Annotated in this window: 43 protein-coding genes (1 of these 43 running past the window's edge); 33 read left to right on the top strand and 10 right to left on the bottom strand. The window is 38.0% G+C overall.

Going from position 1 to position 52,452, the window contains the following annotated elements:
* The first annotated feature begins 463 nt into the window (after nucleotides 1-463).
* The 4 genes from H4J39_RS12500 to H4J39_RS12485 are packed head-to-tail and all read left to right on the top strand — an operon-like array spanning nucleotide 464 to nucleotide 3,592.
* Nucleotides 464-1,918, top strand: a complete 1,455-nt coding sequence (locus H4J39_RS12500) for a curlin (RefSeq protein WP_182228746.1) — start codon at nucleotides 464-466, stop codon at nucleotides 1,916-1,918.
* Nucleotides 1,919-1,976: 58 nt separating this feature from the next.
* The gene (locus H4J39_RS12495; RefSeq protein ID WP_182178086.1) at nucleotides 1,977-2,369 is read left to right on the top strand and encodes a CsgE family curli-type amyloid fiber assembly protein; all 393 of its coding nucleotides are present in this window, start codon (nucleotides 1,977-1,979) and stop codon (nucleotides 2,367-2,369) included.
* A 16-nt stretch (nucleotides 2,370-2,385) separates the two neighbouring features.
* A complete protein-coding gene (locus H4J39_RS12490) occupies nucleotides 2,386-2,802 on the top strand; it encodes a curli assembly protein CsgF (RefSeq protein ID WP_182228745.1) in 417 nt (138 codons plus the stop codon).
* 4 nt (nucleotides 2,803-2,806) lie between these two features.
* The gene (locus tag H4J39_RS12485) at nucleotides 2,807-3,592 is read left to right on the top strand and encodes a CsgG/HfaB family protein (protein WP_182228744.1); all 786 of its coding nucleotides are present in this window, start codon (nucleotides 2,807-2,809) and stop codon (nucleotides 3,590-3,592) included.
* Between the two features lie 71 nt (nucleotides 3,593-3,663).
* On the opposite strand, the gene H4J39_RS12480 is transcribed toward H4J39_RS12485, so the two are convergent.
* Nucleotides 3,664-4,368 carry a response regulator transcription factor gene (locus H4J39_RS12480; protein WP_182228743.1) on the bottom strand — a complete coding sequence of 235 codons (705 nt, stop codon included), beginning with the start codon at nucleotides 4,366-4,368 and terminating at the stop codon, nucleotides 3,664-3,666.
* 312 nt (nucleotides 4,369-4,680) lie between these two features.
* Between H4J39_RS12480 and H4J39_RS12475 the strand changes: the two genes are divergently transcribed.
* The 3 genes from H4J39_RS12475 to H4J39_RS12465 all read left to right on the top strand — a co-directional run bounded on the left by H4J39_RS12475 (nucleotide 4,681) and on the right by H4J39_RS12465 (nucleotide 6,770).
* Entirely contained in the window at nucleotides 4,681-5,211 is a 531-nt protein-coding gene (locus H4J39_RS12475; RefSeq protein ID WP_182228742.1) for an elongation factor P hydroxylase, read from the top strand.
* A gap of 18 nt (nucleotides 5,212-5,229) precedes the next feature.
* Nucleotides 5,230-6,372: an ATP-NAD kinase family protein gene (locus H4J39_RS12470; protein ID WP_182228741.1), complete on the top strand. Its 1,143-nt coding sequence runs from the start codon at nucleotides 5,230-5,232 to the stop codon at nucleotides 6,370-6,372.
* Between the two features lie 104 nt (nucleotides 6,373-6,476).
* A complete protein-coding gene (locus tag H4J39_RS12465; protein ID WP_182223192.1) occupies nucleotides 6,477-6,770 on the top strand; it encodes a YfcL family protein in 294 nt (97 codons plus the stop codon).
* 22 nt (nucleotides 6,771-6,792) lie between these two features.
* On the opposite strand, the gene mnmC is transcribed toward H4J39_RS12465, so the two are convergent.
* A complete protein-coding gene (gene mnmC / locus H4J39_RS12460; RefSeq protein WP_310649752.1) occupies nucleotides 6,793-8,085 on the bottom strand; it encodes an FAD-dependent 5-carboxymethylaminomethyl-2-thiouridine(34) oxidoreductase MnmC in 1,293 nt (430 codons plus the stop codon).
* A 175-nt stretch (nucleotides 8,086-8,260) separates the two neighbouring features.
* Here mnmC and fabB point away from each other — a divergent pair, with 175 nt between their 5' ends.
* From fabB to purF, 10 genes are all read left to right on the top strand, one after another.
* The gene (gene fabB, locus H4J39_RS12455; protein WP_182228740.1) at nucleotides 8,261-9,472 is read left to right on the top strand and encodes a beta-ketoacyl-ACP synthase I; all 1,212 of its coding nucleotides are present in this window, start codon (nucleotides 8,261-8,263) and stop codon (nucleotides 9,470-9,472) included.
* Nucleotides 9,473-9,575: 103 nt separating this feature from the next.
* A complete protein-coding gene (locus tag H4J39_RS12450) occupies nucleotides 9,576-10,709 on the top strand; it encodes a 4-phosphoerythronate dehydrogenase (protein WP_182228739.1) in 1,134 nt (377 codons plus the stop codon).
* 40 nt (nucleotides 10,710-10,749) lie between these two features.
* Nucleotides 10,750-11,769 carry an aspartate-semialdehyde dehydrogenase gene (locus tag H4J39_RS12445; RefSeq protein ID WP_182228738.1) on the top strand — a complete coding sequence of 340 codons (1,020 nt, stop codon included), beginning with the start codon at nucleotides 10,750-10,752 and terminating at the stop codon, nucleotides 11,767-11,769.
* A 290-nt stretch (nucleotides 11,770-12,059) separates the two neighbouring features.
* The gene (locus tag H4J39_RS12440; RefSeq protein ID WP_182228737.1) at nucleotides 12,060-15,680 is read left to right on the top strand and encodes a FimV/HubP family polar landmark protein; all 3,621 of its coding nucleotides are present in this window, start codon (nucleotides 12,060-12,062) and stop codon (nucleotides 15,678-15,680) included.
* Nucleotides 15,681-15,969: 289 nt separating this feature from the next.
* Nucleotides 15,970-16,752: a tRNA pseudouridine(38-40) synthase TruA gene (gene truA, locus H4J39_RS12435; RefSeq protein WP_182228736.1), complete on the top strand. Its 783-nt coding sequence runs from the start codon at nucleotides 15,970-15,972 to the stop codon at nucleotides 16,750-16,752.
* Between the two features lie 214 nt (nucleotides 16,753-16,966).
* On the top strand, nucleotides 16,967-17,827 hold the full coding sequence (gene accD, locus H4J39_RS12430) for an acetyl-CoA carboxylase, carboxyltransferase subunit beta (RefSeq protein ID WP_182228735.1): 861 nt from the start codon (nucleotides 16,967-16,969) through the stop codon (nucleotides 17,825-17,827).
* Nucleotides 17,828-17,834: 7 nt separating this feature from the next.
* Nucleotides 17,835-19,136 carry a bifunctional tetrahydrofolate synthase/dihydrofolate synthase gene (gene folC / locus H4J39_RS12425; protein WP_182228734.1) on the top strand — a complete coding sequence of 434 codons (1,302 nt, stop codon included), beginning with the start codon at nucleotides 17,835-17,837 and terminating at the stop codon, nucleotides 19,134-19,136.
* A gap of 30 nt (nucleotides 19,137-19,166) precedes the next feature.
* A complete protein-coding gene (locus H4J39_RS12420) occupies nucleotides 19,167-19,796 on the top strand; it encodes an SPOR domain-containing protein (protein ID WP_182228733.1) in 630 nt (209 codons plus the stop codon).
* Between the two features lie 97 nt (nucleotides 19,797-19,893).
* Nucleotides 19,894-20,376 carry a CvpA family protein gene (locus tag H4J39_RS12415; RefSeq protein WP_182228732.1) on the top strand — a complete coding sequence of 161 codons (483 nt, stop codon included), beginning with the start codon at nucleotides 19,894-19,896 and terminating at the stop codon, nucleotides 20,374-20,376.
* 113 nt (nucleotides 20,377-20,489) lie between these two features.
* Nucleotides 20,490-22,007, top strand: a complete 1,518-nt coding sequence (purF, locus tag H4J39_RS12410) for an amidophosphoribosyltransferase (RefSeq protein ID WP_182228731.1) — start codon at nucleotides 20,490-20,492, stop codon at nucleotides 22,005-22,007.
* A 161-nt stretch (nucleotides 22,008-22,168) separates the two neighbouring features.
* Here the strand turns inward: purF and H4J39_RS12405 are convergent, their stop codons facing one another.
* Both H4J39_RS12405 and H4J39_RS12400 read right to left on the bottom strand, forming a co-directional pair.
* Entirely contained in the window at nucleotides 22,169-22,768 is a 600-nt protein-coding gene (locus H4J39_RS12405) for a Yip1 family protein (protein ID WP_182228730.1), read from the bottom strand.
* Between the two features lie 267 nt (nucleotides 22,769-23,035).
* Nucleotides 23,036-23,317, bottom strand: a complete 282-nt coding sequence (locus H4J39_RS12400) for a hypothetical protein (RefSeq protein ID WP_220459998.1) — start codon at nucleotides 23,315-23,317, stop codon at nucleotides 23,036-23,038.
* 421 nt (nucleotides 23,318-23,738) lie between these two features.
* Here H4J39_RS12400 and H4J39_RS12395 point away from each other — a divergent pair, with 421 nt between their 5' ends.
* Entirely contained in the window at nucleotides 23,739-26,156 is a 2,418-nt protein-coding gene (locus H4J39_RS12395; RefSeq protein ID WP_404842692.1) for an alpha/beta hydrolase family protein, read from the top strand.
* A 206-nt stretch (nucleotides 26,157-26,362) separates the two neighbouring features.
* Here the strand turns inward: H4J39_RS12395 and H4J39_RS12390 are convergent, their stop codons facing one another.
* Entirely contained in the window at nucleotides 26,363-27,595 is a 1,233-nt protein-coding gene (locus H4J39_RS12390; protein WP_182228728.1) for a hydroxymethylglutaryl-CoA reductase, read from the bottom strand.
* Nucleotides 27,596-27,932: 337 nt separating this feature from the next.
* Here H4J39_RS12390 and H4J39_RS12385 point away from each other — a divergent pair, with 337 nt between their 5' ends.
* The 12 genes from H4J39_RS12385 (at nucleotide 27,933) to H4J39_RS12330 (ending at nucleotide 40,581) form a co-directional block, all read left to right on the top strand.
* Nucleotides 27,933-28,730, top strand: a complete 798-nt coding sequence (locus H4J39_RS12385; protein ID WP_182228727.1) for an alpha/beta fold hydrolase — start codon at nucleotides 27,933-27,935, stop codon at nucleotides 28,728-28,730.
* Nucleotides 28,731-29,386: 656 nt separating this feature from the next.
* Nucleotides 29,387-29,665 (top strand): hypothetical protein, encoded by a 279-nt coding sequence (locus H4J39_RS12380; protein ID WP_182228725.1) that lies wholly within the window; start codon nucleotides 29,387-29,389, stop codon nucleotides 29,663-29,665.
* 143 nt (nucleotides 29,666-29,808) lie between these two features.
* Nucleotides 29,809-30,531 carry an SIMPL domain-containing protein gene (locus H4J39_RS12375; protein WP_182228723.1) on the top strand — a complete coding sequence of 241 codons (723 nt, stop codon included), beginning with the start codon at nucleotides 29,809-29,811 and terminating at the stop codon, nucleotides 30,529-30,531.
* A 39-nt stretch (nucleotides 30,532-30,570) separates the two neighbouring features.
* The gene (locus H4J39_RS12370) at nucleotides 30,571-30,762 is read left to right on the top strand and encodes a DUF4177 domain-containing protein (RefSeq protein ID WP_182228721.1); all 192 of its coding nucleotides are present in this window, start codon (nucleotides 30,571-30,573) and stop codon (nucleotides 30,760-30,762) included.
* 146 nt (nucleotides 30,763-30,908) lie between these two features.
* Nucleotides 30,909-31,340 carry a hypothetical protein gene (locus H4J39_RS12365; RefSeq protein ID WP_182228719.1) on the top strand — a complete coding sequence of 144 codons (432 nt, stop codon included), beginning with the start codon at nucleotides 30,909-30,911 and terminating at the stop codon, nucleotides 31,338-31,340.
* 124 nt (nucleotides 31,341-31,464) lie between these two features.
* Nucleotides 31,465-32,007: a DUF4287 domain-containing protein gene (locus H4J39_RS12360; protein WP_182228717.1), complete on the top strand. Its 543-nt coding sequence runs from the start codon at nucleotides 31,465-31,467 to the stop codon at nucleotides 32,005-32,007.
* A 175-nt stretch (nucleotides 32,008-32,182) separates the two neighbouring features.
* Nucleotides 32,183-33,325 (top strand): serine hydrolase, encoded by a 1,143-nt coding sequence (locus tag H4J39_RS12355; RefSeq protein WP_182228715.1) that lies wholly within the window; start codon nucleotides 32,183-32,185, stop codon nucleotides 33,323-33,325.
* 165 nt (nucleotides 33,326-33,490) lie between these two features.
* Nucleotides 33,491-34,933, top strand: a complete 1,443-nt coding sequence (locus H4J39_RS12350) for an amidohydrolase family protein (RefSeq protein WP_259368831.1) — start codon at nucleotides 33,491-33,493, stop codon at nucleotides 34,931-34,933.
* A 123-nt stretch (nucleotides 34,934-35,056) separates the two neighbouring features.
* Entirely contained in the window at nucleotides 35,057-35,518 is a 462-nt protein-coding gene (gene mscL / locus H4J39_RS12345) for a large conductance mechanosensitive channel protein MscL (protein WP_182228713.1), read from the top strand.
* A gap of 803 nt (nucleotides 35,519-36,321) precedes the next feature.
* Entirely contained in the window at nucleotides 36,322-36,981 is a 660-nt protein-coding gene (locus tag H4J39_RS12340) for an ABC transporter ATP-binding protein (RefSeq protein ID WP_182228755.1), read from the top strand.
* A 21-nt stretch (nucleotides 36,982-37,002) separates the two neighbouring features.
* Complete coding sequence (locus H4J39_RS12335) at nucleotides 37,003-39,366, top strand: ABC transporter permease (protein WP_182228711.1); 2,364 nt, start codon at nucleotides 37,003-37,005, stop codon at nucleotides 39,364-39,366.
* Between the two features lie 3 nt (nucleotides 39,367-39,369).
* Nucleotides 39,370-40,581 (top strand): efflux RND transporter periplasmic adaptor subunit, encoded by a 1,212-nt coding sequence (locus H4J39_RS12330; protein WP_182228709.1) that lies wholly within the window; start codon nucleotides 39,370-39,372, stop codon nucleotides 40,579-40,581.
* A 1,639-nt stretch (nucleotides 40,582-42,220) separates the two neighbouring features.
* Here the strand turns inward: H4J39_RS12330 and H4J39_RS12325 are convergent.
* Nucleotides 42,221-45,232 (bottom strand): SGNH/GDSL hydrolase family protein, encoded by a 3,012-nt coding sequence (locus H4J39_RS12325; RefSeq protein WP_182228707.1) that lies wholly within the window; start codon nucleotides 45,230-45,232, stop codon nucleotides 42,221-42,223.
* A gap of 340 nt (nucleotides 45,233-45,572) precedes the next feature.
* Between H4J39_RS12325 and miaE the strand changes: the two genes are divergently transcribed.
* Nucleotides 45,573-45,695 (top strand): tRNA isopentenyl-2-thiomethyl-A-37 hydroxylase MiaE, encoded by a 123-nt coding sequence (gene miaE, locus H4J39_RS12320; protein ID WP_182228754.1) that lies wholly within the window; start codon nucleotides 45,573-45,575, stop codon nucleotides 45,693-45,695.
* Between the two features lie 150 nt (nucleotides 45,696-45,845).
* On the opposite strand, the gene H4J39_RS12315 is transcribed toward miaE, so the two are convergent.
* The gene (locus H4J39_RS12315; protein ID WP_182228706.1) at nucleotides 45,846-47,534 is read right to left on the bottom strand and encodes a hypothetical protein; all 1,689 of its coding nucleotides are present in this window, start codon (nucleotides 47,532-47,534) and stop codon (nucleotides 45,846-45,848) included.
* A gap of 417 nt (nucleotides 47,535-47,951) precedes the next feature.
* On the opposite strand from H4J39_RS12315, the gene H4J39_RS12310 reads away from it, so the two are divergent.
* Complete coding sequence (locus H4J39_RS12310; RefSeq protein WP_182228704.1) at nucleotides 47,952-48,719, top strand: tRNA isopentenyl-2-thiomethyl-A-37 hydroxylase MiaE; 768 nt, start codon at nucleotides 47,952-47,954, stop codon at nucleotides 48,717-48,719.
* A 2-nt stretch (nucleotides 48,720-48,721) separates the two neighbouring features.
* Here H4J39_RS12310 and H4J39_RS12305 read toward each other — a convergent pair whose 3' ends face one another.
* The 3 genes from H4J39_RS12305 to H4J39_RS12295 all read right to left on the bottom strand — a co-directional run bounded on the left by H4J39_RS12305 (nucleotide 48,722) and on the right by H4J39_RS12295 (nucleotide 51,164).
* A complete protein-coding gene (locus H4J39_RS12305; RefSeq protein WP_182228702.1) occupies nucleotides 48,722-49,753 on the bottom strand; it encodes a GGDEF domain-containing protein in 1,032 nt (343 codons plus the stop codon).
* Between the two features lie 154 nt (nucleotides 49,754-49,907).
* Nucleotides 49,908-50,663, bottom strand: a complete 756-nt coding sequence (locus H4J39_RS12300; protein WP_310649751.1) for a UDP-2,3-diacylglucosamine diphosphatase — start codon at nucleotides 50,661-50,663, stop codon at nucleotides 49,908-49,910.
* Nucleotides 50,664-50,672: 9 nt separating this feature from the next.
* A complete protein-coding gene (locus H4J39_RS12295; protein WP_182228701.1) occupies nucleotides 50,673-51,164 on the bottom strand; it encodes a peptidylprolyl isomerase in 492 nt (163 codons plus the stop codon).
* A 189-nt stretch (nucleotides 51,165-51,353) separates the two neighbouring features.
* Between H4J39_RS12295 and cysS the strand changes: the two genes are divergently transcribed.
* On the top strand, nucleotides 51,354-52,452 hold the 5' portion of the coding sequence (gene cysS / locus H4J39_RS12290; protein ID WP_182228699.1) for a cysteine--tRNA ligase. 287 nt of this gene lie beyond the right edge of the window; the window shows 1,099 of its 1,386 coding nt (coding positions 1-1,099); the start codon lies at nucleotides 51,354-51,356; its stop codon lies beyond the right edge, outside the window.

The following is a 52,452-nucleotide window of genomic DNA, read 5'->3' as shown; positions in this document are numbered from 1 at the left end:
TTGTTTTTTTTGTTTTTTTTTATTTAAGTTGTTGTTTTTTAATTGTTTGATTGGAATGGTAAAATAGGGTGATTTTAATTCGTTAGGAAACAACGTACAGTTTTTAATGCAACGTAGTAAAACGAACTGAGCTTTATTTAGATTTTTTAGGTTTGTGATGTAAACCTATATAAAGTGCTTATTTATCATTGTTTAGTCTTTTTTAATAAGTGGATGTAAAACTCATGAAATGAGATTTTACATCAATAAATAAAGCCTGCTTATTACAGTGAAAATGGATGAAGGTATTGAAAATTAAGTACTTGTATTCACTGGAAAAACATTTAAATAATACTATTCGTTATTATTGTCAAACATCTATGGGAATACAAAACGCCATTACAGATAAGACAAAGCTGCTTATCGATTAATCATCTTTGTGAGACGATTTTTTACTCACATAAATAAAAAATAAGGATATATTTTGAAACTTAACAAATCATTAATCACCTGCGCTGTTTTTATGGCTCTTGGTCTAAATCAAACAGCATTCGCTGGCGAAGAAACAAAGGGAAAAACAGAAGCAGTTATTATTCAATCAGATCTAATGGCTAATGCAGTAGGTAATGTGATCATGTTGTCACAAACCTCTACTGATGGTGCTGCCTTAGGTAACGAAACAATCATCCTTCAAGAAGGTGATGTTAACGGCTCTGGCTTTACTGTGATCGGTGAAGGCAATATTGCTGAGATAGTACAAGTAGGTAATGACAACTTAGCGGTTGGCACTTATATCGGTAACAATAATGAGTTGTTCGTAGAACAAGAGGGTGATATTAACGAAACTGAGAATAACGTTACGGGTGATGAAAACGCTATTGAAGTGACTCAGTTAGGTGCCGGTTATTTAGGAATTGGTAATCGCGCTATTAATGAAGTTGTTGGCGACAGTAATATGGTGGTTGTTGACCAAGGCGAAGGCGGTCATTGGGCGATTAACTCAGAGCTAACCGGTTCTAATAATACAATCGATATTGTACAAGATGGTCAATGGAACGAAACTTATATTACTAGTATTCGAGGTGACAACAATATTGTTGAAGCTGCTCAAGACGGTTATTGGAGTGTGGCGACTGTCTCAGCGATCACAGGTGACGCTAACGAACTTGCTATTGAACAAGAGGGCGCGCGTAACCGAGTAACTATTGCTTCAGTTGACGGTGATCAAAACGAAATCTCTATCGATCAAGAAGGTGATAATAATACAGCTGAATCAGCTATTTATACCGGTATTGCTAACACTACAGATATTATGCAAAACGGCAACGGAAACGGTGCTAGTTTTGATGTGATCGGTGATGATAACGAGTTTAACTATGTACAAGTCGGTGATAGCAACATCAGTTACATTGGTGCCATTGGTATTAATAACGAATACACTTCAGTACAAGTGGGCAGTTTGAACGAAAGTCACGTTGTTAACTTTAACGGTAACGACAATAATATTGACGTGATGCAATCAGGTGATGAAAATGTTGTTGTTTTAGAGGCTTCAGCTGACAACAATGAGTTAACCACAAGCGAAAATGATATTGAAATTGCTCAAACCGGTTTCGCTAACGATGCTGTGGTTATGCTAAGTACTATTATCAACAGTAATGCTAATACTATTGATATCGCACAAACGGGTGAGTTGAATGCCTTAGATATTTTAGTCGAAGGTAGCAATCACCAAATTGGTATCGAACAAATAGGCGATGAAAACTTAATCACTGGAGAAGGTGGTGAAACTATGCTTATTGGAGGCGCTAATATCGCATTTAATATAAGCCAAGTAGGTAATGGTAATATCGTTGAAGGTTCATTTATCAGTGACTCTGGTGTTGTTTCTATCACGCAAGTGGGTGATTGGAATACTGCAGTAATTGTGCAACAATAATTATCTATTAATTTAAGTGTTAATAAGGGGCTTAAAGCCCCTTATTATCTATCATAATATGCCTAAATATAAATGCTTATGGGGAGTAATATTCACCCTGTTATTTACACCTTTGTGTCATGCGACAAGCGAAGTAGAAATTGGAGGTTTACTCCTTGATAATACCAAGAGTCGTTTAGGCCATGATTTCTATTTTAAATTTAGTCAGCTATGGCATGATATTCCAAATAAACAAGGGATAAATGCTCAAATAATTGAGCAAATAGTGCCAAGAGCAGGCACTAAACTTAGTCTACTGCTTAATGGTCGCATAATTTATGTTACTCATTTTGGGCGCCGTCAATCACCCGTTAAAGAAAAAGTAGAGCAAGCGATATTTATATTGATTGATGCCATGTCACAGACACAATATAGTCAAAATAGTGTTGATATGGTTGGGAATGGTTGGTAATTAAAGGGAGGTAATCGTGAAAAAATTAATTATAGCTGTAGTGGTTCATATTAGCGTGAGCAGTTACGCAGTGAGCTCGGAGTTAGTATACACACCTATTAATCCAAGTTTTGGAGGCAGTGCGTTAAACGGCAGTTTTTTATTAGGCAAAGCACAAGCGCAAAATAAGCATAAAGCCGCTCAGAGCAAGAAAAGTTTTGAGGAAAAGGTATCCGATGCTCTTGAACGGGCAACACTCAGTGATATTGTTAGTAAATATAAAGATACCGTATTGGGCGAAAATGCGGGATTCAATAATGGAGAAGATAGCACTTTTATTAGTGGCGATTATCAAATTGATATTTTGTCTGCTAATAGTGACAGTATCACTATAGAAATCACTGATTTATTGACAGGGAAAGTGACCATAATTGAAATACCAAAGTTTGGATAATCAGATGAAAAAAATTATAATCGTGAGCCTTGCTGGCCTTTTATCGGCTTGTAGTGTTCTGGATTCTGCGAGTAATTTATTTCCTCCAAAGCAGTCGCTAGCGACAAAAATGATGCCCCTAGAAAGCTTTAAAGAACTCAAGGCATTACCTAAACCTAAAGGTGCAATACCTGTGTCGGTGTACGCTTATCGAGACCAAACAGGGCAATATAAACCGCAAGCGAATGTAAGCTCATTTTCGACGGCAGTAACGCAAGGGGCAACGTCAATTTTGATGCAAGCATTAAGTGATTCTGACTGGTTTTTACCGGTAGAACGCGAAGGTTTGCAAAATGTATTAACCGAACGAAAAATTACCCGTGCGGCTAATCAAGCAAATAAAGCGACAGAAAATATTGAGTTACCACCACTGACTACCGCCAAAATATTACTTGAAGGTGGTATTATTAGCTATGACTCAAATACTAAAACCGGTGGGTTTGGTGCGGAATATTTTGGTATTGGTGCTTCAGAGCTTTATCGTGAAGACCAAATAACGGTTTATATGCGTGCGGTTGACGTTCGCACAGGGCAAGTTCTTGTGTCGGTATCAACCAGTAAAAAGGTCTTGAGCCAAGAAGTACGTGCTGGTTTTTTTCGCTATGTTAGCTTTAAACGTTTAGCTGAGATGGAAGGGGGCTTTAGTGAAAATGAGCCAATGCATGTCTGTGTGCAACAAGCGATTGAAAAAGCTATTACCGAGTTAGTAGTGAAAGGTATCGCCCGCAAAGTATGGCGTGCTGATACATAATAGTGATAAAGACACACAAAAAAGCCAGTGATTAATCACTGGTTTTTTTGTGTGGTTTGTAAAATTCGTATTTAATTTATCGTGGGTATCAAATGTTGTGTTCGACTTATCAACTCAATTCGATTTCGTGAGCTCGTTTTTCGAAAAATACTATAGAGGTGGGTTTTTACTGTATTAGGGCTAATGTGGAGTTGGTCTGCAATTTCTTGATTTTTTGCACCACGTGAAACTAAGCCTATAATGGTATTCTCTCGGCGTGTTAGGCTAGGTAAACTTATTGATTGTTGTTGGCTATTATCAGGAAGCTGATTTGGCTTATTCACTTTAATAAGTAACTCACTCAGTGCACTGTTCATTGTTTTTCGCTTAAACCATCGCTCATTTTTTTGTAATTTTGTGATGCCACGTAAGATCATATCAAGACGTTCATTTCGATAAAAAATACCGGCAATGTTTGATATTAATAGTTTTTTTTCATTATATATATTGTCTGTTGCATTAAATAAAACAACCCGTGTACTGTGCGCAAGACTCTGTATTTCACAGGGTATATCATCAGTGAAATTAAAACTATCGACATCAATAAACATTAAATCAAAGTCTTTAGATTGATCAATACTGGGTAATTTTTTTGCTGAAATTATATCGATATCACACGTTTTAACTAAGTCTGTAAATTGAAGAGTAGAATGATGAAGTGCATTTTCTGTTATCTTATTTTCCGCACTATTAATTAAAAAAAAGGCGCTGAACTTAACTCCATTTATTGGATCCATACTTTATCCCTATCCATATATTATTGAGTCCTTTCTGCTTATTTAGGTGATAAGCAATGACATATTTATTGTATTAAGATGTAACAATAAATTTGCATTTGTTACATCAACATAACAAATAAAAAACTAAATGTCGTCATAAAATAATAAAGATTTTAAATAAAATAAATCACGTCTCAGACAAGCGACTATTGTGCTCTTCACTTCGCTATTTAAAGCTTAGTTTAATGAAAATAGCCAGTGCAAGCCTAAAGAGTTTTGGTTAGAATACCTTGTCAATTTTACTTACGCTATAAATGCCAGAACCCATAGATGCCTGAACAATACCGAGACTTAATTAATATATTTAATGATACATTTAGTGCCTGCACTAATACCCGCTTGATTAAAGGAGGGGACGAACCTTTATATTCCCCTGCAGATGAAGTGTGTGAGTATCACCAAATAATTTTTGCCCATGGCTTTTATGCTAGTGCTTTGCATGAAATCGCACATTGGTGTTTAGCGGGACCTGCTCGAAGATTAAAAGAAGATTTTGGCTATTGGTATACCCCTGATGGGCGAGATCAAATACAGCAAGAACAATTTGAACAAGTAGAAATTAAACCACAAGCAATTGAGTGGGCCCTTAGTGTGTCAACAGGGAAATGCTTTGATGTTTCAATAGACAACTTGTCGGGAACGGGCACTACCGATCGTATAGCCTTTAAACGCGCGGTTTATCAGCAAGTAATACATTACTTAAATTCAGGTTTTCCACATGATGCACAAAAATTCATTGTCGCATTGGCAAACTTTTATCAAACGCCATTACCATTAACTCGAACACATTTTGTGTTGTAGCGATGAATAGGATAAATAGTGAGAAAGTTTAGTTTAGGTTTTATCATCAACCCTATTGCAGGCATTGGCGGCAGTGTTGCACTAAAAGGTAGTGACGGTGACGATATTGCAGAAAAGGCCTTAGCACTTGGTGCTACAGCAAAAGCAAATCAACGGGCAAGTTTAGCGCTATCGATTCTTCTACCATACCGGGACCAAATAACCATTTATTGTGCGAATGATCTTATGGGAGAAAAAACCGCTAAAGCGCTTGGCTTTACCACTGAAGTCGTTTTTCAAACCAGAGATACTGAACATACAACTGCCGAAGACACCGAAAATACCGTTCAGGCCTTATTGGCTAAAAATATTGATATATTATTATTTGCAGGCGGAGATGGCACCGCACGAAATGTTTGCAAAATAGTGGGAGATAAATGTCCAGTATTAGGTATTCCAGCAGGGTGTAAAATTCATTCTGGTGTTTACGCGGTTACGCCCAAAGCGGCTGGACGCGTTGTTGAAATGATGATTACCAACCAATTAGTAACACTCACCGAAGCTGATGTGATGGATATTGATGAATCACTCTTTCGAGACGGTATTGTTAAAGCAAAACGATATGGTGAGATGCAAATTCCAGCTGAATTACGGTTTGTACAGGCGGTAAAATCGGGGGGGAAAGAGCTTGATGAATTAGTACTACAAGATATTGCGGCTCATGTGATTAATGAAATGGATGATGAGCTCTTTGTTATAGGTTCAGGTTCAACTACCGCATTTTTAATGGAGGAGTTGGCGCTAGAGAATACGTTGCTTGGAGTTGATCTTGTTGAACAACAAAATTTACTGGCGAGTGATGTGACTGAACCTCAATTATGGCAAGCAATCTCTCGTGCTAAAGAAAAGACTAAAACGATTAAATTGGTGATCACGTTGATTGGCGGACAAGGACATATTTTTGGCCGTGGTAATCAACAGCTCAGCCCAAGAGTGATCCGCGCTATTGGAAAAGAAAATATTTTAATTATTGCTACGAAAGCCAAATTATCAGCCTTATCATCAAGACCTTTAATAGCTGATACGGGTGACAGCGATTTAGATATAGCGTTATCAGGTTATTTACCGGTAATAACCGGTTATAACGACCAAGTATTGTATCCTGTGGCAAGTCCACAATAACGTGCTTTCAATATGTTCTCTTGAAAGTATTCTCTGATGATAATATTTTGAAGATAATGTCGCTAAGCCACTCATAAATTTAACACTGAAAAATAAGTAGAACTATGTCAATTAAAGAAAAAAAATCGTTTGAAAATATTGCCGCATTTTATCTATATTTAGATAATTTATTTGATGAAGATATCAGTGATGATCAATTATTTGCCAGTAGCTACTTACGTGGCTTTATCAGCTTGTCGGTCATCGAATTTGGTGACGAATCGCAGGTACTTTCGCCAGCACTTGCAACAAGCATCGATGAAAAACTACAAGCCGCTCGTACTGAGTTAAGCCCACAAGATAGAAAAATAGTACAAGACTATTGGCTAGACCTTAAACAATCATTTGTATCAGTTTAGTAATAACAGTCTTTATTAAATACTATAAATATTTACGACGAATAATATCGCGAATAACAAACCTGTTGGGTGATAAGTTAAAAAGTTCTTGTTTGCCAACAGGATATTCGCCACCCGTTAAATCAGCAGTCAAAATATCGGCTAATAGCGGCGCAGTACATAAGCCCCTAGCACCCAAGCCGGTAAGTACGTATAGATTTTTAATCACAGGTGCAGATTCTTGATAACGCCAGTTTTTATCTTTTGCTAAATGGGCATAGCTGCTTTTATGCTGGGCTATATCTGGCATCGCGCCAACTATGGGTAAATGATCGGGCGTCATACAGCGCAAGCGTGCTTTATTTGACGTAATATCTTGTTCACTCCATGAGACTACCTTAGGTAGGCACTTTTCTAGCATGGCTAAATTATATTGGTCGCCTGCCGGTGTTGCTGTGATATCGAAACTGTTCTTTTCAAACGTTGCGCCGATGCAATGTTGCTGTTGATGTGCTGGCGTTAAATAACCTTTATGGCAAATAACGGTTGAAAGGTTACTGATGTGTTCGTTAGTTGCCATGTTTGTTACTTGGCCTCGAACAGCGCTAAGCGGTAATTCATCAATAATATTTAGCTTAATAGATTCAGCTCCTCCACAGAAAATAACCACGGTTTCCTTTATCATTCCCTTGCTTGTTGCTAATTGCCAACTATTGTCACTTTGTTGATTAAGTGTGGTGACATCTGTTTGATTTTTTATTGTTAAATGTTCTGTTTCTTGCGCAGCAGCTAATAATTGTTGTACTAATTCTGCTGGCGCTATCCAGCCAGCACTTGGCATAAATAAGCCACCGTGTTTAAGTGTTATGCCGGCTAGTTTTGATGCTTCTTCTGCATTGACACTGGTGATGAGTGATTGTGGCCATGGAGCTGATTGCTTAATAAATTCCTGTCTTTTCTCTAAAGCAACTTTATAAGAAATCTCAAGCAAACCACACCAATCGTGACTAAACGTAAACCCTTTACTTAATAAGCCTTTATAGCAAGTTAGGGCATGCCAAAAGGCTTGTTGGTAGAATAAACTAATATCATCTACTTGTTGATGAATAAGAGGGAATAATGCCCCAATATGATTACTTGAAGCGCCCTGAGCAATTTCTTTATCTTTACAATAAAGAGTCACTTTTATATTTTTTTTGGTGAGTGCATAAGCAACACAAGCAGAAGCAATTCCTCCACCAATAATAGCAACATGCTCCGGCTGCTTTATTATCGGCCTGATCTGATAGCCTTTTCTTTCTGGCAGGGCATTTAAATTTTTTTGTTGTTTAATCACAATTTTTTATTAAATCCATTGGTTTCAGGCGTTAAAGATAGTATTTTAACGTAAATTAAAAGTGTCTGTCATAAAATTGTAAAAACCAGTGTACACGTGTACACTGAGCAGACCAGTTTATGGGCAAATTTCTGTATGATATGCCTGATTTTTCAATTTTTAAATGGTTATTCAAATGAAACGTGTAGTGATCACCGGATTAGGCATTGTATCGAGTATCGGTAACAATGCGGAAGAAGTTTTATCATCTCTTAAAGCAGGCCGTTCAGGCATCAGTCAGTCGGAAAGCTTTGCAGAAGCAGGTTTAAAAAGCCATGTTTGGGGCAAACCAACGATTGAGCCTAAAGATCATATTGATCGTAAAGCATTTCGTTTTATGGGTGATGCCGCAGGTTATGCCTACATCGCTATGGAACAAGCAATCACTGATGCAAAATTAACAGACGATCAAGTCTCAAATTTTCGTACCGGCATTGTTGCTGGCTCAGGTGGCGCTTCATCAGAAAATATCGTCATTTCTACTGACACACTACGTAGCCGTGGTATTCGCCGTGTCGGTCCCTATGCTGTTCCTAAAACGATGGGCAGTACAGTTTCAGCCTGTTTAGCAACGCCATTTAAAATTAAAGGCGTTAACTATTCAATCAGTTCAGCTTGTGCAACAAGCGCGCATTGTATCGGTCATGCAATGGAGCTTATTCAACTGGGCAAGCAAGATATTGTTTTTGCTGGCGGTGGTGAAGAAGTTCATTGGTCTTTAGCGATGATGTTTGATGGAATGGGCGCATTATCTGCGGGTCGTAACGACACACCTGAATTAGCTTCACGCACTTACGATAGCGATCGTGACGGTTTTGTTATTTCTGGTGGCGGCGGTATGGTAGTTGTTGAAGAGCTTGAACATGCATTGGCACGTGGCGCACATATTTATGCTGAAATTGTCGGTTACGGCGCAACTTCAGATGGTTATGACATGGTAGCTCCAAGTGGCGAAGGCGCTGTGCGTTGTATGCAACAAGCCATGCAAGGTGTTGAAGGTAAAGTTGACTACTTAAACACACACGGTACTTCTACACCGGTTGGTGATGTTAAAGAGCTTGGCGCCATTCAAGAATTGTTTGGCAAAGATTCTCCAGCGATCAGTGCAACTAAAGCAATGACAGGCCATGCGCTTGGTGCTGCAGGTGTTCACGAAGCTATTTATTCATTATTAATGATGGAAAACAGCTTTGTTGCGCCGTCTATCAATATTGATAATTTAGATGAAAAAGCACAAGGCTTAGATATTGTTACAGAAAAACGTGACGTAGACCTTAACTTGGTTATGTCTAACAGTTTTGGTTTTGGTGGCACTAACGCGACTTTAGTTATGCAAAAATACAAATAACGATTAATATTTTGTTATTTAAAAAGCCACTTTATAGTGGCTTTTTTGCATTTAAGATACAATAGCTTTCATCTGTTCAATAATTACCTTAAGTCTCTAAACCATGAATATTTTTTACGATGAAAATATGCCCTTTGCCCAAGAGTTTTTTGGCGACTTAGGTCAATTACACGCATTTGTTGGTCGAGAGTTAACCGCTCAACAAACGAAAAGTGCTGATGTTTTATTAGTGCGCTCGATAACTAAAGTTAATCAAGCGTTATTGGCCAGTAATTCAACTTGTCAGTTTGTTGGTACGGCAACGATTGGTGTTGACCATATTGATCAGAACTATTTAAGTGAACGGGGCATTACGTTTACCTCCGCACCTGGCTGTAATGCAATTTCAGTTGCCGAATATGTGATCAGTGCTTTGGTTGTATTAGCAGAGCGTTACTTAATTGATTTGTTCTCGTTAACCATAGGTATTGTTGGTGGTGGTAATACCGGTACTCGGTTAAGCGAAAAGTTAGCAGCGTTAGGCATTAACGCTTTAATTTGCGACCCTATACTTGAAGCTCAACAGAAAAAAAACAGTAAAGACAAACGTCATTATTCATCACTCGAAGATGTACTTTCTTGTGATGTAGTTTCATTGCATGTGCCTATTGTTGAGCGTGGTGACCATCCAACGTTTCACCTACTCAATGAAAATCGATTAAAGCAACTCAATGATCACCAAATTCTAATTAACGCTTGTCGTGGTGAAGTTGTCGATAATAAAGCGTTATTGGCGCTTAAAAAGCAAGGACATGGCGTAAAGCTTGTTTTAGATGTATGGGAAAATGAACCCAATATATTACACGAGCTTATTGCCCATACTGAAATATCGTCTGCGCACATTGCTGGTTATAGCTTAGAAGGAAAAGCACGTGGTACAGAAATACTCTATCAGGCATTATGTAAGCAGCTTGAAATACCGGTAGATAAGCAGTTAAGTGATTTTTTACCACGAGCGTCAATAACCGAAGTTGAAATTAATCAACCGTTCGAGCAAATACTACTAAACCAGCTAGTAAAAATGGTTTACGATGTACGCCGTGATGATGGAATTTTCAGACAAACAGTTTTAAGTCATGGCTTTGACCATATCAGAAAAACTTATCCGGCTCGTAGGGAGTTTTCTTCGGTTAAAGTAACCATGTCGAATCAAGCCAAGAGTGATGTGCCACATCATCTTGGTTTTCTTAAGCAGTAACGCATTAGTGCACTGTTTTTCAAAGTAAAGAGAGAGTGATATGGCACAAAAATTTGATGTCTGCGTTTTAGGCGCAACAGGCTTGGTGGGTAAAACCATCATAGAGTTATTAGAAGAACGTGATTTTCCAATTAATAAATTATATCCACTGGCTAGCGCTCGTTCTGCCGGTGAATTTATTGATTTTAATGGTGAGAGTATTGAAGTACTCGACGCTGACCATTTTGATTTTAGCCAAGCACAAATTGGTTTCTTCTCAGCAGGTGGTTCAGTATCCGCTAAATTTGCGCCTATTGCTGGTGAAGCAGGTTGTATTGTTATTGATAATACCTCAGAGTTTAGATACGACGCAGATATTCCTCTGATCGTTCCTGAAGTTAACCCAGGTGCATTAGCTGATTACCGCAACCGTAATATCATCGCTAACCCTAATTGTTCAACGATTCAAATGATGGTGGCGTTAAAGCCTATCTATGATGCTGTGGGTATTAATCGTATTAACGTCTCCACTTACCAATCAGTTTCTGGTGGCGGTAAAGCAGCAATAGACGAACTAGCAAAACAAACTGCAGATTTATTAAGCGGAAAGCCTGTTGAAACGAAACATTTTCCTCGTCAAATCGCTTTTAATGTTATCCCTCAAATTGATGTTTTCATGGAGAATGGCTACACCAAAGAAGAAATGAAGATGGTGTGGGAAACTAAAAAAATTCTTGGCGATGAAAATGTACTTGTTAACCCAACGGCAGTTCGTGTACCGGTATTCTTTGGTCATGGTGAATCATTACATATTGAAACAGGAACACCTATTTCAGCGGAAGAAGTTAAAGATTTATTAGAGCAAGCTCAAGGACTTGTTGTTTGTCGTAATGACGAAGACTTTCCAACCCAGATAGGCGATGCAAGCGGAAAAGATGCAACCTATGTTGGTCGTATTCGTGAAGATATTAGTCACAGTAGCGGTATAAATATGTGGGTTGTTGCTGACAATGTACGTAAAGGTGCGGCAACTAACAGTGTACAAATTGCAGAGTTATTGGTTAAAGATTACCTTTCATAAACCACCTCTGGTGAGTTAGTTCAGGTTAAATGCTCGTTAACCTTAAGATTTATTAAAGAAAAATCAAAACTCGTCGTTATAGTTAACGACGAGTTTTTTTGTTTGATTATGACTAAAATTCTTGCTATTTACTTGCTATCATATAGGTAGTAAGAGTAAGGTTGGAATAGAATTTGCTTTACTTTCTCTAGGCTTAAAGTGCCAAACTATTGGCAATAAATAAAAATAATTAGGAAAACTTGATGCATCGATTATTACGCCTGTGCCTGTGGCAGGTAATATTTATAAGCATGACTACATTTAGTGTTTCTCTATTCGCCTTTGAAGAAGGCGGTATTCGTATTAGGGGACCTAAAGCTACGGATATATTTCCGTATGATCAATATGGACCTATTACGTCAAAAGATACCCTGTGGAATATTGCTTTAACAGTTCGTCCAGAACCAACGTTATCTGTTTATCAAGTGATGCAGGCTCTCTATCAAAAAAATCCTCAAGCATTTAAAGAAAATAATTTAAATCATCTTAATAACGGACAATATTTAAAATTACCGTCTATTGATGAAATGCGTGCGATAAATCCCGTGCAGGCAAAAAGTAAATCAACGACTGATGATAAAACATGGCAAAAGAAAGTCGCTAAAACAGTGAAGAAAAAAGTTGTTCCTCCCGCTGAACTCGCTATTAAAAAGAAAGATTTAGACGCAACAAAAAAAGAAATTAATGCACAACTTGAAGAAATAGACACGAAGCAAACGGTTCGCTTAGAAACTATTCAAAATGATGTTTTAGATTCAATTGATGGCTTGCAAGCAATACTCAAAGAAAATGAAAATCTTAATTCTCGTTTAAGTAATTTTAATGAACAGCTCGATGTCATGCAAAATGAAGTCGCAAAAGGCAAAGAAATAAAGCTTCAGCTTAATGATGTTATAGCGCTTCAACAAGAATTACTAAAAAAGGCAGAAGCGAGAGAGCAAGAACTATTATTAGAAAAACAAAAAATTGAACTTGAAAATGAAGGGATAACGTCACAACTTTGGTTCAAGATACTTATGTCAACCTTGCCAGCATTGAGTGCCATAATGTTTGGTGCTTGGTTAATGCGTCGTAAGAAAAGCGGTGAAGTAGAAAAAGTCGCTAAGCCTAAAAAGTCAAAAGCGGTTGAACAAGAAAAGCCTGAACCTAAAGAAGAAACACTTGGAAGTTTAGACAGTGAACTCTCCCTTGATGATGAATTATCGCTCGATGATGAGTTATCGTTAGACGATGAACTGTCAATGGACCTCGATGAAGACGATCTTAATTTGGATGACTCATTATTTTCTGACGACGACGATGGCTTAGGATCGTTAGATGATGAGTTACTTGATGATGATGTTATTCATTTAGATGATGATCTCGATGATTTAGATGACTTAGATGGTCTTGACGATTTAGATGATTTAGAAGACATATCACTTGATGGTGAAGAACTAGAAGGTGGAGAGTTAGATCAAAGTGATTTAGATTCTTTACTTTCAGGCCTTGGTGATGACGATGAAGAAGATACCAGCAAAGAAGAGGCGGCAGGAGAAGCATTAGAAGGAGGCGAATTAGGTCAAGATTTACTTAATGATTTATTAAATGAAGCTACAGATGAAGAAACACCTGCTGAACTGACTGATCCTGACGATATTGATGCGTTGATGGACTCGGTAGTGGAAGCGCCTGCTGAACTGACTGACCCTGACGATATCGATGCATTGATGGACTCGGTAGTTGAAGCACCTGCTGAACTGACTGATCCTGATGATATTGATGCGTTGATGGACTCGGTAGCTCCAGCAGCACCTACGCCTGAGGTGGTTGATGACGGTCCGGCAGAGCTTACCGACCCTGATGATATCGATGCATTGATGGATTCGGTAGCTCCAGCAGCGCCTATCCCTGAGGTGGTTGATGACGGTCCAGCAGAGCTTACCGATCCAGATGATATTGATGCCCTAATGGACTCAATGGCAGCAGCTCCAGCAGCGCCTATCCCTGAAGTGGTTGATGACGGTCCAGCAGAGCTTACCGACCCAGATGATATTGATGCCCTGATGGACTCAATGGCAGCCGCACCAGCAGCGCCTATCCCTGAAGTGGTTGATGACGGTCCGGCAGAGCTAACCGACCCTGATGATATCGATGCGTTGATGGATTCAATGGCAGCCGCACCAGCAGCGCCTATCCCTGAAGTGATTGATGACGGTCCAGCAGAGCTGACTGACCCAGATGATATTGATGCCTTGATGGATTCAATGGCAGCTGCACCAGCGGCGCCTATCCCTGAAGTGGTTGATGACGGTCCGGCAGAGCTAACCGACCCAGATGATATTGATGCTTTGATGGATTCAATGGCAGCGACACCGACTGATCCCACATCTGAAGTGGTTGATGACGGTCCGGCAGAGCTAACCGACCCAGATGATATTGATGCGTTGATGGATTCAATGGCAGAGACACCGACTGATCCCACACCTGAAGTGGTTGATGACGGTCCGGCAGAGCTAACCGATCCAGATGATATTGATGCATTGATGGATTCAATGGCAGCGACACCGACTGATCCTATCCCTGAAGTGGTTGATGACGGTCCGGCAGAGCTGACAGACCCAGATGATATTGATGCCTTGATGGACTCAATGGTTAAAGAAAGTGCCGTTGCAGAACTCAATGACAAGCCTGAAAATTTTGAAATTTCAGATCCTGACGACATTGATGCATTATTAGACTCAATGGCCGACCCTGAAGAGGTATCAAAACCTATTACGGCCGATGATATTGTTGATCCGCTTGATGATCTGGCTGCAGATAAGCTTGATGAAAACTTAGACTTAACTGACCCTGATGACATTGACAGTTTGCTTGGTGATATACAGGGCAATGAAGGGCAGCCTTCAAACGAAGCGCCTATGCAAGCAGACACGGATATAGCAGCAGATGAAATTGAGACAACGGAAGATGAAAATAAAGCGCTTATTGAAAACTTTACAAATGATTATGTAGCACCTTTCTTATCCGTAGACTTTAGTGCGTTGCTTAATGACGATACTGAAGAGTTAATTGATGACGCTGATGTCAGCACGAGCGAAAACAAAGATTTGTCTGATGATCTTGACATAGATGCACTTTTGGCTGAAGTGGCAGACAGTGATAATTCACTTACCAATGAGTTAGATATTGGTGATGATATACTCACTAATGGACAAGCGAATGAGCAGGGGTCTGAATTATCAACTGATTATACCGATAGTGACGTATTAGCGGATTTACTGGCCGATGAAAAACCAACACAAAGCGATGCGGTTAGTAATAATAGTGAAAGTGACGCGATTGAAGATCTTGATAATGTTGACTTTGATGAACTACTCGCCAATATAGAAGAAGGTCATAAACCCTCTTCAAGTGATTTAGATTTATCTGATGATTTTACGACTGATGATATCGATCTAGACACGATTGACTCAGCAGCAGAGCAACCAGATGATGAAGAGGATTTCGGTCTCGACTTAGATGATGCTTTAGATATTGGAGATGATCTAGATAGTGATAATAATTTAAATATTGATTTTGATAGTGATGAAGATGACTTTGTTTCTGTCGACTCTTTATTATCAGATAGTTTAGGTTCAACAAATGATGAAGAACCTTACAGTAAAACTGATTTTAATGTTGGACTCAGTGAATTTCCTGAATTTTCTGGCGATAACTCTGCCGAAGACGAAGATGATAACGGTATCGCTGCAAAATTAGATTTAGCCAAAGTTTATATTGAAATTGGCGACAATGAAAATGCTGAAGTGATACTTCAAGATGTTGTTGAAAAAGGCGACGCACAACAACAATTTGATGCTCAGCAATTACTTGATAATATCAGTTTATAAAGAACACGCTTGAATCTTTTATTTAAAGCCACTTTTGTGGCTTTTTTTATATACCCACGCCCAATAATGAAAGAGATTAAAACCCTGCTTGAATCGATTCAGAATGATTTGATACGGCGTTCAACACATCAAATACAGAGCAACTCTGTTTAATTAACTCTCTTTAAATAATTGTGTTTAATGCTAATTAAAATCCTTAACTTTAAAGAGGAATGGCTATTATGCAAAACCTCATTGGCATAAACCTTAAAATATTGGATAATGCGCGCATTATAATTGGGAGTTATTGATGCGTTACGCTTTAGGTATTGAATACGATGGAAGTCGTTATCACGGTTGGCAACGACAAAAAAATGCGGTCAGTGTTCAGCAAAATGTAGAAAAAGCCTTATCAAAAATTGCTAATGAAAACATTGAAGTTATTTGTGCAGGTAGGACCGACACAGGTGTTAGTGCAACCAATCAAGTTATTCACTTTGAAACAGATAAAGTGCGTAAAGATGTTGCTTGGACACTTGGCGTTAATACTAATTTACCCAGTGATATTGCTGTTTCTTGGGTGAAGCAAGTTGATGAAAGTTTTCATGCTCGATTTAGCGCAACAGCACGTCGTTATCGCTATGTTATTAATAACAACCGTTTAAGATCTGCGATTTTAAGTCAAGGAATAACGAGCTGTCATTATCCACTTGATGAAAAATTAATGCATCAGGCGGCTCAGTCTTTACTGGGTAAACATGATTTCACTTCCTTTCGGACGGTTCACTGTCAGTCACATTCTCCGGTTCGAACACTTATTCATTGTAATGTTTCTCGCCAAGGCGAATTTGTTATTATTGATGTTAAAGGCAATGCTTTTTTACACCATATGGTGAGAAATATCGCTGGTAGTTTGATGCGTATAGGCCAACAATTAGAAACTGTAGCGTGGTTGGGGGAAGTACTCGAAGCTAAAAATCGCTGCGTAGCTGGCATGATGGCATCCGCTGCGGGTTTATATTTTGTTGGCGTGGATTACCCACAAGAGTTCAATATTCCAAAACCTCCGCTGGGACCACTATTTTTACTTTAAGATAAATATTGGCAGAATGAGCAATTACAAACTGATAATTCCAACAAAACAGACCAGTTTTTTGTATTCACAGTAGGGCTAAATGTGCTTTAATTGTCGGTTATAGTTGGAATAATTCAAAAAATTAACAATTTGCTGATAGGTTGAAACCAATATCGGCAAATTTTTCTATGTTCCTATGAACATATTAGGTAAAAGAAGGCAAAAATAAATTATGAGCTGGATCGAAAAAATTCTCCCAAAAGCGAAGACAACACAAAAGCGCAATATCCCTGAAGGCGTTTGGAGCAAGTGCTCTTCTTGTAATGCTGTACTTTATAAAGCTGAACTTGATAGATTATTATCAGTTTGTCCAAAGTGTGATCACCACATGCGTATTTCTGCACGTAAGCGAATAGATTGCTTTTTAGATAAAGATAATCGTGCTGAATTAGGTGAAGAGTTTGAAGCACAAGATATCTTGAAGTTCAAAGATTCAAAACGTTATAAAGACCGTTTAAGTGCTGCGCAAAAAAGTACTGGTGAAAAAGATGCACTTGTTGTCATGAAAGGTGAACTCAATGGTATGCCAATTGTTGCTGCAGCTTTTGAATTTTCATTTTTAGGCGGATCAATGGCCTCGGTTGTGGGTGCTAGGTTTGTTAAAGGGGTTGAATACTGCCTTGAGCATAATGTCCCCCTTGTTTGTTTTTCTGCCAGTGGCGGCGCGCGTATGCAAGAAGCATTATTTTCATTAATGCAAATGGCAAAAACGAGTGCAGCACTAGCAAAAATGAGTGAAAAAGGTTTACCTTACGTTTCTGTATTAACTGACCCAACGATGGGCGGTGTATCGGCTAGTTTAGCGATGCTAGGTGATGTTAACGTTGCAGAGCCTAAAGCCTTAATTGGTTTTGCTGGCCCACGTGTTATTGAACAAACAGTACGTGAAAAACTACCTGAAGGTTTTCAACGTAGTGAGTTTTTAAAAGAGAAGGGTGCTATCGATATTATTGTTGATCGACGTGATATGCGAAATACACTGTCTCGGCTGTTAGCTAAATTCATGGGGCATCCAAGCCTTAACGTTTCATAAAGATATTATGCAAAAAAACAATAAAAGCCATTCTGCTAGAAAGTCTCTAGCTCAATGGCTTTCTTATTTAGAAACTATTCATTTAACTGAAATTGACTTGGGTCTGACGCGTATTTCGCATGTCGCTAAGCGATTAAATATCGATTTCAGTTTTGCTCAAGTGATCACGGTGGCAGGCACCAATGGTAAAGGTACAACGTGTGCTTTTATTGAAAATGCTCTGCTCGCTCAGGGTGAAACGGTTGCGGTGTATTCTTCACCACATATTGAAAATTTTAATGAACGTTTACGTATTAATAATATCGATATAGACGACCAATCATTGATCTCCGCATTCGAGCTAATAGAAGAACAGCGTGATGGTATTTCACTGACTTACTATGAATACACAACCTTAGCTGCTTTTATTGTATTAATGGCGATAAAGCCAGCCTTCATTATTCTTGAAGTCGGTTTAGGTGGACGCCTAGATGCTACAAATTTAATTGATGCTGATATTGCCGTGATCACCACAATAGATTTAGACCATCAAGCATATTTAGGCGACAACCGTGAAAGCATTGGCTTTGAAAAAGCGGGTATTATGCGAGCTAATCGAAAAGTCGTGATAGGTGATACTCAATGCCCTAAATCGGTGCTTACACACGCCAAAAATATCAACGCTATCGTAAGTCTGCGCGAACATGACTTTTCTATTCAAGCGCAACAATCATTGGCTAACGAGCATTTTTACGCTTTGTGGGACTGGAAATTTGGCGAGCTGCGAGTTAATGGGTTAACTAAACCCTTTATACCTCAAGACAACGTAGCGACAGCATTAACAGTTTTGGCGCTACTAAAAGATTTCTCGTTTGTTTTTAATACTCAAAATATCAATGCTTTAATCCAAAAAACAAAAGTTGCTGGGCGTACAGAACTTATTACGAGTAAAAGCTTAAATAGTCCTGTTTTACTCGATGTTGGCCATAACCCACAAGCAGCGCGTTATTTAGTTGAACACTTGAAATCACAACAGTACAACAAACTCTATGCTGTTACTGGTATGCTAAAAGACAAAGATATTGCCAATACCTTTCGACCATTATCAGCCCTTGTTGATCATTGGTATTTAGGCGGGTTATCAATGCCTCGTGGTGCTAGCGCAAAAGAACTAGCCGAAAAACTGTCATTAAATGAAGATTCAGCTAATTGTTTTGACAATATTACTCAGGCATTTAGAATGGCTAACAAAAATTCAACAGCAGCAGATCTTATTTTAGTGTTTGGATCATTTTATACCGTTGCTGAAGTCAGACGTTTACTGCTGTAGTTTTATTGACTTCAGCCGGGGGAATTTCATTTGTCTACACCTTTTCAAAATCGCTTAGTTGGCACCATTATCGTGGCTGCAATTGCTATTATCATTTTGCCAGACTTACTTGACGGCAATAAAAAGACTTATCAAGATGAGTTTGAAAAAATTCCACCACCACCTCATGTTGAATTTGACAAGAATACGCGGATCTTTCCTAAAGATAAAATTGTTAAAATAGAAGAAGAAACATTGAGTGATGAACTTGCGCTAGATGATGAATTACCGACTGCTGAACAACCGATAAAATATACGGTTAAAACTGAGAGTAAAGACAGTGATGCTCAGCGTTTAAATAATTCCACAGTGAGTGCAGAAAAAGAACTAACTGAGAAAATACCAGAAAAAACGTTACCGGAAAAGTCAGTATTACAACAAGCATGGGTGGTGCAATTAGGGAGTTTTCGACATAAAAAAAATGTTGCTAAGTTATTACTCAAGCTTAAAGACAACGGTTACACTGCTTTTACTAAGCCGATAAATACAAAAAATGGTACATTAATCAAAGTCTTTATTGGCCCTGAACTCATTAAAAGCTCACTGATGAAAAAAATCACTCCATTGAAAAAGCTCACGGGAGTTCAAGGTAAAATTGCTCGCTTTTACCCAACAAAATAATTCACAATAAAAATAAAAGATTGGCACAATAAGGCGCATTCCTGTTAGAATGCGCGCCTAATTATACTGGTAAGTATTCATTGGTAACGTTTAATTTATGGTTTGGATAGACTATGCCATTTTGGCAGTTGTAGGCATTTCAACATTAATTAGCTTAGTGCGCGGCTTTGTAAAAGAAGCAGTTTCGCTAGTTATCTGGATCAGTGCCTTCTTTATTGCCAGTAATTTTTATGTAAACCTCTCCAGTTTATTGACTAATATTTCCGATCAAACGCTTCGTAATGCTGCTGCGATTGCTATTCTCTTTATCACTACGTTAATTCTCGGTGCACTTGTTAATTATTTAATTGGTCAACTCGTCAGTAAAACGGGTTTATCTGGTACAGATCGTGTACTGGGTCTTGTTTTTGGTGCATTACGTGGCGTATTAATTATTAGTGCTGTGCTATTCTTTATGGATGCCTTTACACCTGCATCATCAACCACGTGGTGGACGAGTTCTCAACTGATCCCCGAGTTTACACTCATTGTAGAATGGTTTTTTGAATACCTAAAAAATTCATCAAGCTTTTTGAAATAATTTTATTCCAGTGCCATTAATACGGGGCTGATACTAATTAGTATAATTTTTATTTACTTAGCGTTTATTTTCTTTAAAACGCTTTTAAACTTAGTTCTGTGGAGAGTAAGCTCATGTGTGGTATTGTTGGCATTGTTGGGAAAACATCGGTTGGTCAGGCATTATATGACGGATTAACTGTACTGCAACATCGTGGTCAAGACGCTGCTGGTATTGTGACTATTCATAACAATACCTTTAGATTACGCAAAGGTAATGGTTTGGTAAAAGACGTGTTTCACACACGTCATATGTTGCGATTACAAGGTAACATGGGTATTGGTCATATTAGATATCCAACCGCAGGCACCTCAAGTTCTTCAGAAGCTCAACCTTTTTATGCCAATGCCCCTTTTGGTATTTCTCTCGCACATAATGGTAATTTAACCAATGCGATAGAATTAAAAGAGTGGTTGTTTAATGTTGCACGTCGTCATGTTAATACGACGTCTGATTCTGAGTTATTACTGAATATTCTTGGTCATGAATTACAACTGACTGAAAATTTAAAATTAACACCTGATGATATTTTTAAAGCGATCAGTAATGTGCACAAGCGAATTCGTGGCGCTTATGCAACGGTTGCCTTAATTATAGGTCATGGCATGGTTGCATTTCGTGACCCAAATGGAATTCGTCCTTTAGTATTTGGTAAGCGTGTAACTGCTACAGGCACTGAATATATGGTGGCTTCTGAGTCGGTAGCACTTGATGCAAACGACTTTGAATTTGTGCGAGATGTTGCCCCTGGTGAAGCAATTTATTTCACTGAAGATGGACAAATACATAGTCAACAATGTGCAGAAAACCCAGCTTACAACCCTTGTATTTTTGAATACGTTTATTTTGCTCGTCCTGACTCAGCTATTGATAAAATTTCTGTATATGGTTCTCGTGTTGAAATGGGCAAAAAATTGGGTGATAAAATAGCTAAAGAATGGGAAGACATAGATATTGATGTTGTTATCCCTATCCCTGAAACATCATGTGATACTGCGCTAGAAATTGCTCGTCATCTTGGTATTCCGTATCGCCAAGGTTTTGTGAAAAATAGGTATATTGGGCGTACTTTTATTATGCCTGGCCAAGAGCAGCGTAAAAAATCAGTACGTCGTAAACTTAATGCTATAACAACTGAATTTGCTGGCAAGAACGTTTTGTTGGTTGATGACTCTATTGTACGTGGCACCACTTCTGGACAAATCATTGAAATGGCTCGCTCTGCCGGTGCTAAGAATGTTTATTTCGCTTCAGCAGCCCCGGAAATTCGTTTTCCTAATGTCTATGGTATTGATATGCCAAGTGCCAATGAATTGATTGCTCACGGACGTGAAGTCGACGATATTTGCCAGTTAATTGGTGCAGATAAACTTATCTATCAAACATTGGAAGATTTGGTGAGTGCTGTAGGCAGTGTAAACCCTGAAATTAAACAGTTCGAAACATCAGTGTTCGATGGTCAGTATATTACTAAAGACATTAACCAAGGCTATTTAGAACGATTAGACGCTTTGAGAAACAATGATAATAAAGAAGATTCAGATAAAAATGCTGATTCAATTATTGATATGCACAACGAAGGTGCGGAATAACGAATTTATGCCATTAATAAATTGATAAAAATTCAATAATAGTATTAAAAATAGAAAGCCCATTTAGTTTATCGCTAAATGGGCTTTTTTTATGAGTTAATGTATAAGTCGATATTTTAAAAATCAATCGCTTATGAATTCTATCTTAAAATAGTTAAACCTTAAGATACATATTCAGAGCCGAAACCCATACCTAACATAATGGCGCTAAATGCCATTAAAGAAACAAGTAGTACTAAACCACAGGTAACCACTGAACTTGAATAAATAAAGCCTTTCTCTTCAGGAATATTCATCATAATGGGAACCCCTGAATAAAGTAAATAAACAGAATAACAAAGTGCTGCTAGTCCTGCTAAAGCAACAAACCATAAAACAGGAAATAACGCGGTTACTCCAACCATTAATAATGGTGTTGCAGTATAAGCGGCTAACTCTAAAGATTGCGTAAAATCAGGTTTAGCGTCAAATGTTTTTGCCATCCACTGAATTAAAAAAGCTAAACCAATAACGCCAAAAATCAAGCCCAAATACATTGCTACTGACATTGACATTGCACTTGACTGGGTGAGCTTTATTGGGTCACCTACGCCTATTGTCCACCCTATATGAGCGGCTGCGAAATAACTACAAATGGCAGGTATTAACGCAATGGTAAGAATATGAACCATGCTGTACATTAAGCTTTCATGACGCTTTTCAATTGTGTGCCATTCTTTCTTAGGGTCAGTGTACAATCCCCATATATGATTTAATATCATAATAAAATCCTCTCGCTGTCCCCAAAATTACATTTATCATTTTTTAGTTTTTATTAATAAATGTCTGTGTCGATCAATAACTTTATTATTGATAGCTTATTTATGTAAGATGGCGACGCTTTCGTCAAGAGATGAATACTAATTAAGCTAAATTAAGTGCAAATAACTTATTTTTATATCGAAAATAACTAATAGTTATATGCTGATATATTATTTTGTTATTTAAGAATAAAGTCATGTGGCTAATTATGTTGGAAAGGCTTAAATCTATGCGACTTTTATTCTAACAATATTCATGATCTCTATGTCAAAACCAGCAATCGTTTCAGTACCCGCGTAATAGGTCATATTTACTTGTTGCTTAGCGAGAGATTTATAAACTTTTTTGCGCTTATATTTAAATGGTGCATTACAGCCTTTTATCATCACTGTATTAACAAACCACTCATCTTGTTCTCTTTGTACATGAGAAATTACCGTAACATTTTCACTGTGGACGAGTTTTTCATGCGTTTTTAGTAAATCTTTTACCGTTTTCTTTTTCATCATTATTCCCAGCATTAACTATGACTAATTGTTTAACGAACTATTACACTTTTAATGTATTAATAAACGCTGTGCCATTAACATGCATATGTATTTTTTGGAGGGAAATTATTCTAAACCTTATTTGGTTATTTCGCAAAATACCGCCACCTGCTAAATAGACTTAACCAGTACAAACGTAAACAATTAAACTTTAGTTATCGAATCTCGTGTTAATAATGACATATTGAGTTCTTCCTAATGGAATTACTACACCGGTAGATAACTCAACTGAGTAAAGGCTACCACGATGCTTTAAGCGTTTTTTGATAATGTCATGATGCTTGAATATAAATAACTTGGACAATATTTCCCCTCGCTTTTCCCCAAAAAACGAAATAGGGTATGATATTAAAAATTATAATTTTAAACTAAGAAAAGGGATATCTCATTGAAACGTTTACTACTTATTTTACTCACTGTAGCTTTTAGCCAAAACGCTATTGCGGACAACGACTTTAAAATACCACCCAAGCAACTTGCAGATTTAGTTGACGCGCCAAGGCAGCCAAGTGTGCGCATTTCGGCAGATAAACAATGGGTGGCTATATTAGCTCGTCCTGGAGCTAAATCGATTGAAGAACTTGCTCAGCCCGAAGAAAAACTTGCAGGATTAAGAATTAATGCCAGTATTTTTGCCCCAAGTCGGTCAAGTGGCTATACAGGTATTACCCTTAAAAAAGTAGATGGCGATGAACAAGTTGCGATTAAGGACTTGCCTGCAGGTAAAATTATGAGTGTGAACTTTTCACCTAACTCTCAATATTTAGCCTTTATCGTAGAAAACAAACAAGGATTAACCTTGTGGAAATATAACCTCAAAACTAAAAAAACTAAGCAAGTGAGTAAGCACGCAATTAATGCTTCACTTGGTGGGACTCAATATCGTTGGAAACGCGATTCTACAGGGTTCTATACCCGATTAACGATTGCTAAAGCAAGCGATAAACCTCAAGCGTCTAAAGCAAAGATTCAGCCAGTGATCCAAACAACTTCAGGAACAAAAGCAGCGGTAAGAACATACTCAAACTTATTAAAAACGCCTTATGATGAAGCTCTTTTTGAGTTTTTAACTCGTTCTCAATTAGCTGAAATTAGCTTGACGGGTAGAATAAATAAGCTTGGAAAAGCAGCCATGGTTAAAGATTTTACCCTTTCACCTGATGGTCAGTATTTATTAGTCTCGCAAGTTAAAAAGCCTTTTTCTTATCTTGTACCAGCAAGACGATTTCCAGAGGAAACACAAGTTTGGTCGGTTGAAGGTAAATTAGTGACTCAAGTTGCCGATTTGGCTTCAGGAGAAAATATACCCAAAGGATTTGACTCTGTTCGAGAAGGTCGCCGTAATATCAATTGGCGAAGTGATGTAGCTGCGACTTTAGTTTGGGCAGAAGCCCAAGATGGCGGTAGCATGAAAACAGACGTTGAGCATCATGACTATGTATACACCTGGACAGCTCCTTTTAATAACGATCCAAAACTATTCCAAAAAATAGAACGTCGTTTTGATGATATAACCTGGGGTAATAAAAACTTCGCTATGATAAGTGATTGGCGCTTTAGTGATCGTCAAACAAGACAGTGGAAATTTAATCCGAGTCAAACTAATGTTAAAAAAACACTCTTTCAAGAGCGTTCTTATAACGACCGTTATAATGATCCCGGTCGTTTCATCAAAGAAAGAAACCAATTTGGCATAAATGTTATTAAAACGTTAGATAACAATAATAGCGTTTATTTGACAGGCACAGGTGCCTCTGCAGAAGGCAATATTCCTTTTTTAAATCAATATGATTTTAGTGCTAAAAAGAAAATAAACGTGTGGAAATCTACAGCACCTTATTATGAGCGTATTGTTTTAGTACTTAATGAGCAAGCCACTAAAGTAATGACGCTGCGAGAATCAACTACTGATCAGCCAAACTTTTTTGTTCGTGACTTAAGTAAAAATACCTTAATTCAATTTACTGATTTTCCACACCCAACACCTGCTTTTGTCGGAGTGAGTAAAGAAAAGCTGAAATATAAACGTAAAGATGGCGTTGAGTTGAGTGGCACACTTTATTTACCCGCGGATTATGATAAAAGCCAAGGGCCATTACCTACCTTAATTTGGGCTTATCCAAGAGAATACAAAGATAAAAAAGTTGCAGGACAAGTATCTGATTCGCCTTATGAATTCGTGCGTGTTAGCTATTGGGGGCCTATGCCACATTTAGCGCAAGGTTTTGCCGTGTTCTCTGGTGCTAAAATGCCAATTGTTGGCTTTGACGGCACTTTACCTAATGACACATTCCGTGAACAGCTAGTTTCAAGTGCTCAAGCGGCTGTTGATGTTTTGGTTGCAAAAGGAGTTACTGATAAGGATCGTATCGCTATCGCAGGTCATTCTTATGGCGCATTTATGGTCGCTAATTTACTGGCTCATAGTGACTTATTTAAAGCGGGTATTGCTCGAAGTGGTGCTTATAACCGTACCTTAACCCCCTTTGGTTTTCAAGGTGAAGAACGTAGCTTCTGGGAAGGTCAATCAACTTATGCTTCTATGTCACCCTTTTTTCATGCAGAAAAAATAAATGAACCTATGTTGATGATCCATGGTAAAGAAGATCCAAATTCAGGCACATTTCCGATGCAATCTGAACGAATGTTTGCCGCTCTTAAAGGCCTTGGTGGCAATGCTCGTTTAGTCATGTTACCCCACGAACAGCATGGTTATAGAGCCAGAGAGTCATTGTTACATATGTTATGGGAACAACATCAATGGTTAGATAAATATGTGAAAAATCCAACGACTAAATAGCGGTTTGATTAAGCCATGTAAAACGACTACTCAATTTATATGGCTTATTATACAAACTCAGTTGACCCTATATTTTCGCTCCATTTTTAATTGTTTTGAAAACAGATCAAAATAAACACAAAAAAGCCATTAATCTAAAAGATTAACGGCTTTTAATTGGCCGCATGAATTGGCAAAAAGCATTATTAATCGTTAGGTGATAAACGTTACCTATCTCTGGCTAAGCTTTTATGTGCCGATGTGAAATCGCCAGCAGCCAATGAGCCAATAATTGATATTTCTCCTGCCAGCGCGGCAGCGGCACAAATTTCTGAAAATGCTCTTGCCTGATTTTCTTTTGGTAAATTCATCATTTCTAAACAAGATTTTTGGCTAGGGAGCTTAGTTCCTCCACCAACGGTACCAACAATTAAGTTGGGTAACGTTACAGCACAATATAAAGCGCCATCGTCACGTCTTTCAAAGCGAGTGATACCTACAGCCGCTTCAGCAACGCAAGCCGCATCTTGCCCACAGGCAATAAACATAGCAGCAAGACTATTAGCGTAATGCCCTTGTACGCCCATTGTGCCACTCATAACACCGCCTAAAGCTGACATACGCCAGCAATCAACCATACGTTGCGGTGTTGTATGTAAAAAACGTTTCACCAACTTCTCTGGTATTTTTACTTCCACAGAAACTTTTTTGCCCCTAACACTGGTATAAGATTGCGCAGATGATTTTTTATCACCAGAGCAGTTTGCTTCGACAAACCAGTACTCAGGTTGTACAGGGCTATTCGCGATAATATATTCACAAATGGCTTGTGTAGCTATAGTCACCATATTTTGACCTGCTGCATCACCAGTGGTGTAGTCACAAAGTAAATAGAGGTGATTCCCTTCTGTGGCAATGCGAATATCAATTAGTCGGCAATAATTACTGGTCTGTTTAGCCGTTTCACTTAGTTTATTTTTATTGAGTAAAACCCAATGAGAAAAAGTCGCTAAGTTAGCGATAGTATTAAATGCAAAGCCAGGAGAACGAGTGACCCCCTCGGAAATTAAGATGGCGGAGCAGCCACCGGCTTTAGAAATAAGTACTGAGCCCCTATGATAACTAGCGACTAGCGCCGCTTCAGTGGTTGCCATCGGTAATAGAAAATCACCCTGAGCATAAGTTCCGCGAACTCGAATAGGTCCAGCAATACCAACGGGGACTTTCACTGTGCCAATACAGTTTTCAATATTAGACGCATACTCACTTAAGTCTTCACCTGCATATAAACTTGAAACATGCGCGGTAATTTTAGTATCAACTTTAGTCAAGTGCTGCCAGCGTTTATTAATAGCCGCTACGGTACAATTACTACCATTAGGAAACCGATCATAGGGGCTTGTATGATCGGGAGACAAATCATTGAAAAAATCATCGTTTTTGTTTACGTCTGTAATCATCTGTTAGCCAGTAGTAAATTTAAAAGAAGGGTGTTGAGTGTTGATTTTATGATGACGTTACAGCGAAATAATCAACGGCCAATTCTATCTTTTCCTTAAGGGGCTTAGCAAGTCATTATAGGTAAGATAGCAAAAGGTTATTAATGTTAAGGTTGAATAATATACAAGGTTAAATAAAGGTCAATATTGATATGAAATCGCATTGATAATAATCAAAACTTTCTATTAATCTTCTAAAAGAGCCGTGTTAGAGAACTTATAAGGAGATTTTCTTTAAAATTAGTTATACTGAATATCTTAAGCTTGTACAACTCAGTGTAATAGGTCGCTTGCAGCAATGAGCAAATCAATTCTTTTTCATACTATTTATCCACATAAAACCAGTAAAGTATGGGTTGTTTTTGTCCATGGTGCCGGTGGTAGTTCGGCAATCTGGTTTCGTCAGATCAGGGATTATCAAAAAGAGTATAATGTGCTTTTACTTGATCTTCGTGGTCATGGAAAGTCCAGTCACTTGGTACAAACCTTTGTTGACAGTAATTATTCTTTTAATAAGGTCTCTGAAGATATTATCGATGTCTTAGATCACAATAATATTGCGTGTGCTCATTTCGTTGGTATTTCACTGGGTACTATTATCATTCGAAATATAGCGGAACTTGCACCTGAGTACGTATCAAGTATGGTTTTAGGTGGTGCTATTACTCGTTTCAATGCGCGTAGTAATATTTTGGTTTATTTGGGGAATACTTTTAAACATTGCCTGCCATACATGTGGTTATATCGTTTATTTGCTTTCATTATGATGCCAAAAAAACGTCATAAAGAATCTCGACATTTATTTGTACGCGAAGCTAAACGTTTGTGCCAAAAAGAATTTATTCGTTGGTTCAAGCTAGCAATGGATGTAAATCCTTTAATGCGATACTTCAAAGAAAAAGAGATCGATATTCCTATTCTTTATATTATGGGCAAGGAAGATCATATGTTTCTGGGACCGGTAATAGAAATGGTAAAGCAACATAAAAATAGTTTATTACATACAATTCAACAATGTGGTCATGTCTGCAATGTGGAGAATCCTGAACTCTTTAATCAACACTCTTTAGCATTTATTGCTCAGCAAGACAGCTAGTGGACTTTTGTTCTTTTTATTACATAAAATAATGAGTCTACAACGATACCCATCATGTTCTAAATTGAGATACTTTAGATCTTAATTTTTAATGGATTATGTAACCTATGCTCTAAACAGTTATCGGTGCACACAACGATATTTTATCTTCATATATAACAAATATATTCTCAGCATCAGCCATCATCAATTTGAGCAAACATGAGTTTATCTATTATTGATGTTATGCCATCATTTCTATATTTAATAACGGTAAAGATGCTTACACGCACAAAATTTATAATCTCTATAATGACTTTATTTGTCTTGGCCGTAGCTATATTAGCAAAAAACATTCAAGTTCTTGCGTCAAAAATCGTGAGGAAATCTCACAAATCACAATAAAATAATGGCAAGTAAGTGCACTTAGCGGAAATAAATTTAAAAAATCTCCCATACTTTTTATAATCAATTATTAGAGTCATATTACTGAGAAGCCTCAGTAATATCGATGTTATGACAAAAATTTAATATTTGTGTTTCCTAAAGTTATTAAGTTATGGGATATTAATGTAAATCAAATAAACTTTATGGGGCTGATATTACTGATAAGTCTCCATACAAGCTCTTAGTTTGTTTGGGTCTCACTCAATCAGATTTATCAAAAAGGAAATTTGATGTTAAAAAAAACTTTTACTTTATTTATTGCGCTCAGTATTACCAGTTGTGTTGTAGTGCCAGAAAAAGACCATTCAGAAAAGTATCAATGTGAGCTCTCAACGGATAAGAAAGTATTAAAGTTAGTTAATTTAACTGATGGTGATACAAGTTTTTACCAATGGAATGACGAAATACTTGCAATTATATCAGTGCCAACGTCAGCTATTATTTCAGGTGCTTATGTCCTCGTTAATAATATTTATCACATTGGCGAAAAGAAAATTAAGTGTGGTTAAAACAAACTCACAAGCAACTCAAAGTGGACAAAAAACAGTTGTCTGTTGACGTGCCTCGCAAATATATTGGCAACTATTTTTAGCCCGTTTACAAGGCGTTATACGCAAATAAAACTCAGCATTCATCTGATAAAGGATTATTCATGAAAACCATAGCCTTATTTTTATCAATATTTACTATCTCATCTTTCGCTTCGGTCATTCCAAAAGAGCCTCACATATATGTTGAGGGCTATGCAGAGCAAGAGATAACGCCCGAACAAATAAAAATATCAGTATCTGTAGTTTCAACAAACTTAGACGCTGATATTGCAAAGTCAGAAATAGATAAGAAGTCGTTAATAATTTTTGAATCAACAAAAAAAATGGGGATTAATGCAAATCAAATTACAGCTACACCTATACAAATTATTCCAGCCATTGAGTATGAAAATGGCAAAAGAATAGATAATGGCACTAGAGTAAGTCGTAATATAGATATAGTTTTAAAAGACTTAACTAAATATCCAATACTAAATGATGCGTTAATTTCTGCCGAAATAACATCTAAAATTTCTTCGACGGTGGAATTAGCAGATGAGCGTGCGGTCAAAAAAAGCGTATTAATGTTAGCCATTAAAGATGCAAGATTAAAAGCACAGGAAATTGCTGAGATTCAAGGGAAAAAAATTAAAGACATCCATTCAGTCTCAGAATTTAAAACGAGGCAAAATGAAACTTATAATTTACAACCTAATCAGCAAATTTATGGTCAATCTTACGGTGCTGCTGAAATGAGATATAGAGTTCCGCCGGGATCTAGCGTATTTGAAATTGGTAAAATGAGAGCTACGGCAACTGTTTATGTTGTTTACACTATTGAGTAGTTTGCGAATATCAATAAAAAGGATAAAAAGGATAAGAAGATGAGCAAGAAGTATAAAACAATCAATTTAAAGTTTAACAATCGCTGGACCAATTCTGAATTAAATACCGAAGAATTAAATGTAGCAATTAATGCAGAGGCTTCAGCGGGGTGGGATGTTGTGAGCGTTAGTCTATCTACATTGTTTGGCTATCCTCAATCTGCTTTGTGTGTTTATAAAAAAGAAAAATAGGTTGGTTTTTTAATCATTGGCTGGCATATACAAAGCTGTTCATGCAGGATAAAGAACAGTTGGCTTTTCTCTTTCGTCGCTTATTTTAGCCAACTACAATCTACTCCCTAATAGGGCTTTAGATTTATTATAAAATTAGGAACACAATGAAAAAATTAAATTGGATGTTAATATTGTTACTTACTGGGTGTGCTGCAGCACCTGTTGTTTATAATCCCGAAAACACAAATAACAAGGCTCTTGTTCATTTAAATACGAAACATGACTTATCTATGTTTAGCACCGAATATAGTGCTTGGATTGTTCAAATGTGGGACTCTTCCGGACAGGAAATAACAAAACGAAGTGCCATAGCAGATGATATGTTTGGTGTAAGGCTTGCCAATATTTCTTTCCCTGAGGGTAAATATAAAGTTAAAGCATTATGTAAGTTAGGTAATACAACAGCTAGACCTGAAAATGTATTTTCTTTTGAAAGTGGGAAAAAATATCAACTTAGTTGTGTTATTGAGAAGGGCGAGAACATGTTTGGCATGTCTATAGATTCATATGCAGCAATAGCTATTAGTGAGTTATAAAAATAATACAAACCAGTCAAGCAGGATAAATAACAGTTGGCTTTTTCTCTTTCGTCGCTTATTTTAGCCAACTATTATTTACCGCTTAGTGGGGCGTCATGTTTTGAATCAAAAGGTGGAATATATGGATAAAGCACTGCAAACAATGATTGAAAATATGCCTGATAAAACAGGCAAAAGATTAGAAGAATGGATTCAAATCTTGAAAAAAGAGCGTTTTGAAAAACATTCGATGGCTGTGAAGTTTTTAAAAACAGAGCATGGGGTAACACATGGGTTTGCAAATACAATTGTCACTTTATCTAAAGAAAGAACTCATCTTCCTGAAGATCTAGTGTCAAATCAATATAGCGGTAAAGAATCGCTCAAGCCTATTTATGAAATGCTACTCTCTGTAATAAAAAACTTCGGTGAAGATGTTGTAATTACGCCCAAAAAAGGAAGTGTAAGTTTAATTAGAAAAAAGCAGTTTGCTTTAATCAAACCTGCAACTAAAACAAGAATAGATTTGGGATTGAAACTTAAAGGCGTTGAAGTGCAAGGACGCTTAGAAGATTCTGGCCCATTTGGAACTATGTGCACCCATAGAATACAACTAACGAATATATCTGACGTCGACAGTGAAGTTGTTGAATGGTTATCAAAAGCCTACGAAACATCTGTTTAGTCAAAACATGACAAGCTGTTCAAGCGGAACAAATTACCGTTGGCTTGTTCTACTTTTTTCACACTTTAGCCAACTACAATTAGCCCATTAACAGAGTGTTATAGCGAATATAAAATTGAGGTGAGGTATCCCTTTGCTCTCTAATCGCAGCATAAATATTATTTTAAGGATTAAAATGAACCCGTTCAAAAATAGATCAATATTATTTTGTATTCTTTTATTTTCACTTAATTGTCACGCCAATGACATAGAGAAAATTGCGAACCAACTTTTTGAAGACGCAGTATTGTCACCTTCCGTTCCTGGTATCAATGTTGCTGTTGCAGATGAAAAGGGTGTCAAATGGGCTAAAGGTTTTGGTTTTGCTAATTTAGAACATAAGGTGCCTATGACCGTATCAACCAAGATGCGAATCGGTAGTGTTGCGAAGGTAATCACTACTGCGGCCTTAATGAGATTATATGAGAAAAACTTAATCGACTTTAATCGTGATATTCGTAGCTACGTTCCAGAATGGCCTAAAAGACATAAAAAAATCACTTTGACTCAACTTGTTAGCCATACATCGGGGATTCGTCATTATAAAAATGACGAATTTTTCACTAATGGAGATTATGAGTCGTCAACTGAATCTTTGGACATTTTTAAGAATGATGACTTGTTATTCGAACCAGGATCAAAATTTAGCTACTCAACTTACGCATGGACTTTAATTAGTGCTGCTATGGAAAGTGCTGCGAGTGATACACCTTTTAAGCAATTAATACATGAGCAAGTACTCAACCCTTTAAATCTAACTGAAACTACTTTTGATGATAACGACACTATCATTCTAAATAGGCAAAGTTCATACGTATTTTCTGAAGGGAAATTAGTTAATGCTCCAGAGGTTTTTAATAGTTATAAATATGCAGGTGGTGGCTTTTTAGCCACACCATCTGACGTTTCTAAATTTGCCATCGCGCACACCAATCAAGACTATTTAAAGTCCGCAACATTAAATAAGATGTTTACTATGCAAAAGTTATCCGATGGCTCAGATAACTTTTTCGGTATTGGTTGGGTTGTTGGATTTAAACCTCGTCTCTCGCATGCTAAAAAAGATAAAGAAAATAGTGCTGAATATATTGCATTAATGGAAAAACATCCAAACTCAGTAATGCACGCAGGTGGTAGCATGGGGGGAGTAACGATGATGATTTTATGTTTAGATCATAATCATTCTGTTACTGTCGTCAAAAATGTAAGCGATGAATATTCGGTAAATGTTTTTAATTTAGCTTTAAAAACTTTGGATCTGTTTACCCCAGAAAAATAGTTTTATTTTTAATACCTAATAGGCTAATGCTGAAATTCGTTATAACAAGCTGTTCAATCGGAACAAATTACAGTTGGCTGGTTCACTGCGTTTCAAATTTTAGCCAACAATAATTTGCCTCTTAACGAGGCGTTAGCTATTTAGTTAATCTTATATGGAAGTTTTATGATTAAAGTATTATTACTATCAATATCAATATGTTCTTTTGCATCATTAGCGAAAGATATGGTGCTTATTGAAAATGTCACTATAGTTTCATCGCACCTTCATACGCCAAAAATGCAGATGAATGTGCTGTTAGAAGATGGGCGAATTACCGAAATCACACAAAAAAAGATTACGACCTTTGACCTTAAAATAGATGGTGCAGGTAAATTTTTAACTCCAGGGATTATGGATAGTCATGCACATGTTTCGTCAATTCCAGGTATGGGGTTTGGTGTGGAGCCAGTAGCTATTAAACATCCGAAACTCGTAAAAGCTTATTATGAACAACAACCCAGAAGCTTTTTATATTATGGTGTCACCCAAATACTTGATCCCAATCCAGGCGTAAATTTTAATCATTTTACTTCAACTCCAAATCATCCTGATTATTTCCGCTGTGAGGTAATTACAACAAAAAGCACCTTTCCTTATGTAGAAAAAACAGATGATTTATCCAGATCGATGTTCACTTATTTGGTTGATGAGAGTGCTTCAGAAAGTGCAGAGACTTCAGCTGAGAATGTGGTACTCAAAATTTCTAAATCTGGTGCTTCATGTATAAAACTTTATTTTGAAGACGGTTATGGCAATGCTAGTCAATGGCCAATACTTTCACCTAAAACACTCCAGCGAATTAAAGTATCTGCTGAAAAAGTGAATTTACCTATATTAGCTCATGCTAATGCTTTAGACATGCAGCAATTAGCACTTGCCGCAGGCGTTGATGTTATCGCTCATGGTATGTGGAATTGGGGCCAATATAGTCGAGAACACAATATTTCTAAGGAGATTTCTGAAACACTGGATAAAATTATTGCTGATAAAGTAGGCTATATGCCAACACAAAGAGTGATTGCTGGTTTAGGTGAAATAATGCTGCCTGGTATTGTTGATTCTCCTGAGTTTTTACCTATTACGCCGAAGTCACTTATAGATTGGTATAAAACGTCCCAAGCACAGTGGTTCAAAGAAGAACTGAGAATTGGTTTTGATAGAATGCCTGATGAATCAATCTCAGATGTGTTTTTATATGGGCGAATTGGAAAAGGTAATAAAGTTATCAAATATCTCCGTAATTCTAAACATCCTATTTTGTTAGCTTCTGATTTTCCAGGAAGCCCTAGTTTTGCTAACCAACCTGGACTGACAACCTTTCAAGAAATGAAAGCTATGGCTACTGCTGGATTATCGCTTGAGGAAGTCTTCGCGGCTGCAACTATTAATAATGCTAAGCAATTCAAAATCGAAAGTGATTATGGCACTGTAGAGGTCGGTAAAATTGCAAACCTATTGCTACTTAACAATAATCCTTTAAATTCAATAGAGTCGTGGAATAGTATAGATACGGTTATTCTGCAGGGGAACCCTATACCTAGAGAGGAACTAGTGATCAATAAATAGCTAATAAGCGGCTAAACAAGGACAAAATACAGTGGGATTTTGTCATTCTATTCCTATTTTAGCCCACTATTTTTTTGCCTGTTAATTGGGCGTTATGCATACAAACATAGACGTTGATTCCATATGAAAAATATTTTTTCTGAATACAAAGAGTTTGCCCTAAAAGGTAATGTTTTAGACATGGCTATAGGTATAGTTATTGGTGGAGCATTCGCTACAATTGCCAGTAGTTTGGTTGCAAACATATTTGCACCAATTATTGGCCTTTTAACGAGTGGTGCAGATATGGCTGATTTATTTATAGTTTTAAAACAAGGAATAATTGGTGGGCCTTATTCTACCCTGGAACAGGCAAATAAAGATGGTGCTGTAACGCTAAGTTACGGACTTTTTTTTAACAGTTTATTTAGCTTCCTTGTTGTATCTTGGTTTGCTTTTCTAATAGTAAAAAGTGTAAATCGGATCAAAAAACAAGAACTAATAAATGAACTTAAAAAAACTAAAACGTGCCCTCATTGTTATTCAAAGATAAATATACAAGCAACTGTCTGTCCCCAATGCACTTCAAAATTGAACCACACTTAGTATATGAATTTGGTATGCTTAACAAGGCGTTAGGCTTTGCTATTATTCGAATTAAGCATTGTTAAATGAATAAATTATTACTTTTGCTCTATATTTCAATTTCAATCGGTATCCCATCTATTTTTCACGCTAAAAATGAATTAGTTGTTATTGAGAAATAAGGCAGAGAAGGGAAAAAAGAGAATACTACTTTTATTTGATTGGAACTCGTCAATAGGAGCCTGCAAATTTCACTATTTGGAGAAACCAATTTGATTTTGATAAAAATTGGAATGGATTAGGTCATCTAGAATTAATAGTAGAAAACGCTGTAAATAGAGCTAAATAATATTATAAAACAGAAGGCGAACTACAATTACGAACTAGAGCTACGATTAGGTTATTCAGCTGATTCTACTGTCTGGTAGTATTTAATTGCTCTTGCAAAACCGAGTGATATAAAACCACGTTGAGTAGAGTGCACTTACTATACGGTTGTGGTATTAACCAATGGTGAAGTTGTTCATTTGTATACACTGTTATGGCATATACCACTTGTAGTTAAAACATGAGGTGCCATTGGAGACAGCCCATAACATTTCACAGAACCTGAGCCCGCTAACTGCGAGATAAAACCAATCATTGTGTTACTGATCTATGTCAGTTTATTCCTTTTGTTTTTGTGCAAAACTTTTCATTGTTATTGGAATTGTTTATGACAAGCGAATGTCATAATCAGCTGAAAAAAAGGTAGCCCTTTGAATATTGGCTATAGGAATAAGGGTGTCGTGTTCCACGTTCACGGCGTTACTAAAATTTACCAGATGGGTGAAGTGCAGGTGCATGCTCTGCGTGGTATCGATCTTGATTTATATAAAGGTGAGTTCACTGTTTTACTAGGGGCTTCCGGCAGTGGCAAATCGACATTATTAAACATCCTTGGTGGGTTGGATTCACCTACCGATGGTCACGTTCAATACGCTGGTGTTGATCTTACCCGTGCCAACGAAAAAGAACTGACCGCCTATCGACGTTACCATGTAGGTTTCGTCTTTCAGTTTTACAATCTCATTCCCAGTCTAACAGCTCTTGAAAATATAGCCGTGGTCACCGATATTGCAAAATCGCCGATGAAACCGGAAGATGCACTAAAAATGGTTAACTTGGGTGACCGTTTGCACCATTTCCCCGCACAGCTCTCTGGTGGCGAACAGCAGCGTGTTGCCATTGCCCGTGCAATTTCGAAAAATCCAGATGTGCTGTTATGCGATGAACCTACCGGCGCGCTCGATTCTAAAACAGGTGTTGTCGTACTCGAAGCGCTGCAGCGAGTTAACAAGGAGCTCGGCACCACTACCGCGGTGATAACCCACAATGCTGGTATCGCACAGATGGCGGATCGGGTCATCCACCTTGCCGATGGCCGTATTAGCCAGATCGATGTTAACGAAACTCGCCTTAAACCCAGTCAGCTTAGCTGGTGAGCCACAGGTAACCATGCAACGATGAAATCACTCAACATAAAACTGTGGCGGGAATTATGGGATATGCGTATGCAAGCGTTAGCTATCGCCATGGTTATTGTCAGCGGCGTCGGCATCTTTATCATGTCATTGAGTACGCTTGATTCTCTGTATGAGACTCGCGAAAGCTATTATCGTGACTACCACTTCGGCCATGTTTTTGCCTCACTAAAACGTGCACCACTGTCACTGGTGAAACGTATTGAAGAAATTCCTGGTGTCGATAAGGTCGAGACCCGCGTAGTCGCTTATGTGAACCTTGATGTAGAGGCATTTGAAGACCCAGTTAGCGGCCATATCCTGTCACTGCCTGATAACAGTCGTGGATTGCTTAACCAGATTTACCTGCGTGAAGGTCGTTTACCAGAGTCGGGTCGTGATAATGAAATTGTGCTAAGCGAAGAGTTTGTCCAGGCGCACAAGTTACGACTAGGCGACAAAATCAGCGCAACTATCAACGGTCGGCGCAAGGCACTCAGCATCGTCGGTACCGCACTTTCACCAGAATATATCTACCAGATAGCACCCGGTGCAATGTTCCCCGATCCCTTGCGCTACGGCATACTGTGGATTGCACGGCGACCGCTGGCCACGGCTTATGATATGGAAGGCGCGTTCAACAATATCACCTTAACGTTGAGTAGGGGTACCAATGAGCAAGGGGTGATTGACCGTCTCGATGATATCCTGAAAGACTACGGCGGCATCGGAGCTATTGGTCGTAAGGACCAGTTCTCTAACCGTTTTCTAACTGAAGAACTCAAACAGCAGCGTACCATTGCGACTATTTTCCCAGTGATTTTTTTTGGGGTTGCCGCTTTCTTGTTAAACGTGGTCATCAGTCGTCTCATCTACCTACAGCGTGAAGAGGTCGCTACACTGAAAGCATTCGGTTATAGCAATCTCGCCATCGGCATGCACTTCATCAAACTGGTTCTGCTAATCGTCAGCCTCGGCGTCATTATAGGAATCGGTGCAGGCATCTGGATGGGCAAGGGCATGAGTAATATTTACATGGTTATGTACAGCCTGCCTTATATGATTTACCTGTTAAAGCCCCAAGTTATTCTCGCCGCCATACTGATCAGTATGGCGGTCGCTGTAATGGGCACGATCAATGCGGTATACCGAGCAGCAAGGCTGCCGCCAGCACAGGCGATGCAGTCTGAACTGCCAACGAAATTTCATACCACACTGGTAGAACGTTTGGGGCTGAAACGCTGGCTGTCGCAACCCACGCGCATGATTCTGCGCCATGTTGAAAGGCGCCCTTTGAAGTCGCTGATGACCACACTTGGCATCGCCATGGCCTGTGGCATCATGATGGTCAGTGGTTTCCAAGAAGGTGCTATCAACTATATGATAGAGGTGCAGTACGGTATGAGCCAGAGGGAAGACATGATGGCTATTTATACTGAACCAACATCGAAGCGTTCTCTGTATTCATTGCAGAGCATTCAGGGAGTAGAGCATGTTGAAGGTTTTCGTGTGGTACCGGCAATACTGAAGTTTGAACACCATTTATACCGCACTGCTGTGCATGGGATTGAACCCAATGGCAGCCTGATGCGATTGCTAGATACTGATCTGAATATTATCGAGTTGCCGGAAGATGGCATCATTCTCACAGATTACTTGGCCGAACTACTACATATAAACACGGGTGACTTACTGACTATTGAAGTACAGGAAGGGCAGCGGTCGACGGTGCAGGTGGTAGTGGTTGGTACCGCTAAGCAATATCTGGGTGTCAACGGCTACATGCGTATAGATTCACTTAATGCGCTGTTAAAAGAAGGGCATGCACTTACTGGCGCATTGTTGAAAGTTGATGAGCGTTACCAGCGTGATATTTATGCCGAACTAAAGGAAATACCGCGAGTAGCCGGTGTGGTAGAGCATAAATCGGCGATCAAGTCGTTCTACGATACCATCGCTGAAACCATCCTGTTTTTTACTTTTATCACGACACTGCTCGGTTCCAGCATCGCTTTCGGTGTTATTTATAACACTATGCGCATTGCACTGTCAGAGCGTAATCGCGAACTGGCCAGCCTGCGCGTGCTGGGTTTTGAACGCAACGAAGTTGGCTATATATTGCTGGGCGAAATGGCGCTGTTTACATTCATTGCCATCCCTTTAGGCTTCCTCATTGGTTATGGCCTTTGTGCCTACATGGCATCACAGTTTGATTCCGATTTGTATCGAGTCCCACTGGTGCTGGGCATGAATGTATATGCTTTCTCAGCGCTGGTGGTTTTATTGTCATCAATAGCTTCTGCCATAATGATCTGGCGCAATTTGGCCGATCTCGATATGGTAGCCGTGCTCAAGAGTAAGGAGTAATAAATGAATATGCCATGGCAAAAAAATCCTGTTGTTACGTCAATCATTGGAGTTATTATCGTGCTGCTTATCTGGGGCTTTTGGCCTCAGCCGGTATTCGTTGAAGCCATTGCGGTGAAACGTGCACCGCTAATCATCACTATTGAAGAAGAAGGCCGCACTCGTGTAGTTGACCGTTATATAGTCTCCGCTCCGGTCGACGGTGTTGCTTGTCGTCAGCAACTCAACGTCGGTGACAATGTAACGCAGGGTCAAGTATTACTCGGTATCACTCCACTGGAATCACAGGTGCTTGATCCGCGCAGCCGTAGACAAAAAAAAGCGCAACTAGCCGCGGCAGAATCAGCACTGCATGCTGCTGAGCAGCAGGCTGAAGCAGCACATGCATCCGCAAAATTGGCAATTATCGAGCATGAACGACTTAAACCTTTGGTTAAGAAAGGCGTGATTTCAACTGATGCTTATGACAAGGCAGCCACTCTTGTAGAAACAACAGCAGCGAGTCAACGCTCTGCCAATTTCCAGATCGAAGTTGCACGTTATGAACTGCAGGCAGCAAAGACAGTGCTGGAATACACCACCGCAGACATATTGGAAGCGAAAGATGACCCTGCAGTACGCATACCCGTGGTATCTCCCATCGACGGAAAAGTGCTTAAAATCACACGTGAATGTGAAGGTCCAGTGCGCACTGGCGATACTCTGCTCGAAGTCGGTGACCCCTCTGTGCTGGAGATCGAAGTCGATGTGCTTTCGGCCGACGCAGTAAAAATAAAACCGGGTATGAAAGTATTGTTTGAGCGTTGGGGCGGAGAGCAACCTCTGGAAGGTTTGGTACGCATTATTGAACCGATTGGCTTCATGAAAGTTTCTGCTTTGGGTGTTGAAGAACAGCGAGTACTCGTTATTTCCAATTTCACATCACCGTCAAAGCAATGGCAGCGCTTGGGAGACGGTTACCGGGTAGAGGCGAGTTTCATTCTCTGGCATGAAGATGATGTGTTGCAGGTGCCAGCCAGTAGTCTGTTTCGGTATAAAGATGGCTGGGCGGTTTTTGTTGTTGAGAATCATCGTGCGAAAATGCGAGTGGTTGAGGTTGGGCAGCGTAATGGATTGGTTGCGCAGATAGTTGCTGGTGTTAATGAGGGTGAGGGGGTGGTTAATCATCCTAATGATGATGTCGAGGATGGCGTTAGAGTGAAGGGGAGGTTATAACGATAAATGTAAGCTAGGCTAGCCAGTTTTTAATGGCTAACTTTGACCAAAATGGAAAGGTGAGATCTATTTATTGCTATGTCTACTCTGCATAACAACGAGAATAATGAGTGTCTCTCGTATTCTGTCCAACAATAAATTGGCTAACAAGTATCTGAACAAAAACAGTTAAAAGTGAGTGAATTTATATACTCAAATCGACAATCAAAGGGTCAGAGGCCATTTGAACTATTTTTGTCCTAGGTACCTCAATATTTAAAACGTCTATATTTGCAGATAGGTAAATATGGTCAATACATACTTTGGGAAGTTTTCGATAAAAAGTTCCTACAGGTATATGATCTTTCATTGTGCTCTGCGCATCACGTAAATAATCATTTAGTTTTTTTCACACCTTTGAAGAAGGAAGGGCATTAAAATCGCCTCCAGTATAACGGGTTCCCTACATAAAACGTTTGCTAGCCACTTTGTACCTAGTAACATCTCAACTTGCTTCATCCGTTCACGTCGTTTTAATCCGAGGTGAGTATTGTTAGTTTCATGGAATGAATTATCAGTTAGCACAGAGAATAGTTTTTGTATTTTAGCTCCACGTAAAAACTTGACGCGATGCGTTTGAGTTTTTGTTTTTGTTTCATTATTCGCATGAACACCTGCAGAGCTATGACTAAATTTTTCATGACAGAGCTGACAACTTGCTCTAGCGTTTTGCCCGTTGTTTTTTGAAAGGATGTGACGCTATCCTGTTCATGATCTGAATAAATCCAGACATCGTAATCACGACGAGTAAGCCGATGGACTGCTTTCCATATACGGTGTATGGCATGATCAATTCCTTTCTATGTCCAGTGATCAAACCAAGAACAAGGATCTCTGCGATGAGCTTGTTCATCAAAGCCCAAAAAATTCAAATGGATAATAGGTAGCCCTCGGCTAATATCCATTTTGACACCCATGACGGTAAGTTTGCGCAATAGAATTGAAATGGCAATTCAGCTAGGAATAAATTTTAGCTCTTTGATAAAATCATGCCCTGCAATAACTCCGCGAAAATAATCGACTGTGGCAAGTACAAACTCTATGACGAGTAAAAAAGGGATACTAAAAATAGCATAAATATTAGTAAATAATAAAATAAGTAAAGTCAGTATTAGATCTCATAATGTTCTTTTATGATTTTTGTTTTATTACCCAATAAATGTATTGTTAGAGCAAAAATTAATTGAATTTTTACTGATCTTAATCAGCCGCATATTTATTATCAACCGGACCAAATTAGACTTAGTTTACTATTCCAATCAAATAATTCCTTAAATGCGAAATACCGCAAGCATGGATTGATGAAATGGTAAAAAATAAAATTTATTTGTCTTACTCATTAAACATCTCGTTTGTGAGCTGGATGTAAATATGTGCAAGTCAACTTTTAGAGGGGAAATAAAGAGATATTTTGTATAAGGTTCACTTGTCGTACATAAAATAAACACGAGTTCTTTTTTTTATCGCCACGATCCCTCTATTAAAGGTGCGTGTATTTTTCGATTAAACTCAAGCTCACAATAGCTATTCCCATTTCATTGATAACCCCCTAACTATTATCACATTTTTGAATTTTATATCGCTGTATTCAATAATAAGATCAGTCTGGTACTAGCGACCTTTGCAGTCCATCAGCGACTAAATCACTCAAAAAAATCTTTCCTGTTTCATTATGATGAACAACGTCTGAGTTTAATATGCCTGTTTGATAGGGAAAGATAACATTGCCATCTTCTTGTACACTGACATTATTGTTTTTAAGGTAGTTCAAAAAATGGGTTCGTGCGGGAACAAAAGTTACACCAGAACTCAAGGCAACTTCTTCTGCCGCCTTTTGATATTCATCAAGCTGAACGTCATAAAGATTAGAGCCATCGGGTTTTTCATTATAAGTGGTTGCTGCAACTAAAACGACTTTGATGTTGTTGGTTATACAGGCTTGAACGATTAAGTTGAGATAACTCTTATAGCTAGCCGTCGACGTATTGGGATTGTTATTTAAGACATCATTTATCCCAATATATATTATCGCCACATCAACATCGTCAGTCATTATCTGATCAGCAAAAGGCTCAGGCTCAGCTAAGCCACCGCCAGCAGCATAACTTCTAATTCCCTCCCACAACTCCTGAATATCAGCACCATTAATACCTCTATTTAATGATGTTGCTCCTTGTATTGACAATGCATCAACCAAAGATTGCTGCCAAACAATAACGTCGGTGTTCGAATCACCATAGAAGCCTATTCTCATGCCAGATGTTATGTAACTATCAATACCTGTTATTTGATTAATACCATCGAGGGTATATAAAGCAGTGCGCTCTGCTTGTGCCGCTGGTGATATATTATAAATTGGGTCGGTCTGTAAATTTTCCGGCTGTACGATAAAAGAATAAACAGGGCTCTCCAGTGATGTATCACTTAAGTTTGAAATGATTTTCCAGTTATACTCTTCTCCAAACGCCAAATACTCATAAGGAATTAGTTCAGTAGTACTTATGTTATAACTTGGAGTACTAGGTTGAGGTTGTGCTTCTTTCCACAGGTAAATATCATAATTTTCCACTCCAAGGCCATAGTTCCAGTGCAATGTTTGCCACGCTAATGCAGAAGCAGCTTTATCTATAGGATTGGTTGGAATTGCCGCAGTGTCTGTTGGTAAACCCGTACTATGTAATATAGGGTCACCAATATAACCATGAGCATTGTTAATAGTGCCTGTATTAGCGTCTGCAATAACCAGCGTGAGAAAAACATTGTCATCGGTTAGGTTAATATCGACGTCTTGTACTTCGGGGCTTCCTGACAAAAGTTCTCCATAGTGAACTTCTATGCCATCAAGTAGTACCCAGTAGTTTATTTTTGCCCCTGTGGCACTACCAAATCGAGCTGTAAATTTAGTTATGGCAGCGCCATTGTTATAACTCAGACGAATTTTGTCCAAGTTGTAAGTCAGTCCAACGGTGGCGTGCATATCAATAAAAGCATGATTGTCGGGGTCACCACTATAGTCTGGATTAGTGCCTAAATTATGAGATTGTAGGGATGGGTCACTATGACGATAAGGACCTTTACTGGGGATCCCATCATGTTGGGATATTCCCGTTTTGGCAGAGAAATCAAAGGTAATACCTGAGGTTGATACCACGGTTTCGCCATCCTTTTGAGGGACAAATGCACCGTCAACAATTCTATATCTAGCTGAAAAGTCTTGTTGATTTAAGGATACGACCACACTGGTGCCCGAACTTCCCGTGCCCGGAAAACTACCGTCTCCACCAGCCAATGCGTCAGCTAAGCTATATTGTAGCAAAATGGGAGCAGGGGCATCGCTATCGCTCGTAATATTCCAGCGCAGTTCGTCGACAAAAAATCTCAATAAATCGACTTCTGCAGCGTCGCTCCATATATGATAAATATTATCCCGACATTCCTGATAGGCAAACACATCTGAACGGGGTAATACCGTACCAATAGCTTGATAAAAGTTTGTAAGCCACGTTTCACCGCCCCATGTTTCGTATGAATGTATCATAAGACCAGACATTAGATCATTAATACTCTCATTGGCATTCCATGGCATGTACTCCTGTCGCCAACCATAGTCGAAATTGTAAGTTGAGTTACTCTTGTAGGTTTCAAAATTTGCTACCATACGGTCTCTAAACCACATTGAATCTTGGCCAAAATATTCAAGTTCAACATCTAACATGTCTGACATCATAACTGCCATGGCGTTATTCATACCAACAGTCCACCATCCCCAGTTCATGGGGTCATCATCCATTGCCCAGTCGAATGATTCATTAAAGTAGGGAGGCCAAAAGTTACGATTAGATTCATAAAAAAACACTTGATGGTAGCGTTCTTGCCCACTCAACAAGATATCGTACTGTTCATCAAAAAAACCTCGGCCAACCGAAATCCCCCGCACCCCGTGATTAGCAAGCCCTCCGGCCCCACAATTATCTAACGGAATTTGAATGGTAATGTGTTCTTGCCATGGCGTGTCTAAAGGGAGGTTTGTTAACCCCGTAATTGATTCATATTTGTAATACAGTCGATGAAAAAATTCAACCATTCGTGTCATAGTTGCATGATCAAATGCCAATGCATCGTTACCTTCAATGACAATAGCAATAGAGTCATCAAACCAAGCAACGGCTTCGGTATTTGATGAACACCAAAAGTTATAATTAGTCGTAATGGCTTGAACATTAGGTGTTGTAATAATTGGATTTACAGTAATATTAACGGAATCAGATGATGTCAAATCTTCATTGTCGGTGACTGTCAATTCAAACGTAAATACTTCGTCGGAGGTAACATTAGGCGCGGTAAAACTAGTGCTGATATTGCTAGTATTAGTCAATGTTACGGTGGTTCCGCTGGTTTGACTCCAAGCATAACTGGCAATGCTTCCATCAGTATCACTGGCTGTTCCAGCTAAAGTAACACTGGTTTGTTCATCAACTAGCTGGTCAACCCCCGCGTTGACTAATGGCGATGTATTCATTATCTTCGGTATTACAGTATTGGTTGGTTCTCCACCACCTCCACAAGAAAACACTGATGTTAAACAAAAACAAAGTACTAAATATTTAAACAAAATTAGCTGCCTTTTTAAGAATCATCTATTACGTTTGTAAACATCTAGTATAGGTAAGTTTCATGTTTCTGTTCATTTAGTTATTAACGGTTAAATTCATTGAGTTATTTGTTATTTATTTTCAACCTTTTGCCATTAGCGGTTAGTCACGAAATAAAGACTATATTTTGACAAAAGAGATTTTAGAGTACATGTATTGGATATCGTAAATTACTGAGTCTTTAATTTTATTGTAAATAATCAGAGTGCTCTCAATATGCGTATGATAAAATTCGTATATATCTAAGTTTATCTTAAAGAGTTTACCCCAGTGCCGACTGAAAAATTATTAGCACTCATCATGTCATTTCTAAAATGCGAAAAACCGAAAGCATGGATTGATGAAGCGGTAAAAAAAGAAAATTTATCTGTTTTACTCATTGGACACCTCGTTTGTGAACTAAATGTAAATATTTGCAAGTAAGGTTTGTAACAACAATATCAAAAAGGACTTTATTGCATGTTGTTTACTTTGAGCGCCAATTATTGAAATTGGCTTAAGGTTTATTCAATATATTTTCTAAAACATCACTTCTACCAAGGTGTTTATCACATAGGTAGAAGCTAAGATAAATTACCTAATAGAGGTACAACCGTTAAATCCTTTCATACTCCATATTTCTTTTCGCCAAAACGGCAATGATCCAAAATCTCCATGTTTTTCAGGCTCAGTCATCAATATCTTATCTTGATCAGGTTTAACACTGTTAAAAGATTTAAACGTTATACAGGAATCAATCTCTCTAAACTCATCTAATATCGTAGACAATGACGACTGGATGTTATTCTCGGAGCCAAATGTTCTTTTCAAATGATGTTCAGGCATATCATGGTATTTATCAATAGATACTAATAATGACCCTGATGGTGCAAGGCCGTATGCATATGATTCAGCAATTTCAGCCACTCGATTTAAGGTCAAGTTATAGAACGGAATGTTGCTCTTTTTGTTTTTTAATACTGGTTTCAATGCACTTAAGGTTTCTTCAATATTTGCAGCAGCAGCCATATACACAATAGTTGACAGTATATTTGAACTAATCCAATCCTCTTGATATTTATTTAATAGATTATTAATAGCAATTGTACCCATGCTATGACCAACCAATGTCAACTCAATATTGAGCCCCGGATTTTTACTTGCAAATATAAATAATTTTTCAAAAAATAAACCTGCATGCTGACCTGAATCACCAATTTTATTGTCTAATTGCTTAGTATTTGGTTCAACACTTTGGAATCGTCTATCATAAAGACCTGAAGGGTAAAACATATTGCGAGCTCTTCGCTTCATTACATCCCAAGATTGGGAAGCGATAACACCATTCCATACAGAACCTATTACGTATCTTATTGGTAGTACTACAGTATGACCAATTCCCGTGCTCCATTGATCCCAGTTACCACGAGAATATTGACTTCTATTGACTAATATATTATTTGAGTTAGCAGTAAAAGATATATGTTCCTCACTCGGTTGTAACGTTTCAACTCCTGTATGAGTTTTATATTGTTCAAATGCGTCAACCCAAATACTAGACAAAAGGCTTGATGCGATTCCTGATGCTACCCTGTCTTTTTCATTAGTAGCTTGGTAGTACATTGTTGAAGGAAGCTTCCCTACACTCGTAACCAGGTCTTCAAATAAAATAAAAGGTGTTGAAAATAGTCCTACTGCAAAATTAGTGTTTCGTCCTTCTCTAATATTAAAAAGGTGTTCACTATAAGTACCGGGAGCATTTGAGGGCCAAGAAACATAAATAGGATAGTGCCAATCAGCTTTTTCCTTTTCGATTTTATCAAGTGTATCTTCCATACGCTTATCGGTTGCATCCATAGTATTAAGACCACCATGAAAATAGATAAGTAATTTAATTGGGGTATCTAATGAAAGATAATTTGAAGGTAAGCTTGATAGGTTATGTGTCTCTTTTTTGTAATGTTGTTTGATAGCCTTTCTACATGAGTCTTCTTCAATATTTTTATTATTTTGTTTACTACAGGAAAGAACTAACGCTTCGATAAACATAGTGTCAATCATGTTAGTAGCGTTGTCATTTAAAAGTGGTTTTGCTGTTGTTTTTTTATGTGATGACGCTAGTGCGATGTCATTCTGAATAAGATAACCATGTCGATTTACTCTTAAAACATGCTCTTGAATGTCTTTTTCATAAGTGTTGGTATGAGGGCTATAGGAGCACCCTGTAAGTCCTAAAAATCCAAATATAAACATATAAAACGGTAAACAGTTAAATTTCTTCATAACAAATCCTTTTGCATTAACCAAATATATTTGAGTATAGAAATAATATAAAAACTATCAACGTTGATTTGAACAAATTCTACTTTATCATTGTCAATCAATTTAAATAAACCTTATGGAATTTACCAATCCCTTTATAGGCGTTTTTACGTTTATTTACCTTCTGTGATTGATATGACCCTAGCGTTAAATCTTAAGCTAGTATCGTCTGAGTTATCATTACAAAAATTAATCCAATCGTGTAATTAAATATTATTGGCTTATGTCTCTTTCGTGGTAATAGTAATCTTTAAATCAGAGCATTCGATCTCGAATATTAACGAGTATTTACTTTTCTTATAAATAATCACGGTACTCTCAATATGCGTATGATAAAATTCACTCATATCTAAAGTTTATTGTTAAGAATTAGCGCTAATGTCGACTCAAGAATTATTATCTCCTATTTTATCATTCCTTAAATGTGAAACGCCGCAAGCATGGATTGATGAAGCGGTAAAAAAAGAAAATTTATCTGTTTTACTCATTGATCACCTCGTTTGTGAGCTAAAAGCTGCGCAGTCGGCAATGTTTTTGATCCGAAAATATGCCGTAGATAAAGAAAGTGGGGATGCTCTATTAGCTTGGCTACAGCCTTTTGAGCAATTAATTTATAAAAGACAAGGCGATTGGCGCTCGTTACCTTCAAAAAACAAGTTAACTAAAGCAATATTACCCAAGTCAGGTTCAGCTCACGGACAAGGCCTTATTGACAAAATGGTCTTATTGATAAAAGAAGAGTTACATCACTTTTATCAAGTACTAGAAATAATGGATGAATACGGTGTTGAATATCAAAGTATTACGCCATGTCGGTATGCGAAAGGTATGTTGAGGCATGTAAAGTCTTTTGAACCTGATGCGATGGTAGATAAGTTAATTATAGGGGCTTTTATTGAGGCAAGATCATGTGAACGTTTTGCTAAAATAGCACCACATGTTGATAAACGTCTTGGCGATTTTTATATCTCTTTATTGCGCTCTGAAGCTAGGCACTACCAAGACTATTTATCATTAGCGACAGAGATAGCCGGAAAAGACATTTCTGAACGAGTAAAGTACTTTGCCGATACTGAAGCAGCATTAATTATTAGCCCTGACGAAGACTTCAAGTTTCACAGTGGCTTACCAACAAAAACTGTTTAATTTTAGTAAGCATTTTCTGGCTGTTGTGTGGCAATCATACTCGCCATAACACAACAATTACGTCCTGAATTTTTAGCTTTATATAACGCTTGGTCTGCATTATTAAATAATGTCGACCAAGTCATGTTACTTTGCAGTTCAGCAACGCCAATAGATACTGTTATTGGCGGCAGTTGCGTATTACTTTGCCGTTGGACTAACTTTAATGTTGAAATAGCTAGACGAATTTTTTCAGCCATTGAATGGGCAAATTGTTGAGATTTGTTTGATAGAACCACTATAAATTCTTCACCACCGTAGCGTACAGGAATATCATCTGATGCTGCATGCTCTTTGATAATGTTAGCAACAAGTTGAATCACTTTATCACCAACACTGTGTCCGAAAGCATCATTCACTTTTTTGAAGTGATCTATATCGATAACTAAAGACGAATGAGTCTGACTCAATGATAGCGCTTGTAACCTTTTTTCACACCCACGGCGATTTAATAATCCGGTTAACGTATCAATTAAGGCTTCTTGACGAGATTCTTCTAATTTTTGTTTTAGCTGTGATACTTCTTGAGAAGCCTTATAAAGTTCGGTAGATAAAGACTTATGTTGAACTTGTGACTGGCCTATAGCGTTGAGCAAAAAGGTTGTAATATTTTGCAGTGGTTTATACTCACCTAATTGGCCAAGTGCTTTACCTATTTTATTTAGGTGACTTATCGCGGCTTTTTCACTTGAAACCTGATGGTCAAGTTGCGCTAAAGTACTACTTAATGTTTGACCAAAAGGCGTGAATATTTTATCTTCAATTTGTTGAGTATTTGATAAATACTCAACAAACAATGAATCAAGGAAAATAGTATCTAAGGATTTATAGGCAGCTAATTGCAGATCTATTTTATTATTGAGAGATAAATTTTCTTTCGTGAAATAACAATATGCCACAGCGTAATGACTAGGTGTAGGAGCAACACTATGAAAAAGCATGAATTTTTTTGCTTCTTCAGAAATGATCATGGCTTGATGAAAGTCTTCCTGCATAATACGTCCTTTTATTATTTTTTTACATAGTAGCAGTTAACTAAAAGTAAACTCAATGTAAAAGCATATCGGAAAGGTGGTTTTATAAACTTTTATTGTCCAACCTATAACTTATTTATATAAGTATCATTTAATTTATAAATAAGATGATTTTTTAGTCAGTTTTAAAAGCTTGTGAAAGTAACTCTATACTATTTTCGGTTACCTTTAACCAAGCACCTTGTTCATACCAGTCGCCGAGTACAATACGTTGAGCGGGAGCATTATTTGCTTGTATATTGTGAATGTTCGGACGATGGGTATGTCCGTGGATCATTAACTGACTCTTATATAACTCAAGTGCGTTTATAACTTCAGTTTCGGTAACGTCCATTATTTCTTGTGATTTCATTGCCGTAGCACTGGCACTTTTTATGCGGTAGTTCTCTGCAATTTTTCGGCGTACAAACAAAGGTAAGTTTTTGATGATGGTTTGCCACCACCATGAACGTGATTTTTTTCTAAAGGCTTGATAAGCAATATCACGCGTACATAAGGTATCGCCGTGCATAATAACAACAGGTTTACCGTATAAATTAATAAGGTCTATTTCAGGTAGTAACTGCATACCACAGGCTTTAGCATATTTTTTACCAAGTAAAAAATCGCGATTACCATGAATATAGTAAATACGGGTGCCTAGCTTACTTAATGTTTTTAAGGCGTTGGAAACGTCTATAACAAAAGGATTTGTATCATCATCGCCAATCCAGTATTCAAATAAGTCACCTAATATATAAAGCGTTTCGGCTTTAGGAGCATCATTTTTAAGGAATAACAAAAAACAGGCCGTGATATCAGGCCTATTTTGAGCTAAATGTAAGTCGGCAATAAAATAGGTTACCGACTCTTTCAATGCTGTACTGGTCACTGAATGAAATTAATCAATAATCGCAGATTCAATGATGATTTCTTCTTTTGGCACATCGTCGTGACCGTGTAAACGGCCAGTATCAACTAATGTCATTTTATCAACAATGTCCATGCCTTCAACAACTTCAGCAAAAACACAGTAACCCCAACCTTGTACCGTTTCGCTTTTAAAATCTAAAAAGTCGTTGTCACTTAAGTTAATAAAAAATTGTGCAGAAGCTGAATGTGGCTCTTGTGTTCTTGCCATCGCTAAAGTGCCACGCTTATTGCTTAAGCCATTGTTCGCTTCGTTGGTAATAGTTTCGCGAGAATCTTTTTCTTCTAAACCTGAAGAAAAACCACCACCTTGTGCCATAAAACCTTTAATAACACGGTGAAAAATAGTGCCATTATAAAAGCCGTCTTCAACATATTGTTGAAAGTTTTTTGCCGTAAGGGGTGCTTTATCAACGTTTAATTCAATTTTGATATCGCCTAAATTTGTTTTTAAAGTGATCATTTTATTTACTCTTCAATTTCGATGGGCGAATTGTAAACGAAAGCACAGAACTGTAAAGAAAACTTATGGATATTCTCATGTTAAATAATGACCCTAGCGCTTTGTTCGGGTACAATTATCGAAAAATCGTTGATTTTTTATTAATGAATAATACCTTATATTTTAATCGTAAACGGAGCCAGAAAATCTATGTTACAGATATACAATACATTAACCCGTCAGAAGGAAGTTTTTACCCCAATTGAAGCAGGTAAAGTGGGTTTGTATGTATGTGGTTGTACTGTTTACGATTTATGCCATATCGGTCATGGTCGAACCTATATTAGCTTTGATAATATCGCTAGATATTTACGATTTACTGGTTATGACGTAAATTATGTTCGTAACATCACTGATGTTGAAGACAAAATAATTAAACGTGCACAAGAAAATAACGAAACGCCCGATCAGCTTACCGAGCGAACTATTGCATTGATGCATGAAGATTTTGACGCATTGAATATACAGCGACCGGATCTCGAGCCAAGAGTGACTACTCACATGGACGAGATTATTGCCATGATAGTTACCCTTGTAGAAAAAGATCATGCTTACGTTGCAGGTAGTGGCGATGTGTTATTTGCTGTTTCTAGTTATGAAGATTATGGCAAACTTAGTGGCCAAAATTTAGAGCAATTACAAGCAGGCTCTCGTGTTGAAGTTGATGAAAGTAAAAAGTCACCATTGGATTTTGTTTTATGGAAGTCGGCTAAACCGGGTGAGCCAAGTTGGGAATCACCATGGGGAGCAGGGCGCCCTGGTTGGCATATCGAATGTTCTGCTATGAGTGCGAAAGAGCTAGGTCGTCACTTCGATATTCATGGTGGTGGTTCAGATTTACAGTTTCCACATCATGAAAATGAAGTAGCACAAAGTTGCTGTGCACTTGATACGCCTTATGTTAACTATTGGATCCATACCGGTATGGTGCAAGTTGACCAAGAAAAAATGTCAAAGTCACTTAATAACTTTTTCACTATTCGTGATGTGTTAACACAGTATGATTCAGAAACCGTAAGGTTCTTTTTAACATCAGGACATTACCGTAGTCAGTTGAATTACTCTACTGATAATCTAGACCAAGCTCGTTCTGGCTTAGAGCGTATATATACTGCTTTGCGTGATGTTGATGTACTTGCTGATTTTTCTTTAGATAAGAACGATGTTTATGTTAGCGAATTTATTAAAGTCATGAATGACGACTTTAATACGCCACAAGCTTTAGCGGTATTATTTGATTTAGCCAAAG

Source organism: Colwellia sp. Bg11-12 (assembly GCF_014076955.1).
Classification (GTDB): Bacteria; Pseudomonadota; Gammaproteobacteria; order Enterobacterales; family Alteromonadaceae; genus Colwellia_A.
This window is presented reverse-complemented; position numbering and strand designations above follow the sequence as displayed.

Excerpts from the sequence above, each read along its gene's own strand:
- H4J39_RS12485 (WP_182228744.1), top strand. The coding sequence starts at position 2,807 with ATGAAAAAAATTATAATCGTGAGCCTTGCTGGCCTTTTATCGGCTTGT.
- accD (WP_182228735.1), top strand. The coding sequence starts at position 16,967 with ATGAGCTGGATCGAAAAAATTCTCCCAAAAGCGAAGACAACACAAAAG.
- folC (WP_182228734.1), top strand. The coding sequence starts at position 17,835 with ATGCAAAAAAACAATAAAAGCCATTCTGCTAGAAAGTCTCTAGCTCAA.
- H4J39_RS12480 (WP_182228743.1), bottom strand. The coding sequence starts at position 4,368 with ATGGATCCAATAAATGGAGTTAAGTTCAGCGCCTTTTTTTTAATTAAT.
- H4J39_RS12310 (WP_182228704.1), top strand. The coding sequence starts at position 47,952 with ATGTCGACTCAAGAATTATTATCTCCTATTTTATCATTCCTTAAATGT.
- H4J39_RS12315 (WP_182228706.1), bottom strand. The coding sequence starts at position 47,534 with ATGAAGAAATTTAACTGTTTACCGTTTTATATGTTTATATTTGGATTT.
- H4J39_RS12335 (WP_182228711.1), top strand. The coding sequence starts at position 37,003 with ATGAAATCACTCAACATAAAACTGTGGCGGGAATTATGGGATATGCGT.
- H4J39_RS12450 (WP_182228739.1), top strand. The coding sequence starts at position 9,576 with ATGAATATTTTTTACGATGAAAATATGCCCTTTGCCCAAGAGTTTTTT.
- H4J39_RS12305 (WP_182228702.1), bottom strand. The coding sequence starts at position 49,753 with ATGCAGGAAGACTTTCATCAAGCCATGATCATTTCTGAAGAAGCAAAA.
- truA (WP_182228736.1), top strand. The coding sequence starts at position 15,970 with ATGCGTTACGCTTTAGGTATTGAATACGATGGAAGTCGTTATCACGGT.
- H4J39_RS12475 (WP_182228742.1), top strand. The coding sequence starts at position 4,681 with ATGCCTGAACAATACCGAGACTTAATTAATATATTTAATGATACATTT.
- mscL (WP_182228713.1), top strand. The coding sequence starts at position 35,057 with ATGAAAAATATTTTTTCTGAATACAAAGAGTTTGCCCTAAAAGGTAAT.
- H4J39_RS12445 (WP_182228738.1), top strand. The coding sequence starts at position 10,750 with ATGGCACAAAAATTTGATGTCTGCGTTTTAGGCGCAACAGGCTTGGTG.
- H4J39_RS12390 (WP_182228728.1), bottom strand. The coding sequence starts at position 27,595 with ATGATTACAGACGTAAACAAAAACGATGATTTTTTCAATGATTTGTCT.
- H4J39_RS12360 (WP_182228717.1), top strand. The coding sequence starts at position 31,465 with ATGGATAAAGCACTGCAAACAATGATTGAAAATATGCCTGATAAAACA.
- H4J39_RS12340 (WP_182228755.1), top strand. The coding sequence starts at position 36,322 with ATGGGTGAAGTGCAGGTGCATGCTCTGCGTGGTATCGATCTTGATTTA.
- H4J39_RS12330 (WP_182228709.1), top strand. The coding sequence starts at position 39,370 with ATGAATATGCCATGGCAAAAAAATCCTGTTGTTACGTCAATCATTGGA.
- H4J39_RS12355 (WP_182228715.1), top strand. The coding sequence starts at position 32,183 with ATGAACCCGTTCAAAAATAGATCAATATTATTTTGTATTCTTTTATTT.
- purF (WP_182228731.1), top strand. The coding sequence starts at position 20,490 with ATGTGTGGTATTGTTGGCATTGTTGGGAAAACATCGGTTGGTCAGGCA.
- H4J39_RS12465 (WP_182223192.1), top strand. The coding sequence starts at position 6,477 with ATGTCAATTAAAGAAAAAAAATCGTTTGAAAATATTGCCGCATTTTAT.
- H4J39_RS12495 (WP_182178086.1), top strand. The coding sequence starts at position 1,977 with ATGCCTAAATATAAATGCTTATGGGGAGTAATATTCACCCTGTTATTT.
- H4J39_RS12405 (WP_182228730.1), bottom strand. The coding sequence starts at position 22,768 with ATGATATTAAATCATATATGGGGATTGTACACTGACCCTAAGAAAGAA.
- H4J39_RS12380 (WP_182228725.1), top strand. The coding sequence starts at position 29,387 with ATGTTAAAAAAAACTTTTACTTTATTTATTGCGCTCAGTATTACCAGT.
- H4J39_RS12350 (WP_259368831.1), top strand. The coding sequence starts at position 33,491 with ATGATTAAAGTATTATTACTATCAATATCAATATGTTCTTTTGCATCA.
- H4J39_RS12385 (WP_182228727.1), top strand. The coding sequence starts at position 27,933 with ATGAGCAAATCAATTCTTTTTCATACTATTTATCCACATAAAACCAGT.
- H4J39_RS12295 (WP_182228701.1), bottom strand. The coding sequence starts at position 51,164 with ATGATCACTTTAAAAACAAATTTAGGCGATATCAAAATTGAATTAAAC.
- H4J39_RS12375 (WP_182228723.1), top strand. The coding sequence starts at position 29,809 with ATGAAAACCATAGCCTTATTTTTATCAATATTTACTATCTCATCTTTC.
- H4J39_RS12415 (WP_182228732.1), top strand. The coding sequence starts at position 19,894 with ATGGTTTGGATAGACTATGCCATTTTGGCAGTTGTAGGCATTTCAACA.
- H4J39_RS12370 (WP_182228721.1), top strand. The coding sequence starts at position 30,571 with ATGAGCAAGAAGTATAAAACAATCAATTTAAAGTTTAACAATCGCTGG.
- H4J39_RS12365 (WP_182228719.1), top strand. The coding sequence starts at position 30,909 with ATGAAAAAATTAAATTGGATGTTAATATTGTTACTTACTGGGTGTGCT.
- fabB (WP_182228740.1), top strand. The coding sequence starts at position 8,261 with ATGAAACGTGTAGTGATCACCGGATTAGGCATTGTATCGAGTATCGGT.
- H4J39_RS12400 (WP_220459998.1), bottom strand. The coding sequence starts at position 23,317 with ATGATGAAAAAGAAAACGGTAAAAGATTTACTAAAAACGCATGAAAAA.
- H4J39_RS12440 (WP_182228737.1), top strand. The coding sequence starts at position 12,060 with ATGACTACATTTAGTGTTTCTCTATTCGCCTTTGAAGAAGGCGGTATT.
- miaE (WP_182228754.1), top strand. The coding sequence starts at position 45,573 with ATGTCATTTCTAAAATGCGAAAAACCGAAAGCATGGATTGATGAAGCG.